This is a genomic window from Anaeromyxobacter diazotrophicus, assembly GCF_013340205.1.
GTDB classification, from domain to species: domain Bacteria; phylum Myxococcota; class Myxococcia; order Myxococcales; family Anaeromyxobacteraceae; genus Anaeromyxobacter_A; species Anaeromyxobacter_A diazotrophicus.
Window position 1 is genome coordinate 114,625 of record NZ_BJTG01000006.1, and the last position, 56,270, is coordinate 170,894.

Below are 56,270 nucleotides of genomic sequence, written 5' to 3' on the forward strand. Positions count from 1 at the left end.
CCAGTCGCCGCTCACGAAGACCATGAGCGCGGAGCTGCGGCAGGCCATCAACGCCGCGGTGAAGGCCGAGCCGGGCGACCTCATCCTGTTCCAGTTCGGGAAGCCGTCCACCGTGCACACGGTGATGGCGAACCTGCGCGTGCACCTGGCCAAGAAGCAGGGGCTCATCCCGGAGTACGGGTCGGGTGGGCAGTGGCGGTTCCTGTGGGTGGTGGACCCGCCGCTGTTCGAGTTCGACGAGGAGAGCGGGAAGTGGGCGGCCGCGCACCACGCGTTCACGCGCCCGCGCGACCAGGACCTGCCCTACCTCGAGACGGACCCGGGCCGCGTCTACTGCTGGCGCTACGACCTCGTCCTCAACGGCTTCGAGATCGGCGGCGGCTCGATCCGCCTCCACGACCCGGCGGTCCAGGCGCGCGTCTTCAAGGCGATGGGCATCAGCGACGAGGAGGCGCGCTCGAAGTTCGGCTTCCTGCTCGACGCGCTCAAGATGGGCGCGCCGCCGCACGGCGGCATCGCCCTCGGCATGGACCGGCTCGTCATGCTCCTCACCGGCGCCGAGAGCCTGCGCGACGTGGTGGCGTGGCCCAAGACGCAGAAGGGGACCGACCTCATGACCGGCGCCCCGGGCGACGTCGACGCGAAGCAGCTGCGGGACCTGTACGTGAAGAGCACGTACGAGCCCAAGTAGCGGAGGGGGTGCGTGTCACCCCGCTGACGAGCGGGGCGCGTCAAGCCGTTGACGCGCGCGTAACCCCCCGCCGTTGCGGGCCCGGGGTCCTGGCCCCCTCCTTGCTCTCCCGGCGGTGTGGCCCGGATCTCGCTCTGCCTCATCGCCCGGAACGAGGAGCGCATGCTCCCCGACTGCCTCGCGTCGGTGCGCGGGGCGGTCGACGACGTGGTGGTCGTCGACACCGGCAGCACCGACCGCACCCGGGAGCTGGCGCGGGCGGCCGGGGCGCGGGTGTTCGAGGAGCCCTGGCGCGACGACTTCGCGGCGCCGCGGAACACCGCGCTCAAGCACGCGGTGGGCGACTGGATCCTGCAGCTCGACGCCGACGAGCGCCTCGCCCCCGGCGCGGCGCGCGCCGTCCGGGAGGCGGTCCGGGGCGCGCGCTTCGACGTCGGCATGCTCACCCTCCACAACGCGGCCCGGCTGGACGCGGCGGCGGCGGACGTCCTCTCGGGTCGCGAGCGCTCCGGACCGCCGCGCCGGCTCCCGCGGCTCCTGCGCCACGCCGGCGGGCTCGCCTGGCGCGGGATCATCCACGAGTCGGTGGCCGACTGGTTCGTGCAGCGCGGGAGCAAGGCGGCCCTGATCCAGGGCGGCGAGATCGTGCACCTGGGCGGCGTCCCGTCCCTGCGCGAGGCGAGGAAGAAGCGGGAGCGCAACGAGGCCCTGCTGCGCCGGCGGTGCGCGCTGGAGCCGGGCGACGCCGTGGCGTTCGGGTACCTCGCCGCCGAGCTGCTCGAGGGTGGCGACGTCGCGGGAGCGGCGCAGGCCGCCGAGCGCGGCTGGGCCGCCGCGGCCGGGCAGCCCCGCCACCTCTCGCTCCAGCGCCTCGCCTGCCTGCGCGCGGTCACCGCGCTCCGCCGGGCCGACCCGGAGACCGCGCTCGAGAGCGTCCGCGCCGCCGAGGAGCGGCAGGGTCCCCACCCCGACCTCCACTTCCTGCGCGGGGCGGCGCTCTACCTGCGGGCGCTCGCCGCGCCCGCCGGCAGCCCGGAGCGGGCGGCCCGCGCCGCCGAGGCGGTGCGCGCCTACCGCGCCGCCGACGCCAGCCGCGTCGAGCTGCCCGTCGAGCCGTTCACCGACGCCTCGGACGGCCCCGCCGCCCTGGCGCGCTCCGCCGACGCGCTCCTGCTGGCGGGATGCCCGGCGGAGGCGCTCGGCGCGGCCGAGACCGCCCTGCGCGAGCGCTCCGGCGAGCCCGTGGCGCAGCTCGCGCGGGCGGAGGCGGTCCTCGAGCTGGGCGAGCCGGCGCGGGCGCTGGCGCTGCTGGAGCCGCTCCTGGGCGAGCTGCCCGACGGCTGGGTGCTGGCCGCCGGCGCCGCCCTCGCCCTCGGCGCCGGGAGCGACGCCGCGCTCTTCCTCGCGCAGGCGCGGGAGCGGCTGCCCCGGGGCTTCTCCGCGGCGCACCGGCTGGAGCGGCTCGAGCGGCTCGCCGCCGGGACCGCGAGGCCGGCCGCGCCTCGGACCGCGCCCCCCGCGCCGCCGTCGGGCGCAGCCGCCCTGGCGCCCGCGCGGCGCCGGTTCGCGGTGACCGTCATCTCTCCGCCCGGCTACGCGCACAGCGCCGCCTTCCACGAGGTGGCCGAGACCCTCGTGCACGGGCTCGCCGCGCTCGGCCACGACGCGGTGCTCACGGCCGACCCCTCGCTGCCGGGGCGGCGGCACCTGGTGCTCGGGGCGAACCTCGTCCCCGCCACCGGCGCCCGCCTCCAGCCCGGCTCCATCCTCTACAACCTGGAGCAGGTGGACGAGGGCTCGAGCTGGATCACCCCCGAGCTGCTGGCGCTCTTCCGCGCCTACCCGGTGTGGGACTACGCGGCCGCCAACGCCGACGCGCTGGCGCGGCTGGGCGTCCCGCGTCCGGCGGTGGTGCCGGTCGGCTACGTCCCCCAGCTCACGCGGATCGCGCCGGCCGAGGAGGACCTGGACGTCCTCTTCTACGGCTCGCTCAACGAGCGCCGCCGCGCCGTCCTGGCGGAGCTCGAGCGGCGCGGCGCGCGCGTCCACGCCGCGTTCGGCGTCTACGGGCCGGCCCGTGACGCGCTGGTGGCCCGCGCCCGGCTCGTCCTCAACGTGCACTACTTCGAGGCGAAGGTGTTCGAGGTGGTGCGGGTCTCGTACCTGCTCGCGAACCGCCGCTGCGTGGTCTCCGAGCGCGGCGCCGACGCGGCGGCCGAGGCGGCGTTCGAGGAGGGGGTGGCCTTCGCGCCCTACGAGGCGCTCGCCGACCGCTGCCTCGCGCTGCTCGCCCGCCCCGAGGAGCGGCGGCGCGTGGCCGAGGCGGGCTTCCGGCTCATGGCCGCGCGCGACGAGGCCGGCTACTTGCGTGACGTGGTGGCGGCGCTGGGGGACGGGTAGACTCTGCCCCCTTGGGCAGCTACGACGTCATCGTCCTCGGGGGCGGAGTGAACGGGACGGGCACCGCGCGCGACCTCGCGCAGCGCGGCCTTTCGGTGCTGCTCCTGGAGAAGGCCGACCTCGCCTGCGGGGCGAGCGGCGCCAACTCCGGGATGATCCACGGCGGCATCCGCTACATGCTGTCCGACCGGCACGTCACGGCGCTCGCGGCCCGCGACTCCGGGTACATCCAGCGCATCGCGCCGCACCTGCTCTTCCGCATCCCGTTCCTCATGCCGTTCACCTCGCGGAGGGAGCAGGCGACGCTCGTCGAGCGCGCCACCTGGTACGCCACCGAGGTCTACGTCGGGACGTACGACCAGTACCAGCCGCTCAAGCGCGGCAAGCCCTCGACCCGGCTCTCCGCCGACGAGCTCTACCGGCTCGAGCCCGCGCTCAGGCCCGGGCTCTCCGGCGCGGTCACCTTCGACGAGTGGGGCATCGACGCGCACCGGCTCTGCGTGCTGAACGCGCTCTCGGCCCGCGCCCACGGCGCCGAGCTGCGCACCTGGACCGAGGCGCGCGACCTGCTGCGGGAGGGCGGGCGCGTCGCCGGCGTCCGGTTCCGCGACGCGCTCACCGGGGAGACGGGCGAGGCGCGCGCGCCGGTCGTCTTCAACGCCACCGGCGCCTGGTCGCCGCGGCTGGCTCGCCGCAACGGGCTCGCGGTGCCCATGCGGCCGGGGAAGGGCGTCCACCTCACGCTCGACCGGCGCTTTTCGAACTACGGCATCACCTGCACCGCCGTGGACGGCCGGCAGATGTTCCTCATGCCGCACGAGAACGACTCCATCGTCGGCACCACGGACGACGACTACTACGGCGACCCGGACGACCTGGAGGCGACGCAGGACGAGGTGGAGTACCTCCTCGAGGGCGTCGAGGCGCTCTTGCCCGGGGTGCGGCGGGCGCGGGTGACGCGGGCGTGGTGGGGGCTGCGGACGACCCTCCACGAGTACGGCAAGAACGAGGACGCCCTCTCGCGCGAGCACGCCATCCTCGACCACGCCGCCGAGGGCGCCGACGGGCTCCTCTCGATCGTGGGCGGCAAGCTCGCGAGCTACCGGGCCCAGTCGCAGGAGGTGGCGGACCTCGTGGTCCGGCGGCTGGGGCGCGCCGCCCGGCCCTGCCGCACGCACGAGGAGCCGCTCCCCGGGGGCGAGGCCGCGGCGGACGTCGAGGCGCTCGCGGCGGCCCACGGGGTGGCGGCGCCGCTGGTGGCGCGGCTCGTCTACCGGCACGGCGCCCTGGCGGAGGAGGTGCTGCGGCTGGTGGACGACGACCCGCGCCTCGGGCTCGTGCTGTGCCGGGACGAGGGCCTCACGGCGGCCGAGGTCGTGTACTGCTGCCGGCACGAGCAGGTGCGCCGGCTCCAGGACCTGCGGCGCCGCTGTCGGCTCGCGGTCGGCGCCTGCGGCGGCCTCGACTGCGCCCGCACCGCGGCGCAGGTGGCGGGCCGCGAGCTGGGCTGGAGCGCGGAGCAGGTCCGGGCCGAGCTGGCGGACCTGCTCGAGCTGGGCTGGCGCGAGCGGCGCGCGGTGCTCGACGGCCACCAGCTGGCGCAGGAGGAGCTCCTGCGCGGTGCCCACACCGGCGTGGGGCGGCTGTGACGGTCCGCCGGCCCGCGCGTCAGCCCCTGTCGACCTTCCCCCTCTCTCCCCGGGGAGAGGGCCGGGGAGAGGGGGCCGCCCCCCTCGTCACCGACGTCCTCGTCGTCGGCGGAGGTCTGGCCGGCGCCATGGCCGCCCTCGCCGCCCGCAGCCGCTCCGCTCGCGTGGTGCTGGCCCGGCGCGCCCCCGGCGCCACCGCGCTCTCCTCCGGCGCCATCGGCGCCGCCCCCGACACCTGGTGCGCGCCGGCGGAGCCGCTCGCCTCCCGGCTCGACACCCTGACCGCGGCCCGCCGGCTCGCGGCGAGCCGCCCCGAGCACCCGTACGCGGCGCTCGGCCCCGGCCTCGACGCGCTGGAGGAGGCGCTCGCCTTCGCCGCCGCGGAGCTCGCGGACTTGCTCGCCCCGCCCTCGGGCCGCCCGCTCTTCCTCTCCACGCCCTACGGCGCGGTCGTCACCGCCGCGCTGGCGCAGCGGACCATGGTCGCCGCCGACCTCGCGGCGGTGCGCGGGACGCTGGCGGTGGTCGGCTTCCGGGGGCACCTCGGGTTCGACGCGCGGCTGGTGGCGGGCGCGCTCGCGCCGTGGGAGGCGCGGGGCGGGCCGCGGACGACCGCCGTGGAGCTCGACCTCTTCATGAGGGGAGACCTGGCGCTGGCGCGCCCCCACGAGCTGGCCCGGGCCCTGGAGGCGCCAGGCGCCGCCGAGGAGGCCGGCAGGCTCCTCGGCCGGGCGCTGCCGGCGGGCGCCGCCGCCGCGGTGTTCCCGCCCGTGCTCGGGCGCGCTCCCGCCGCGCGCGTCATGGAGCGCATCGCCGGGGCCGCCGGCCTGCCCGTGGCCGAGACCCTCTCCGACGTGCCGAGCGTGCCCGGCCTGCGGCTGCAGGCGGCGCTCGAGGCGCGGCTCCTCGCCGCCGGGGTGGAGCTGGTGTCGGGCGAGGTGGCCGTCGAGCGCGGCGGGCGCCCCGGCGACGAGGTCCGCGCCGGCGGCCGCGAGGTGCGGGCGCGCAGCTGGGTGCTCGCCAGCGGGCGGTTCGTCGGCGGGGGGATCGTCCGCCGCGGCGCGCTGGTGGAGCCGCTCCTCGGCCTCCCGGTGCAGGCCACCGAGGCCGGCGCCCCGGACGGCGAGCTCGCGAGCCGCCCCGCGGCCTCGCTCACCGTCCGCGCCCGGCGCGCCGCGCAGCCGCTCCTCGCCGCCGGCGTGCGCATCGACCGCCAGCTCCGGCCGCTCGACGCCTCGGGGGCCCCGCTCCACCCGCGGCTCTTCGCCGCCGGGGCGGTGATCGGCGGCCACGAGGTGGCGGCCGACGGGACGGGGCTCGGGGTCGGGGTGCTCACGGGCTATCTCGCCGGGAGCGCGGCGGCAGGCGCACCCGGGTAGACGCTCCGGCCCGAGGCCGACCCGACGCAGTCAGGCCGCTGGCGACCGCCAATTTTCTGGCGATCCTTCGAGAAACGCCCAGCGAAATCGCCGACGTCAAGCTGGCGCGCGCATTGCTATGCCTCCGAGGGTCGGAAGTGACCTCCGCCCGAGGAAGTGGAATGAACGACACCAGTCCCGCCCAGCTGCCGGCCTATTACTGCCTCCCACGTCCGGAGCTCACGCAGCTCGTCGCGGCCCGAGGCCTGCGCATCCTCGAGGTCGGCTGCGCCGCCGGCGCGATGGGCGCAGCCTTGCTGGAGAAGGGAGCCGCCGAGGTGGTGGGGCTCGACATCTTCGAGCCGGCGCTCGCGCTCGCGCGCACCCGGCTCTCCGCGGCCCACCGGGTCGACCTCAACGGCCTCCCGGAGCTGCCCTATCCCGACGGCCACTTCGACCTCATGACGTTCGCCGACGTCCTCGAGCACCTCGTCAATCCCGCGGCCGTCCTGCGCCACCTCAGCCGCTGGTTGAGCCGCGACGGGAAGCTGCTCCTGTCCTTGCCGAACATCCGCCACGAGTCGGTCGTCCTCCCGCTGCTGGTCGAGGGGCAGTGGGAGTACGCGGACTCCGGGATCCTCGATCGGACGCACCTCCGCTTCTTCACGCGGAAGGGCATGCTCCGGATGCTCGACGAGGCGGGCTTCGAGGGGGTCGGGAAGATCGCCGGCTCGCAGACGGCAACCCCCGTCTACGTCCAGAAGGCGGCCGAGCTGGTCAAGGCGCTCGGCGGCGATGCGGCGAAGTTCATCGAGGAGTGCAACGTCGTCCAGTTCATCACCTTCGCCGCGCGCAAGGGGGCGGAGGCGCGCGACGGCGACCGGGCGCCCCAGGTCGCCGCGCCGGCGTCGGCCCCGGTGGCCCCGGCGCCAGGAGCCGATCCCTGGGCCGGCTCGAGGGCGCAGCGGGTGCTCCTGGCGCCCGACGTCGGGTCGCCCGAGGACCGCTGGGCCGCGGTGCTGCCGAGGCTCGCCGAGCAGCTGAGCGGCAAGGCCGCCGTGACGCTCGGCCTCGCCCTGCCGCTGGAGCACGTCCAGAAGCCTCCCCAGCCCGTCCAGGCGCTGCCGTCCACGCTCGACCTCGATCTGCTGCTGACCGAGCAGCCGAGCTCGCTCGCCGGCTGGGAGACCCTGCTGCGGGGCGCGGGCGTCCTGGTGCTCACCGGGGCCCGCCCCGAGATCGCGGATCTCGCCACGCGCATGGGCGTCGTGATTCACGACGCCGCCGCCGATCCGAAGCTTTGCCCCGCCCCGGTCGCGCCGAGCGCCGAGGCGGCGCGCTTCCCTGCCTAGCCCCGAGGACGCCGTGACCGACCGCCCCACCGCTTCGTCCGCCGGCGCGCCCGTCCGCGCCATCGCTTACTACCTGCCCCAGTTCCACCCCATCCCCGAGAACGACGCCTGGTGGGGCCGCGGCTTCACGGAGTGGACGAGCGTCACGCGCGCCAAGCCGCTCTTCGAGGGGCACTATCAGCCGCACCTCCCGACCGAGCTCGGCTTCTACGACCTGCGCCTGCCGGAGGTTCGCGCCGCGCAGGCCGAGCTGGCGCGCGAGCACGGGATTCACGGCTTTTGCTATTACTATTACTCCTTCGGGACGAAGCGCCTGCTGGAGCGCCCGCTCCTCGACATGCTCGAGAGCGGGAACCCCGACTTCCCGTTCTGCATCTGCTGGGCGAACGAGAGCTGGTCGCGCCGGTGGGACGGCAGCGAGGCCCAGGTCCTCATCGCCCAGGATGATTCGCCGGAGCGCTATCGGCAGTTCATCCACGAGGTGCTCCCCATCCTGAAGGACCGCCGGTACATCCAGGTCGGCGGCGCGCCCATGCTGCTCGTCTACCGGGTGGGCAGGATGCCGGACGCCGCGGCCGTCGCCGCCTACTGGCGAGAGCAGGCCGAGGCCGCCGGGCTGCCGGGGCTGTACCTCTGCGCCGTCCAGAGCCACGACGCGACGTTCGATCCGCGCCGGGCGGGCTTCGACGCGGCCGTCGAGTTCCCGCCCTCCCCCTGGCACGGAAGGAAGATCGATCCCAGGACGCTCCCAGGCCTCGATCCGGACTTCACCGGCACCGTCTTCGACTACGAGGACTTCGTGACCCACAGCCTCGCGCGGAGCGCGCCGGACTACCGCCTGCTCCGGGGCGTCATGATGGGGTGGGACAACACGGCGCGGCGCGGGCCCGCCTCGTTCCTCTTCCATGGCGCGACGCCGCGCGGATACGAGGCGTGGCTCCGGGGGGCGGTGGCCTGGACGGCGGCGCACAACCCTCCCGACGAGCGCGTCGTGTTCCTGAACGCGTGGAACGAGTGGGCGGAGGGAACGCACCTCGAGCCGGACGAGCGTCACGGCCGGGCCTGGCTCGAGGCGACGCAGCGGGCGCTCTCGCGCGCGGAGGCCTGGCGCGGGGCGCTGGAGGCGCTCCGCCGCGAGGGCACGATCCCCCCGGAGGTGCTGCGGGCCCACGTGGAGGATCTGCAGCACGCGCTGGAGCGGCTCGAGCGCGTCGAGAGCGTGAGCACCGCCTCTCGGGGCTCGTTCACGGAGGGCGTGGCCCCCGCGTTCGCCAGCAAGCCCCTTCACCTCGGCGGGCTCACGCAGCTGGAGTTCGTGCAGGGCCGCCCGCCCGGCGGGCGGATCAAGCTCCGGGACCGTGAGCCGCTGAAGGTCTCCGGATGGGCGGTCGCCCCCGGGCTCGACCTGCGCGGCGCGCCGGCCTTCCTGGTCCTGCGGTCGCCCACCGGGGAGCGCATCTACAGCGCCCCGCTCGGCGAGCGGACGGTCCGCCACGACGTGGCGTTCCAGCTCCGCCAGCTCGATCCGCGCTCGGTCTGCCTGGCCGGGTTCGACGTCGAGCTCGCCACCGACGCGCTCGCCCCCGGCGAGTACAAGCTCGGCGTCGTGCACGCCAGCGACAAGGCCGCCGTGGCGGGGTTCTCCGAGCACCGGATCTCCGTCGAATGAGCCACCCGACCGGAGGCGAGGTCGCCTGGCGCCCCGACCCGCTCGACGTGTCCATCGACATCGTCGGGGCGTGCAACCTGGCGTGCCCGGCGTGCGGTCACGGAAACTCCCCGGGTGCGAATCGGTCGATGGGGGCGATGGGGCTCGAGCTGTTCGAGCGGATCCTGGACAAGGTGGAGCGCGAGGCGGCCCCCGCGCGACCGCGGATCCACCTCTTCAACTGGGGCGAGCCCTTGCTGCACCCGCAGGCTCCCGAGTTCATCCGGCGCGTGAAGGCGCGCGGGCTCTGCTGCCGGCTCTCGTCCAACCTCGTCCGGCCGAGGGACCTGCGCGGTGTCGTCGCCGCGCGCCCAGACTGGCTGAGGGTCTCGGTGTCCGGCTTCACGCAGCCGGTCTATGGCCAGACCCATCGCGGCGGCGACGTCGAGCGCGTGAAGGAGAACATGCGCCTCCTCCGGTCGTACATGGACGAGCTCGGCGCCCCGATCGCGGTGGAGGTGAACTACCACGTGTACCGGCACAACTGCGGGCCGGAGTACACGGCGATGCAGGCGTTCGCCCGCGAGCTGGGGTTCCACTTCGAGCCGATCTGGTCGGTCGCGGGATCGGCGGACAAGGTGCTCGCCTGGCTCGAGCACGGCGTTCCGGAGTCCGACCGCCCGCACGTCGAGCGCCTGGTGCACCGGCCCGAGGAATCGCGCGACATCTCCAACCGGTACCGTCACTTGCTCTCCCCCGGTGAGTGCGCGTTGCGCAACTCCGTGCTGATCAACTCGGACGGGAGCGTCGACCTCTGCTGCGCAGTGTACGACGTGCCGCCCGTGGCGGAGAGCTTCCTCGAGACGACGGCCGAGGACCTCCAGGCCGCGAAGCGCCGGGCGCCCATCTGCGAGCGGTGCATGGAGCAGGGGCTGCACCTCACTTACCTGTACGCCGGCAAGGCGGAGCGCGATGCGCGAGGGCTGGCCATTCTGGCCGCGGAGCAAGTCGCCGGGACCCACGCCAGCGTCGTGACACGGGAGGAAACGATGAGCACTACGCTTCCAGTCGAGCGTCGCCAGGATTCGGTCGAAGCCGCGCGGGGCGGGGCGAAGGCCACCGAGGCGGACGAGCTCCTCCCCGCCGGGGCCGGCGTCGAGCGTACGGCGCGGTCGGTCGCGGGCGGGCTCACGGCAGTCAGGGCTCGTTACCTCGATCTCATGAAGCGCTGCATCCTCAACCTGATCTACGAGGACGACGACATGCTCCGGAAGCAGTCGTTCTCCGCGGCGATGCGCCGCGACGGCCAGGACTGGCCGGCTGTCGCCCACTCCATGATCGGCCAGCGGAGGATGGACAACGTGCAGGCCTGCGTCGAGGACGTGATCCGGCGGGGCGTGCCAGGCGACCTCATCGAGACCGGGGTCTGGCGGGGCGGGACCACCATCCTCATGCGCTCCATCCTGGAGGCCTACGGCGTCTCGGATCGGCGCGTGTGGGTCGCCGATTCGTTCGCGGGGCTCCCCGAGCCGGACGCGGAGAAGTACCCGCACGACGCGGGCGACACGTTCCACACCTATCCAGAGCTCGCGATCTCGGTGGAGAAGGTCCAGGAGAACTTCGCTCGCTACGGGCTGCTGGACGATCAGGTCCGATTCCTCGAGGGCTGGTTCAAGGACACGCTGCCCACGGCGCCCATCGAGCGCATCGCGGTCGCCCGGCTGGACGGCGACATGTACGAGTCCACGATGGACGCGCTCCAGGCCCTCTACCCGAAGCTCTCGATCGGCGGGTACCTCATCGTCGACGACTACGGCGCGGTGCCCGGCTGCAAGGAGGCGGTGGACGGGTATCGCCGAGCGCACGCCATCACCGAGCCGATCGAGCGGGCGGACTGGACGGGGGTCTACTGGCGGCGCGAGCGCTGACAGGTCGCGTGCGCCCTCTGCTATCGTGAGCCGGTGTCAGCCTCCCGCCCGCGCGCCCTCTCCTACCTCGCCTACCGCGCGCTGCTCGCTCACCCGCTGAAGCGCCTGCGCCAGCGGGGCACCGGGCTCGACCGGTTCCTCGCGAACTACGCGGGCGAGGGCCTGGTCCCGACGCACCCGGACGACCGCGCCGTCGGGGAGGCGGCCAGCGCCTGCGTCGGGTGCGGGCTGTGCGAGGCCGGGTGCGAGCTCGCCACCGCGGTGCCGTCGATCCGCTCGCTCGGGCTCCACGCCGCCTTCCGGCTCTACGGGAAGAGCAGCGCCGAGCTCCCGCACGCGGCCGAGGCGCTGCGCGCCTGCGCGGCGTGCCAGGGGTGCGACCCGCTCTGCCCGACGGGCGTCCCCATCGCGCGCGTCGTGCGGCACCTGCTCGCGCGCGTGAGCGCGCCGCCCGGCCCGGGGTATGCTCCGGGGGGATGAAGCCCCACCTCATCGTCAACCCGGCCAGCGCGTACGGCCGGACCGGCCGCCACTTCGACGACATCGCGCGCGCGGTGCGCGGCGCGGTCGGCGACTTCGACTGCAGCTTCACCGAGCGCCGCGGCCACGGGGTGCTCCTCGCCCGGGAGGTCTCCCGCGCGGGGGCGAACCTGGTGGTGGCGGTCGGCGGGGACGGCACCGCCAGCGAGGTCGTCGACGGGCTGATGCTGGAGCGCGCGGCGGCGGGCGGCGGGGGCGCCGCGTTCGGCTTCATCTCGCGCGGGACGGGCGGCGACCTGCGCCGCTCGCTCGGGTGCCCCACCGACGCGGCCGGGGCGGCCCGCGTCCTCGCCGGTCCGGCGGAGCGCGTCATCGACCTCGGCCGGGTCGAGTTCGTCGGCCACGGGGGGAAGCCGGAGGCGCGCCACTTCGTCAACGTGGCGGGGTTCGGCGTCGCGGGCCGGGTGGTGCGCGACGTGGAGCGGATGGGGAAGCTCCTCGGCGGGAAGGCCACGTTCATGCTGGCCTCGGCCAAGGCCCTCATGGGCTGGCGCGACCAGCCGGTGCGCTGGCGCATCGACGGCGGGCCCTGGCGCGAGGACCGCGTCACCTCGCTCGCGGTGTGCAACGGACGGTTCTTCGGCGGCGGGATGATGGTCGCGCCGGCGGCGCGGCTCGACGACGGGCTGTTCGACGTCACGCTCTGGAAAGGCCTGGGCCTCGCGGACTTCGCGCTGAAGAAGGGCATGCTCTACGACGGCTCGCACCTGCGGCTCCCCAACACGAGCACGTTCCGGGGCCGGGTGGTGGAGGCGGAGCCGCTGGGGAAGGAGCCCGTCCTGCTGGACGTCGACGGCGAGCAGCCGGGCGTGCTCCCCGCGCGGTTCACCCTGCTCGCTGGGGTGTTGAGGGCGCGCGCACCGGGGGTGGATGCATAGCTTGCGGGCATGCTCCTGCTCGCTCTGACCCTCGCCCTGGCCGCGCCCCAGACGGCGCCGGGCGCGGCGGCGGTGGATGCCGCGCCCGTCACGAACGGTCAAACCCCGCCGGTGCAGGTGGTGGCCGACCCGCCCCAGGCGCGCGCCTTCTGCGAGTCCCTCACGCCCGGGGAGCGGCTCCGCGGGGGGAGCGACGTGGTGGCGCAGGCGCGGGCGGAGGCGCAGCAGGACGCGCGCCGCGAGGCGGCGCTGCTCGGCCGGTACCGCGTCACCGTCCCGGGGGCGGCGCTCAAGTTCGCGCCGTACGACCGCGAGGAGCAGGAGCTGTCGCTCTCGGAGCGCACCTTCCTCGCCGGCGCGGGCGGCACGCTCCACCTGTGGCTGGTGAGCCGCGCGGGCCTCCCGGTCGCCGCCGACGAGGCGGCGGCCTCGCGCATCGTGCAGGCGGCGGCCCAGAAGAAGCTGGCGCTCGTCCTCACCTTCACGCTCCCGGACGACGAGGACGAGGCTGTCTGCGCCAACGCGACCGGCTCGCGGCACTACGCGCTGGGCGTCGAGCCGTTCTCCTGGGAGTACGTGGCGGACGAGCAGGTGCTGGCGCGCGGCGGCGAGGGCGGCGACCGGCCGCTCGTGACCGCGGCGCAGGGCGCGCGGCCGCGCGTCGAGGTGAGCGATCCCTACGGCGCGGGCGGGCGCGAGGCGCGGCAGGCGCTCGAGGGGCGCCTCCAGGAGCTCCAGGGCTGCTACGAGCAGGCGCTCCGGCAGAACCCGGGGCTCGACGGCACGCTGGTGGCCGAGGTCGAGCCGGGCCGGGGGGTGCGCCTCGCGGCCGACTCGGTGGGGGACGAGGGGCTCGGCGCGTGCGTGCAGGGGATCGTCTCGCGCGTCCGCTTCGCGGGCGGCGGGCGGCTCGACCTCCCCATCCACTTCTTGCTCGAGCCGCCGACCGCCGCGCGGTAGGGCTACACGCAGCGCCAGTACGCGGTCGCGACCAGCGTCCGCTTCTCCTTCGGCTCGGCGCGCCTGCGCAGCTCCGTCACCGCCCGGTCGCGCTCGCCGTAGCGGAGCGCCTCGGTGGCGCGCAGGTCGTCGAGCCGGCGGCGGTACTCGCGCTCGGCGCGCTCGAGGAGCGCCCGCCGATCCCGCTGCGGCAGGTCCACCTTGTCGTGCAGCGCGGAGCGCGCCTTCGCCCACGCCTCGCGCGCCTCCTCGACGTGGCGCCGCGGGGCGGCGAGGACGTCCTCGACCGACCGGTCCCAGCGCTCGCGCTGCTCGTCGTAGCTCGCGCCGGCGCGCTCGGCGAACTCGGCCAGGAGCCGCGAGGAGAGCGCCGCCAGCGCCTCCTCCTGGGCGGTGCCCATGGAGATGGCCCCGCCGCGCGGGCCGCCCTTCGCCTCGCGCGCCGGGAGCTGGGCGAAGAGCTCGCTCGCCTCGGCGGGCAGGGCGCGGTACCGGTCGCCGTCCGCCCACAGGATGACGTGCGCCAGCTTGTCCTCGGAGGCGAGCGCGTCGAAGCCGAACTTGTAGGCGAACCACCAGCCCTCGCAGCCCGCCAGCTCCTGAAGCTGCGGCGGGAGCGAGCGCGCGTCGAGCTCGACCAGCGACACCGCCTCCTGCGGCCGCGTCTTGACCGCCTCCGCGGCGGCCTTGGCGAGCCGCGCGCGGCGCGCCTTCGACCGCGCCTCGCCCGGCGGCGGCTCGGGGACGGGGAGGGGGGCCTCGCCCTCCTCGAAGACGCTGCGCACCAGCGCCTCCTCGTCCGCCTCGCGCCGCGCGACCGCCTCGCGCGCCGCCTTCTCCGCGATGCGGAGCTTGCCCCGGACCTCGCCGTCGAACTTCTCGAAGAGCAGCGCCCGCGCGGCCGCGAGGCGCGCCTCGATGCGCTCGTCGAGGTCCTTGCGGAGCGCGTTGAACGCGACGTCGATCTCCTCGCCCGAGCGGCACGACTGGTAGATGTCGAGGACGCGCGCCTCGAAGTCGATGCCGCTCCCCAGCGCGCCCAGGATCTCGTCGGACGATCCGAACACGCCGTCGAAGAGCGCCAGCTTCTGCGAGAGCAGGTCGTAGAGGCGCGCGTCGGCGGCGTTCTGCCGGTTGAGGAAGTTGAGGACCAGGACGTCGCGCTGCTGGCCGTAGCGGTGGCAGCGCCCGATGCGCTGCTCGACGCGCTGCGGGTTCCAGGGCAGGTCGAAGTTCACGACCAGGTTGCAGAACTGGAGGTTCAGTCCCTCCGCCCCCGCCTCGGTCATGAGCAGGATCTGGGTCTTGTGCCGGAACTCCTCCACCAGCGCCTGCCGCTTGTCGGGGCCGCCGGCGTCGCCGGAGAGGCTGGTGGTGGTGTAGCCGCGCGCCTCGAGGATCTTCTTCAGATAGTCCTGCGTGCGGCGGAACTCGGTGAAGACCACCGCCTTCTGCGGCCAGCCGCAGGCGCGCGCCACGGTGAAGGTCCGGTCGAGGCCGCGCACCAGCGCGTCGCCCTTCGCGTTCACCTGGATGGAGGCCGCCAGCTTGGCGCAGGCGCGCAGCTCGGCCAGCTCGTCGCGCATCTTGGAGACCGCGGCGGCGCCCTTCGGCCGCCCGTCGTCGCGCCCGCTCCCGCCGAGCTCCTCCGCCTCCTCCTCGAACCCGGAGAGATCGAGGAAGGCGTCGGCCTGCGCCGCGCACTCCGCCCCGGCCAGCTTGCCCTCGAGCGAGTCGGCCAGCTTCCCCAGCGTGTGCGCGAGGGCGAAGGTCGAGCTGGCGAGGATCTTCCGGTAGACGAGGACGAGCAGGGCGCGGCGCGACTGCGGGATGGCGACCGCGTCCTCGCGGCGCAGGTACTCCGAGACGCGGTCGTACAGCTCCTGCTCCTCGGGCGTCGGCGCGAAGTCCTCCACCAGCGAGCGCCGGGCGGTGAACTTCACGTACTCCTTCACCTGCCGGCGCAGGGTGCGGATGACCACCTGCCCGAGCCGCTCCTTGAGGTCGGCCGCCTTGTCCTCGGTGAGCTCGCCCGAGGCGAACTGCATCCGGAAGGCGTCCTCGGTGCCGAGCAGCGCGTCGTCGATGAAGGCGGTGAGCCCGAGCAGCTCCATCACGTCGTTCTGGAGCGGGGTGGCGGTGAGGAGGAGCTTCGGGCACTTCCGCAGGCCCTTGCGGAGCGCCTGGCCGGTCTTGTGGTCGCGGCGGTAGGCGTTGCGCAGCCGGTGCGCCTCGTCGATGACCGCGAGGTCCCAGGGCACCCGCGCCACCTCGTCCGCGCGCAGCGCCGCGAACGGGTGCGAGGCGATCACGATCCCGCCGGTGTCGAACGGGTTGAGCTTCAGCCCGTGCCTCTCCTGCGCGCGCGCGGTGTTGCCGTCCACCACCTCGGAGTCGAGGCCGAACTTGGAGCTGAGCTCGTCGCGCCACTGGTTCCGGAGCGACGCGGGGACGAGGATGAGGATGCGCCCGCGCCCCTCGGCGGCGAGCTGGGCGAGCACCAGGCCCGCCTCCACCGTCTTGCCGAGGCCGACCTCGTCGGCGAGGACGCAGCCGCCCGTGGCCATGGACGAGAGGGCGAAGGCCGCCGCCTCGATCTGGTGCGGGTTCAGGTCCACCGCCGACTGCGCCAGCGCCGGCGCCAGGCGCGTGGCGCCCTGGCCGCTGCGCGCGGTGAGGGCCTCGGCCGCGATGCGCTGGTGGAAGCGGGTGAGCGACGCCGCCTTGACCCTCGGCGCGTCCTGCTCCCCCACGGCCGTGCGCTCGCGCACGGCGACCCCGGTCCCCACGACGCCCATCCCCACCACCTCCGCCTTCCCGCCCAGACGACTTCCGCCCGCGCCCCACGAATGGGCGCCCGAGGCGGAGCCGATATCCTAGCGCAGATCGCCCCGCGCTGGCGATGGGCTGAGGCCTGCGCGGGCGCGCCGCGCCGTTTGACGCCACCGCGCCGCGGGGGCTACATACCCCCACCATGCAGGTCAAGCTCAACGGCGAGATCCGGGAGCTCCCGGACGGCACCACCGTCGCGGCGCTGCTCGCCCAGCTCGGGGTGAAGGCGCAGCGGGTGGCGGTCGAGGTGAACGAGGCGGTCGTGACGAAGGACCGCTACGACGCGCACGCGCTGCGAGGCGGGGACGCGGTCGAGATCGTCGCCTTCGTCGGAGGAGGGTAGCCATGGCGGACACCTGGTCGCTCGGCAAGCACACGTTCACGAGCCGGCTCCTCGTCGGCACCGGCAAGTACAAGGACTTCCCCACCATGCAGCGCGCGCTCGCCGCCTCGGGCGCGGAGGTCGTGACGGTGGCCGTGCGGCGCCTCGACCTCTCCAAGAAGGGGGCCGAGTCGCTGCTGGAGTGGGTCCCGAAGGGGATGACGCTGCTCCCCAACACCGCCGCCTGCTTCACCGCCGACGAGGCGGTGCGCACGGCGCGGCTCGGCCGCGAGCTCGACATGGGCGAGCTCGTGAAGCTCGAGGTCATCGGGGACAAGCGCACGCTCTTCCCGGACGTCGAGGGGCTGGTGCAGGCGGCCCGGATCCTGGTGAAGGAGGGCTTCACGGTCCTCCCCTACACGAACGACGACCCGGTCACGGCGAAGAAGCTGGAGGACGTCGGCTGCGCGGCGGTGATGCCGCTCGGCGCGCCCATCGGCTCGGGGCTCGGCCTCAGGAACCCCTACAACCTCCGCATCATCATGGAGACGGTGAAGGTGCCGGTGCTGGTCGACGCCGGGGTCGGCACCGCCAGCGACGCCGCCCTGGCGATGGAGCTCGGCGCGGTGGCGGTGCTCATGAACACCGCCATCGCCGAGGCGAAGGAGCCGGTCCTCATGGCCGAGGCGATGCGCGACGCCGTCGCCGCCGGCCGCAAGGCGCTCCTGGCCGGCCGCATCCCGATGAAGCTGCACGCCTCCGCGTCGAGCCCGATGACGGGGCTGATAGGATCGTAGGGGGCGCTACCTCTTCACCGCCGGCCCGGTGGGCGCGATGCGCTGCCAGGTCTCCGCGAGGAAGCGGAAGGTGCGCGACGGCTTGCCCCAGCTGCCCGCCGTGAAGCCCCCGCAGATCTTCTCGTAGGCCTCCGGGTGCTGGTGGGGCTGGAACTCCTCGACCGTCCCGCGCACCGCGTAGCCGGTGAAGTCGTCGAGGTCGAGGATGAGCCGCGTCTCCTGCCGGTTGGTCTTGAGGTTCATGTACGTCTTCAGCGCGAGCCCGTCGCCGTGGTAGAGCGCGAGCCGCCCGCCGACCACCTCGCTGTGGAAGATCCAGCGCGGGGAGAGGTTGGCGTGCTCGCCGACGGCGGTGAGGGCGTAGCGCAGCCCGCCCACGATCTCCTGCACCTCCTCGAACGGGATCTGCTCGAAGAACTTCATGGTGTAGGGGCTGTGGTGGACGGTGAAGATCTGGCTGCCGTGGACGGTGAGCTCGTCCCCGCGCGACTCGAAGAGCGCGCTCGCGGACTCGGCGGACGCGAGCGGCCGCGTCTTCACCTGGAACCCCTGGTACTGCTCCACGCGGGTGAGGTGGACGGTCACGCACTCGCCGCGGGTGGGCTGGCGCGGCAAGGTCCCCCGCAGCTGGACCCGCAGCTCCCGGTCGCCGTCGGCCGGGTCGAGCCGGACCACCGGGCAGATCCCCACCGCCGCGTAGCTGCCGGCGAGGCTGGTCGTCCCCATGAAGCTCAGCACCTTTTCGTAGCGGACGGCGGGGAAGTGCGGCGCCTGCTTCGTCCGCTGCTCCGCCAGGAACGCCACGAGCTGCTGCAGGTCCGTGTCCACGATCTTCTCCGAGGTGCGAGGGTCACCGAGGTGGCGGAAGGACACCCACCTCTGCGAGACTCGAATGCCGACCATGCTAACGCCGCTCGTCCACCTCGTCACGGACCGCCGGCTGGTGCCCGAACTGGGCGCCGCGGTCGCGGCCGCCCTGAGGCGGGCACCTCCGGGGACCGTGGCGGTCCACCTCCGGGAGAAGGACCTCGGCGGCCGGGAGCTCCTGGCCCTCGCCCGCGCCCTCGGCGCGACCTGCCGGTCCGCCGGGCAGCGCCTCCTCGTCAACGACCGCCTGGACGTGGCGCTCGCCGCCGGCGCGGACGGCGTGCACCTGCCCTCGTCCGGCGTGCCGCCGGCGGAGGCCAGGCGGCTGCTCGGCCCGGGGCGCCTCGTCGGCGTCTCGTGCCACGGCGAGGAGGACGTGGCCCGCGCCCGGGGTGGGGGGGCCGACTTCGCCACCTTCGGCCCGGTCTTCGCGACACCCTCCAAGGCCGCCTACGGCCCGCCGGTGGGGCTCGCCGCGCTGGCGCGCGCGGCGCGGCTGGGGCTCCCGCTCGTGGCGCTGGGCGGGATCGAGTTGGAGACGGCGGGCGCGGCGCGGGAGCACGGCGCGCGCGGGGTGGGGGTCATCCGGGCCTGGCTCGGCGCGCCCGACCCGGGCGCCGCGGTGCTGGCGCTCTGGCAGGCGATCCGCGCTTGAGGCGGCGCGCGCACGGCGCTACACCGCCCCCCGTCCCGCCGCCTCGAGGAGCGCCGCGCATGCACGACCGCCACGACCACGACCGCGACCACGGCCACGACCTCGACCGCGGCCACGGCGGGCCGGCGCACGGGCGGCGGGCCCACGGCAACCCGGACGACCTCGACGCCTACGTCGCGCGCCTCACCGGACCGGAGCGGGACGCGTGGCAGCGGCCGGACGAGGTGCTGGCCGCGCTCGGCGTCGAGCCGGGCCAGACGGTGGCCGACGTCGGCGCCGGGCCCGGGTACTTCACGCTGCGCCTGGCGCGGGCGGTGGGGCCGCGGGGCCGGGTGTACGCGGTCGAGGTGGTGCCCGAGCTGCTGGGCGTGCTGCGGGCGCGGCTCGACGGCGCCGGGGTCTCGAACGTGGTGCCGCTCCTCGCGCGCGAGCGCGACTCGCTCCTGCCACCCGCCTCGTGCGACCGCATCCTGGTGGCGGACACCTTCCACCACTTCCCGGACGGCGTCGCGTACCTGCGCCACCTCGCGGCGGCGCTCCGGCGCGGCGGGTTGCTGGCGAACGTCGACTTCCACCGGCGCGAGACGCCGGTGGGGCCGCCGCTCGAGCACCGCGTCTCGCGCGAGGACTTCCTCGTCGCCGCCGACCGCGCCGGGCTGGCGGTGATCGGCGAGCCGACCTTCCTGCCCCATCAGTACCTGGTGCTGATGCGGCCGAGGTGAGCGCCGCCGGCCGAGGGCGACGAGGCCTCCGCCGCGGGGCGTCGAGCGCGGCCCAGCGCGAGCACGATCCCGGCCGGCACCAGCATGAAGAGGTCGCGCACCACCGTCCACCAGTCGGCCGGCTCGTCGCCGCCGAAGCAGCCGCAGCGCAGGTCGATGCCCCGCAACAGCGCCTGCGACAGCCCGGCGATGAAGACGACCAGCATGCCCGCCGCCACCAGGGCGGCGGCGCGGGCGTAGAAGCCGGTGAGGAGCGCCAGCCCGACCACGATCTCGATGCCGACCACCGCCGCCGCCGCCCACGGCACCAGCGCCGCGGGCACGAGCCGGTAGTTCGCGACGTCGGTGGCGAAGGCGGCCAGGTCGGGCACCTTGGTCGCGGCGGCGTAGAGGAAGATGGCGGCCAGCGCGAGCCGGCTCGCGAGGACGAGCCCCGCGCGCGCGAGCGAGCGGCTCACGGCGACCCCTTGGCCGCCGTCGCCGGGGGGCCGCAGGAAGCGCAGCTTCCGGCCGCGTTGGGCGCGCGGGCGGCCGTCCAGGCGGGCCAGGCGCCGGTGAGCACCCGGACGTCCTGCACGCCGTGCTCGAGGAGCTTCTTCGCCACCTGGTCGGCCACCGAGCAGTTCGGATCGCGGTCGTAGACCACCACCGTCTTGTAGACCCCGAGCCGCCACAGGACGGGGTCCACCGCCTCGCCCGGCGCGAGGTGCAGCGCGCCGGTGATGTGGCCCGCCTCGTACTCGGCGCTGCTGCGCGCGTCCACGAACAGCGCGGAGCAGGCGACGCAGAGGGGCGTCGCCTCCTCGACCGAGATGCGGGGGATGGCCGCCTGGAGGCCCTGGATCTGGCAGGCCGCCCCGGGCGCGTCCGCGGCCGCCGCCACCTCGTGCCCGAGCGGCGCCGGGCGCGGCGTGAGGGCGTTGGCGCCGAGCCCGAGCAGGGATCCGGCGGCGCAGAGCGCGAGCGCGTGGCGAACGAGGGCCATCGCTCCCATGGTAACCCGAAGGCGCCCGCGAGAAAGCGCGAACGCCCGCGACACGGCGCCAGCGGGGTGGACCGGCCGGCGGCGGCCCCGGGGGTGCGCCCCGCCGGGCCGGCGGGTATATTGCGCGCCCCATGGGCGTCCCGGTCTACGAGGTCTCCAAGGAGTTCGTCTTCAGCGCCGCGCACCAGATCCGCATGCACGGCGGGAAGTGCGAGCGGCTGCACGGCCACAACTGGCGGATCCGGGTGCACGCCCGCGCCGGCGCGCTCGACCGCATCGGCATGGTGATCGACTTCGCCGACCTGCAGAAGATCGCCGCCGAGCTGTGCGCGCGCTTCGACCACCAGAACATGAACGAGGTGCCGCCGTTCACGGAGGTGAACACCACCGCCGAGAACCTGGCGCGCTTCTTCTACGTCGAGGGCAACCGCAGGCTCGCCGGGGTGGACGGCGGGCGGGTGACCGTGTCCAAGGTCGAGGTGTGGGAGAACGAGGGCTCGCTCGCCGTGTACCGCGAGGAGTAGGCGAGCGCGCGGGCCGGGGGCGTCAGGCCGTCCGCGTATCATCCGGCCGTGCCGGCCCTCTGCCTCGTCCCGACGCCGCTGCGGGCGGCGCGCGCCGCCCGCCGGCTGTGCGACGCGCAGGGAGGGGTGCTCCTCGGCGCCCACCTCACCACCCTCGACCGGCTCGCCCCGGCGGTGCTCGCGGCGGCGCGCGACCCCCGGCCCGTGCTCTCCCCGCTGGCGGAGCGGCTCCTGGCGGCCGAGGTGGGCGAGGCGACCGGCGGCCCGCTCGCGGGCGCTGGGCCGGGGAGCGGCCTCGCCGACGCCCTGGCCGCCGCGCTGGGCGAGCTGCGCCGGGCCGAGGCGAGCCCCGGCACGCTCCGCGCGGCCGCCGGCGCGCTCGGAGGCGCCGCCGGCGCGCGGCTGGCGCTCCTGGCGGGCGCGCTCGAGGCCTACGAGGCGCGCCTCGAGGCGGCGGGCGCCCTCGACCGCGCCGGAGCGCTCCGCGCGGCCGCCGGCGCGCTCCAGCGCGGCGCCGCCCCCGAGGAGCTCCGCGAGCTCGACGTGCTGGTGGTCGAGGGCTTCCGCGCGCTCGCCCCCGCGGCGCTCGACGCCGTCGGGGCGCTGGCGCGGCGCGCCCGGAGGACCGAGCTGCGGCTGCCCTTCTTCCCGCTGCGCCCGGAGCTCTGCGCGCCGGTCGAGCCGCTCCTGCGGCGGCTCGAGGGCTGGCACGAGCTCGCCGGCGAGCGCGACGTGACGCTCGCCCTGGAGGACCTGGAGCTGGCCGGGCGCGCCCCGCGGCTCACCGCCGCGCTGGCCGCCCTCGCCGGCGGGGCGGCGGGCGCGGCGGGCGGCGACGGCGTCCTCCTGGCGGCCGCCGGGGCGGGGGAGGAGGGCGAGGCCGAGGTCGCGGCCGAGCTGGCGGCGCAGCTCGTCGAGCGCGGCTTCGCGCCGGACGAGATCGCGGTCGTGGCCCCGTCCGCCGAGCGCGCCGCGCCCGCGCTCGCCCGCGCCTTCGCCGCCGCCGGCCTGCCGTTCGCGCCCGGCTGCGGGCCCGCGCTGGCCGAGGCGGCGCCGGTGCGGGCGGCGCTCCAGGCGCTCGCGGCGGCGGTGCGCCCGGGCCGCGCCGCGCTCGAGGCCGTGGCGGCCTCGCCCTACCTCGGCGCCGCGCGCCTCCCGGCGCGGCTCGGCTACTGGCTGGACCGCGCCGGCGCGCTCGACGGGCGCGGGGATCCCGAGGCGGCGCTCCGCGCCCGGGCCGCCGCGCTGGGCTCGCCGGCGGCGGCGCGCGAGCGCGCCGAGCTCCTCCGGTCGGCGGACGCGCTGCAGGGGCTCTCCGCCTCGCTGCGGCCGCTCGGCGCGCCCGGGCTGCCGCGCGAGCACGCGGCCCGCCTCCGCGGCTACCTGGCGGCGGCGGGCGCCCGGCGCCGCGCCGCGCGCGCCCCCGCCGAGGTGGCCGCGCGCGACCTGGCGGCGCTGGGCCGGCTCGAGGACGCGGCCGACGAGCTCGCCCGCGCGCTCTCCGCGCTCGGCCGCGGGGAGCGGCGGCTCGAGGCCGCCGCGTGGGAGGCGCTCCTCGGCGCGGCCGTGGCGGGCGCCGCGGCGCCGCCGCCCGAGCCGGCGGCCGGAGCGGTGGAGCTGTGGCCGCTCTCGGAGGCGCCGGGGCTTTCGGCGCGCGCCGTCCTCGTGACCGGCTGCAACCGGGGGGCGTTCCCGGCGGCCGGCCGGGCGGATCCCTTCCTGCGCGACCCGGAGCGCGCCGCCGTGAACCGCGCGCTGGGGAGCGCCGCGCTCGCCCCCGGGCCGCTCCGCCGCGCCGAGGGGCTGCACGCGGCGTTCTGCGCGCTCGCCGCCGGGCGGGAGGCGCTGGCGCTCACCTGGGCCGCGCCGGGGCCGGACGGCTCCGGCGGGCCGGCCTCGCCGCTCGCGCTCGAGCTGCTGGCGCTGGCCGGGGTCGCGCCGCCGGGCGCGCCCGCGGGCGAGCCGGCGCTGGCGGCCTGCCGGACCCCGGCCGGCGCGCTGCGCGCCGCGGCGCGCCTGTGGCGCGAGGGCCAGGGCGCCTCCGCGCTGGCGGCGCTCGCCGGCGCGGGCGACCTCGGGGCGCGGGCCGCCGCGGCCGGCGCCCGCGGAGCGCTGGAGCGCGAGCGGGGCGAGGCCATCGCCGGCCGCCGCGCCCACCCCTACGCCGGCGCGCTCCCGCCCGCGCTGCGGGCCGAGCTCGCGCGCGCGCTGCCCGCCGAGTGGACGCCCTCGCAGCTGGAGAGGCACGCGCGCTGCCCGTTCCAGCTCCTCGCCGCGCTGGTGCTCGGCCTGGCGGACCCCGAGGCGGCGGAGCTCGACATCGACCCGCGGGACGAGGGGCGGCTGGCGCACGCGGTCCTGGAGCGGTTCCTGCGCGCGCGGCTCGCCCGCGGCAGCGGGCCGCTGCGAGGCGGCGAGGACGAGCGCGCCGAGCTGCGCGCGGCCGCGGCCGCGCTCTTCGGGAGCTTCGAGCGCGACGGCCGGACCGGCGACCCGGCGCTGTGGGCCGGGCGGCGCGCGGCGGTGCTGGCGCGGCTCGAGCGCGTGGTGCAGGCCGAGGCGGAGGCCGCCGGGGGCGCGGCGCCGGCGCTGCTCGAGTACCGGTTCGGCGGCGACTCCGGGGTGCCGCCGCTCGCCTTCCAGGGCCCCGACGGCGAGGTGCTGCTGCAGGGCCGCCTCGACCGCGTGGACGCCGCCCCCGACCGGCTCGTCCTCATCGACTACAAGAACTCGGCGAGCCCGCTCTGGAAGCAGAAGCTCGAGCCGGAGGCGCTCGGCGAGACGAACTTCCAGGTCCCCGCCTACCTCCTCGCCGCCGCGCGCGCGCTCCCCGGCCGCGTCCGCCTGGAGGCCACCTACCTGCTCCTGCGCTCGGCGGTGCGGCTCGCCCCGTTCGCGGGCGGCGCCGACGAGCCGCTGCTCGCGGCCAGCCCCGCCGCGCGCGAGGCGGCCCGCGCGCTGGGGGTGCGGCCCTTCGGCGACGCGGTGGTGGAGGCGGTGGGGCGCATCCGGGCCGGCGAGCTCCCGATCGCGCCGCGCGACTGCGCCGGGTGTGCGTTCGGGGCCGTGTGCCGGGCCGAGGCGGTGGCGGAGGAGGCGCCGTGAGCCGCATCGTCTGGGGCGAGGCGGCGCTGGCGCTGTTCCAGCTGACCGGTCCGACCGCGGTGTCGGCCGGCGCCGGCTCGGGCAAGACCACCTGCCTCGTCGAGCTCTGCCTGCGCCTCCTCTCGGGCGAGGCGACCGGCACGCCCTGCGAGCCGGGCGAGCTCGTCGCCATCACCTTCACCGAGAAGGCGGCCGCCGAGCTGGAGGAGCGGCTGCGCGAGGCGCTGGCGGCCCGCGCCGCCGCGGCCCCGGCCGGCTCCGAGGAGGCGCGCGCGTGGCGGCTCCGGCTCGCAGGCCTGGAGCGGATGGCGGTGGGCACCATCCACGCCTTCGCCGGCCGGCTCTTGCGGGAGCACGCGCTCGAGGCGGGGGTGGACCCGGCGCTGGAGGTCCTGGACGAGGAGACCTCGCAGCTCTGGCGCCGCGAGGCCGCGCGCGCGGCGCTCGTGGCGGCGCTCGACGCGGGTCGCCCCGAGGCGCGGCGGCTCGCCACCGCGCACGGCGCGGGCGGCCGCCGCGGCGGCCTCGCCGAGCTGGTGGCGGAGCTCGCGCGCGAGCGCGCCACGCTGGGCGAGGAGGGCCCGGCGCGCCCGGCCGCGAGCGACGAGGGGGCGGCGCGCGCCGCGCGCGCGGCGGCGATCGCGGCGGCGGAGGCGCTGCTCGCGGCGCGGTCCGAGGTGAAGACCGCCACCGGCGCCCGCGCGCTGGGCGCGCTGCGGGAGGCGCTGGACGCGCTCGGCGAGGACCGGTCCGGCGCGCTCCGGGCGGAGGCCCTGAGCCGCTTCGATGCGCTCGCCGGCGCCGTCCGGCCCTGGCGGGTGGGCGCGAGCGACGGGCCCGACGCCCGGGGCCGGAAGGCGGCCCTGATCGACGCCTGCGAGGCGTTCGGGCCGCTCGCGGCCGAGGTGCTGGCCGACCCGCAGAAGCTGGAGCTGGCGGCGCTCGTGACCGAGGCCGAGGCGCGCTACGCGGCGCGCAAGGGGGCCGGAGGCGCGCTCGACTTCGACGACCTCCTCGCCCGCGCGCGCGCGCTGCTCCGGGGGGACGCGGCGCTCCGCGCCGAGCTGCGCGGCCGCGTGCGCGCGCTGCTGGTGGACGAGTACCAGGACGTCAACGCGCTGCAGGAGGAGCTCTTCCAGCTCCTCTCGCGCGACGAGCCCGGGCTCGCGCCGGGCCCGGTGCTGGTGGCGGTGGGGGATCTCAAGCAGTCCATCTACCGGTTCCGCGGCGCCGACGTGGCCGTCTTCCGCGGCGTGCTGGAGCGCCTGGCCGCGACCCCGCCCGGGCGGGCGCTGCACCTCTCGGTGAACCACCGCTCCGGCCCCGGGGTGCTGGCGCTCGTCAACGAGGTGTTCGCGCGCTGCATGCAGCCCGCCGCCTCGGACCCGCGCCCGTACGAGCTGGCCTTCTCCGAGGCCGATCGGCTCGTCCCGGTGCGGCCTCCCGGGCAGGCGCCGGCGTGCGAGCTGCTGGAGGACGGGGAGGGCGGCCCGAGCGCCGAGCGCCGGGTGCGCGAGGCGCGCGCGGTGGCGGCCCGGGTGCAGGCGCTGGTCTCGGGCGCCGCCGGGGTGGAGGTCCGCGAGCGCGGGGAGAGCGGCGCGGAGCGCGGGCGGACGCCGCGCCACGGCGACGTCGCCATCCTGTTTCGCCGCCTGACCGAGGTCGAGACCTACGTCCGGGCGCTGCGCGAGGCGGGGGTGCCGTTCCGCCTCGGCCGCGGCGGAGGCTTCTACCAGGCGCCCGAGGTGCGCGACCTGGGCGAGCTGGCGGCCGCGCTCACCGCGCCCGACGACGCGCTGGCCTGGGCCGCGCTGCTGCGCTCGCCGCTCTGCGGCGTGTCGGACGGGGTCCTGTTCGCGCTGTCCAGGCTGGGGCTCGGGACGCTCGCGCGGCGCGAGCCGGAGGCGGTCGTGGAGGCGGTCTGGGCGATGTTTGCGACCGCGAACTCGACCGCGACCTCGGCCGCGACCTCGACCGCGATGGCGACCGCGACGGCGACCGCGACCTCGACCTCGACCGAGGCGGAGCGCGCAGCCGAGGGCGAGCGGCTGCTCCGGTTCCTGCGCGCCTGGCACGCGCTGCGGGCGCTCGTCGACCGCGTCCCGGTGGACGAGCTGCTCCGGCGGGCGCTCGCGCTGCTCGACCTCGAGGCGGCGCACCTCGCGAGCCCCGACGGCGAGCGGCGGTGCGCGAACGTGCGCAAGGCGGTGGCGCTCGCGCGCCGCTTCGCCCAGCGCGGCGGCGGCGCGGCCGGCTTCGCGGCGCGCCTGCGAACCCTGGCGGCGCGGGAGGCGCGGGAGCCCGAGGCGGAGGTCGAGGCGCCGGACGCGGTCGCGCTGCTCTCGGTGCACCAGGCGAAGGGGCTCGAGTGGCCGATCGTGTTCGTGCCCGATCTCGGCGCGACCCCGCCGCGCGACGGCCGCCGGGCGGCGCGCCACCCCACGGGCGCGCTGGCGCTGGCGTTCGCCGACCCGGAGGCCGATCGCCACCACCCCACCGCCGCCCTCGAGGCGGCGCGGGAGGAGGGGCGAAGGGCGGCCGCCGCCGAGTCGCGCCGCCTCCTCTACGTGGCGCTCACCCGGGCCCGCGATCGGCTCGTGCTCTCCGGCGAGGCGGGGAGGGCGGGCGACACCTGGCGCGCGCTGGTGGAGGCGGGGCTGGCCGCCCGGCCCGAGCTGGCGTCGCGCGTGCCGCTCGCGGAGGCGGGGGCGTTCCGGGTCGGCGCGGGCGCGACCGCGACCGCGACCGCGAACGTGACCTCGACCTCGAGCTCGACGGCGACCGCGACCTCGAACGCGACCTCGACCTCGACCGCGACCTCGACCGCGACCTCGAATGCGACCGCGATCGGAGCGCGGGGCGCGGGGGACGTGGCGCCTCCTCGCCTGGCGAGGCCCGCGCCGCCGCCCGCCGTGCGCGTCGCGGTGACCGCGCTCGCCGAGCACGCGCGCTGCCCGAGGCGCGTCCACTTCTCGCGGCAGCTCGGGCTGCCCGAGCTGGCCGGCGAGCGCGGCCCGTCGCAGGACGACCCGGACCGCGCCACCGCCCGCGGGACGCTGGCCCACGCCATGCTGGCCGAGGTCGATCTGGCGGCGCCGCCGCTGGAGCGGCGGGTGCTGCTCGCGGCGGCGGCGTCGCGGCGCGGATACGACCCGCGCTCGCCGGGTGTCCGCCGCATCGCCGCGGACGTCTCGCGCTTCCTCGACGCGCCGTCGGCGCGGCGGCTGGCCCGCGCGGCGGCGGAGGGGCGCCTCCGGCGCGAGGTGCCGTTCCTGCTCCGGCTCGGCGGAGACGGCGCGCCCCTCTGCTATCTCACCGGGGCTATCGACGCGCTGCTGGAGGAGCGCGGGGGCCTGGCGGTGGTCGACTTCAAGTACGCGCTGTGCCGCCCCGGCGCGGCGGAGCGGTACCGGCTGCAGCTCGTCGCGTACGCGCTGGCCGCGGCCCGCGCCTTCCCCGGCCAGCGGGTCACGGCCAGCCTCCAGTTCCTGCGCGGCCCCTGCGCGGCGGTGGACGTCACCCCCACCCAGGCGGAGCTGCGACAGTTCGCGCGCGAGGCGCCGCGGCTGGCGCAGGCCGTCCAGGCCGGCGAGGGGTACGCGAGCACGCCGGCCGCGCTCGGCCGCGACGCGGCGCGCTGCCGGTCGGAGGGGTGCGGCTACCTCGCGCGCTGCTTCCCGGGCGACCCGTCTCCGGCGGACGCTCCGCGCGGCTAGGGGTGGCGGGTGGGGTTGTCCCCGGTCTCGACCGCGTCGCGCCCCAGGTCGCCGCGGTGGCGGACGTCCCGCGTGCCCATGCCGAACCGCGCCTCCGCCTCCCCGAACTCGCGCAGCACGTCGGCCGGGCTCTGGTAGATCCCGTCGGGCAGCGACTTCAGGAAGTTGATCGCGTCGCGCTCGTACCCGGCCTCGGCCGCGGCGTTCGCGAGCTCGTCGCGGCTGATCGGATACTCCACCTGGCCCAGCAAGGCCGAGGGGCTCCTCTCCAGGGGTTCGCCCGTTCCACGCGCCATGAAAAACCTTCCTTGAGAGCGTTCTCGGAGAGGATATACATTCCGCGGCGGCGGGCCCCGACGCGGAGGGCTCGCCTTCCCGCCACCACCCTCGACCCGGAGCCGTCCATGGAACCGAAGATGACGGAGCGCGTGAAGCAGATCCTCTCCTGGTACGCCTCCGACAACCCCGGCACCCTCACGAACCTGGCCCGCCTGCTCATGCACGGCAAGCTGGCCGGCACGGGCAAGCTCGTCATCCTGCCCGTCGACCAGGGGTTCGAGCACGGTCCAGCCCGCTCCTTCGCGCCGAACCCGGACGGCTACGATCCGCGCTACCACTTCCAGCTCGCGATCGACGCCGGGTGCAACGCCTACGCGGCGCCGCTCGGCTTCCTCGAGGCGGGCGCGGCCGAGTTCGCCGGCCAGGTCCCGCTCATCCTCAAGCTCAACAACTCCGACTCGCTCTCGAAGCTGGGCGGCGCCCCCATCTCCGCGGTGACCGCCTCGGTGAAGGACGCCGTGCGGCTCGGTTGCGTCGCGGTGGGCTACACCATCTACCCGGCGTCCGACGCGCGGAACCTCCAGTACCAGGCGCTCCGCGAGATCACCCTCGAGGCGAAGGAGCACGGCCTGGCGGTGGTGGTGTGGAGCTACCCGCGCGGCTCCGGGGTGTCGAAGGAGGGCGAGACGGCGGTCGACATCGCCGCCTACGCCGCCCAGATCGCGGCGCAGCTCGGGGCGCACGTCATCAAGGTGAAGCCGCCGAAGGACGGGGTGGAGCTCGCCGAGGCCAAGAAGGTGTACGAGAAGCACGCCATCCCGACGAAGACGCTCGCGGAGCGCGTCCGGCACGTCGTGCAGTCCGCCTTCAACGGGCGGCGCATCGTCATCTTCTCGGGCGGCGAGGCGAAGGGCACGGACGAGATCCTGAAGGAGATCCAGGCCATCAAGGAGGGCGGCGGCTTCGGGTCGATCATGGGCCGCAACTCCTTCCAGCGGCCGCGGGGCGAGGCCCTGAAGCTCCTCTCCGACGTGATGGCTATCTACGCCAAGTAGCGGGCGCGCGGGCGGGGCACCGCCCGCGGGCCATTTTGAGCGGCTGCCCGAAAGGGCAGCCGCTCCGCTTTCGCGGCGCTGAGCAGATTCCGACCGCCATGTGGCGAACCGAGCCTGGCGGGCCAGCCCGCGTCTCGTCCCTGCGCGGGAGCCCGCCCGAGCACCGACACGCAACGTCAAACCGTCCCGACGGACCGCGGATTTTCGAGTCGCGGGGGCCTTTTTCCCTTGCCACCCCCGGCGGGCGGGGTTTATACGATTTTACCTTTTGATTCGCGGAAGTGCGCGTTTCGAGCTGGTCGCGCCCGCCGCCGCCGAAGGCCCCGTCACGGGGCCGAGGAAAACCGGAAATGCGCCTCTACCCCAAGGTGATCCCGACCATCGCACGCGAGGTCATCCAGACCTTGATGCAGGACGGTGACGTCGAGATCGAGACCCTGCGCATCTCGGACGCCGAGATGGACATGGCGGCGATCATGAAGGAGTACCTCGCGGCGGAGGAGCGGGTGAACGCCGCCACGCGCGAGGCGCTGGAGCGCCGGGGCTACGACCACTCCCGCTTCAACCAGGTGAAGCGCGAGATGGCGGACGTCCGCGGCTTCAAGATGGGCGACGAGGGGATGGAGTACGTCATCGGGCAGATGATCGAGTTCCTCCTCATCTCGCGCAACGTGGAGGAGGTCTACGCCGAGGACACCTCCCTCCGGAAGAAGATCTTCGGGATCTTCAAGAAGCACCTCGACGTCGACGAGGAGATCGACCGCGAGGCGCGCGCCCGCCTGAAGCACCTCCAGGAGGGCACGAGCGCCTGGGAGGTCGAGTACAACAAGACCGTCGACCTGCTGCGCCGCTCCCGCGGGTTGATTTAACGCCCGCCGCGGGGAGCGCCCGCGCGCCTTCGCCCGCCGTTTTCTTGACCCGCGATAGCGACCGCTTACGCTCTCGGGCGTGAAGCGGACCGCGCTCGCGCTGGCGCACGCCCCGGCCCAGGCCACCCGCCGACCGGAGGGCGCCCTCGATCCGCTGCGGCGCCGGCTCGCGGCCGCGGGCGGCTCCGCGCGCGAGGCGGTCCTCGCCGACCTGCTCGAGGACGATCTCGACGAGACGGCCGCCGCGCTGGCCGCGCTCGACCGGTACCTCGGGATCGTCCGGGCCGAGCTGGGCGCGGCGCGGGCGGACGGCCGGCGCCTGCTCGCGCTGAGCGCCCTCGCCGACCCCGCGCCCGCCGTCGACCGGCTCGACACGACGCTCTCCGCGCTGCGGCGCCGGATGGCCCAGCTGTCGCGCCGCCTGCCGGGCTGACGCTGCGCCGCCGGTGCGGCGCTCCGCAGGCCTGCGCCGTCAGTCGGCCGGGGTCACCTGCGGCGCCGTCACCCGCGCCAGCATGGCGCGCGCCGGGCCCAGGTCGATCTCGCTCACCGCGGCCACCGGGAGGTGCCGCGCGCCGCGGTCGTACCAGAAGTGCACCGGCCGGCGGGGGCCCGCGCCGTCGGCCCGGGTGAGGACGGCGTCCACGCGCACGGTGTCGAAGGTGCCGGCCGCCGACTCCACCTTCTCGCGCCCGGGCGCGACCTCGCCCTCCAGCCGCCAGATGCGGCGGTTGGCGACGAGGTCGAAGCAGAGCCGCGTGCCGGGCTCGAGCCGGACGGCGCGCAGGTAGTAGATGGTGGAGAGGAGGTCCATCACCTCCGCCGCGCGCGGGGCGCTGGTGGTCCCGCGGCGGTCGCCGAGGCGCCACTCCATCAGGATCGGCCCCGGGCGGTCGAGGCGGGTGTCGGTGCTCTTGCGCACCCCGTCCTCGTCCACCTCGTCCCGGTAGCGCTGCGGGCGGAGCGTGGACGCGTCGACCCAGGAGAGCGCGTACCCCTTCACCCGCCGCGCCTTGGCGAACACCGAGGTGTTCCGGACCCGCGCGCGGAGCGGCAGGAGCGTGCCGCGGGCGATGGGCGGCTCGACCGAGAGCGTCACGGTCCCCGCCTTCACCACGCCCATGACGTCGAGGTCGTAGGCGAGCGACTCGCCGACGACGAAGGGGGCCTGGCCGGCGACCGGCGGGAGCCCGCAGCCGGCCGCGGCGAGCGCCAGCGCGAGGGCGGCCGAGATCATCCCGCGAGTCTACCGCGAGGCCGCCTGCGCGCCACCGGGGCGATAGCCGCTCACCGTGACCACCACGCTCCCCACCGCGAAGTCGGCGGTCATGCGCACCGGGATGTGCCGCGGGTCGCGCGAGAGCCACAGGTGCGCGTCGCGCTGGCTGCGGAACTGGTCCTTCAGGCCGAGCTGGACCTTCAGGCGGGTGGTGTCGAAGCGCCCGGCCGGCGTCTCGAGCGTCTCGTCCCCTTCCACCTCGGCGCGGAGCGTGAAGACCTCCTTCCCCGAGAAGACGGGCAGCTCGTAGCGATCGCCGGGCCGCAGCGGCGCGAGGCGCAGGGCGAGGAGCACGCTCGCCAGATCCTGGATGTCGCCCGGTACGTCCTGCGTGGTCCGGGTCAGGCGTCCCTTGCGGAGCACCTGCACGAGCGCCTTCCCGCTCTCCCGGTCGAAGCGCGCGCGGTCGGTGTGCCGGTCTCCAGGCTCGATGGCGTTGAGGTCGGTCCCGCGGGAGGCCCGGCGCTCGGCGTCCCAGTAGGAGACGTAGTGCTCCCGGATGTCGAGCAGCGAGGCGAGCCCCCCGGTCTTGCCCTGGCAGAAGATCGGCCACACCGGGCCCTCGGGCTGGCCCACCGAGAGGCGCGCCTCGCCGGCGCGCACGTGCAGGAAGTCGATGACGAGGTCGATCTGCTCACCCGGCGCGAACGGAAGCTCTCCGGTCGCGGTCGCGGTCGCCGTCGCGTTCGAGGTCGAGTTCGAGTTCGAGTTCGAGGTCGAGGTCGCGGGGCCCGCGGTCGCGAGCGCAGCTGCCAGGAGGGCGGCGGTGATCGTCATGGGCTCGTGGCGCAGACGGCGCCGACTCGGGCATATTCGACCGGGCCGGTCCGCGCCAGGCCGCGGCGCACCAGGCCCCACACCGGGAGGCGTGGTGGGGAGCGCTCGCCCGAGCGCCCGCCGCCGGCCCGTCGTAACATCGCCTCGTGCCGACGAACCCCTACGACTTCGACGAGGACGACGAGCCCCGCGAGCACGACCGCCGGCGCCGCTTCACCGAGCTCGAGTGCCCCTCCTGCGACGCCGTCACGCCCTGCGACGAGGGCTTCGGCGACGGCGACGACGTGCTGTGCTGCTACTGCGGCCAGGAGTACCGGGCCAAGGTGTCGGACGACGGGCGGCTGAAGCTGGTCGAGAGCTAGCCGCGCTCGCGGGGACGAGCGCGGCGGGCTACGGCTGCGGCCGGCGCTCGCCGAAGATGGCGGTGCCGACGCGGACCAGGGTCGCGCCCTCCTCGATCGCGGCCGGGTAGTCGCCGCTCATCCCCATGGAGAGGTCGGGCAGCGCCAGCCCGAGCGCGTCGCGCAGCGCGCGCAGCCGGGCGAAGTGCGGGCGCGGGTCCTCGGCCGCCGGGGGGATGCACATGAGCCCCCGCAGCTCCAGCGCCGGGAGCCGCGCCACCGCCTCGGCGAGTCGCGGGAGCTCGCCCGGCGCGCAGCCGGACTTCGAGCCCTCCTGGCCCACGTTCACCTCGAGCAGCACCCGCGCCGCGCCGCCGCGCGCCGCCGCGCGGCGCGAGAGCTCCTGGGCGAGCGCCAGGCGGTCGACGGTGTGCACCCACCCCACCGCCGGCGGCGCCGCGGCGCCGGGGCGCGGGGCGGGGAGGACGTACTTCACCTTGTTCGTCTGCAAGCCGCCGATGAAGTGCCAGACGAGGTCCGGCAGCGCTGCCAGCTCCGCTGCCTTGGCGCGCCACTCCTGGGCGTAGTTCTCGCCGAAGTCGCGCTGGCCCGCCTGGTAGGCTTCGCGGATGGCGCTCGCCGGCTGCGTCTTCGAGACCGCGACCAGCGTCACGCCGGGCCTGAGCCGGGCGCGCACGGCGGCCAGCCGGTCGGCCAGGCCGCTCACCCCGCCGCCTCGCGGTCCCAGGGCAGGGGAAACCCGAAGCCCCGCAGGAGCTCGAGCGTCTCGGCGAGCGGCAGCCCGATGACGTTCGAGACGCTGCCGCGCACCGCCGTCACGAAGGCGGAGGCGACCCCCTGCACGGCGTAGGCGCCGGCCTTGTCGCGCGGCTCGCCGGTCGCCACGTACCAGGCGATCTGGCGCTCCGAGAGCGCCGCCAGCTCGACGGCGCTCGTCACGGCCACGAGCTCCTGCCGCCCGGCCCCGCGGGCGCAGACGCCCGTCATGACCTCGTGGGCGCGCCCGGAGAGCGCCCGCAGCATGGCGGCCGCCTCGGCGTCGTCGCGCGGCTTGCCCAGGATCCGGCCGTCCAGGACCACCGCCGTGTCCGCGGCGAGCACCACCCCCGGCGCGTCGACCGCCCGCGCCTTGGCCTCGGCCACCCGCAGCACGTAGGCGCGCGCCTCCTCGCCCGGGCGCGTGCCCTCGTCCACGTCCGCCGGGCGGACGTCGAGGGCGAGCCCGAGCCGCGCGAGCAGCTCGCGCCGGCGCGGGCTCTGCGAGGCGAGGGTGAGCGTCATCCCTTCCGCCGGCGCGACCCGCGCTAGTCCAGCTCCACCGGGGCGGCGCGGGCGGTGCCCTGCACGAAGGCCTCGTTCGTCTGCACCTTGGCCTTCTTGCGGAGGCTCTCCACCCAGGCGCGCTCCAGCTCGGACTCCCGGCGCAGCCTGAGCCGCGTCTCGACCTCGGCCTGGTGCTCGGCCAGCTTGGAGAGGTCGGCGCGCTGGCGCTCCTTCACCCGCGCCACCACCGGCCCGCCCGCGGTCTCGTACACGCGCGGCAGCACCTGCCCGGCGGCCGCCTTGACGGCGTCGGCGAAGAGCTCCGGCGCCGGCCCCAGCCTCGGCACGCTGGGCGCGCTGGAGACGGGGAAGGTGCCGGTGTCCTCCGCGACGATGGGCTGCCCGCCCAGCTTCACCTGCGCGCCCTTCGCGGGGAGCACCTCGGCGAAGCTCTTGCCGGACTGGAGCTTCTTGAGCGTCTCCTCCGCGCGCTGCCCGGCGAGCTTCTTGGCGGCCTCGGTCTCGAGGAGCTCGCGCGCGATCTCGGGCTTCGCCTCGTCGAGCGTCTCCTTCTTGGCCGGCTCGATCCCCTCGAGCTTCACGAGGTGCCAGCCGAACTCCGTGCGGACCGGCTCCGAGACCTGGCCCGGCGAGAGCTTGCCGGCGGCGTCCTCGAACGGCTTCGCCATCACGCCCGGCCCGAAGAAGCCGAGGTCGCCGCCCTGGGCCTTGGAGCCCGGGTCGTCGGAGGCCTCCTGCGCCAGCTTGCCGAAGTCCTCGCCCTTCTTCACGCGCTCCGCCAGGGCGTCGATCTTCTTCTTGGCCGCCTCCTGCGCGTCCTGCGGCGCGCCCGGCGCCACCGCCACCAGGAGGTGCCGGGCGTGCAGCCGCCGCGGCCGGTCGAAGCGGGCGGGGTGATCCTTGAAGTACTGCTCCACCTGCGCGCCGTTCTTGGCCAGGAAGGCCTTCACCTCGGCGTCGGTCACCTTCACCTCGGCGCGCGCCAGCGCGAAGGGGAAGCGGGCCAGCTCGAGCGCGAGGCGGTCGTTCTCGGCCGCCCAGGCGTCCTTCACCTCGTCCGGGGTCACCTTCGCGGTGCCGCGCAGGAGCGCCACCATCTTCTGGTAGGCGAGGTCCTTGCGCATGCGCTCCTCGAACTTCCCGGGCGAGCCGTAGGTGCTCGTCACCGCGCGCCGGTACAGCTCCATGTCGAACCGGCCCTCGCTCTGGAAGGAGGGGATGTTCTTGATGGCGTTCGAGAGCTCGTCGTCGCTCACGACGATGCCCTGCCGCTGCGCCTCCTGGTCGATGAGCTCGCGCTGGACGAGCTGGTCCATCGCCATCTGGCGGAGCCGCGTCTGGAGGAGGGCGTTCAGGTCGGGCGCGCCCTGCTGCTGGTAGATGCGGAGCAGCTGGCCGTACTGCTGGTCGAACTCGGTGGGCGAGACCGCTTCACCGTTCACCTTCGCCGCCCACGCCTGGGTGGTGCCGATGTCGCCTCCGCTGCACCCCTTCGAGCCAGGCCCGAACGAGACGACGAAGACGATGATGATGATGCCGAACAGGACGTAGGTGAGGACGCTGCGCGAGTTCGCCCTCAAGGTGTCGAGCATGGAACGGCGCTCCGGATTGTTGAACGCGGCGAAACCGCGGGTGCGGGCCGCTTTTGGAAGGTTGCACCCTAGCCGAGATCGGCTAAAATGCAAGGGTTTTTGGAACCGCGGGGGGCGGCGGACGGCCTCGCCTGGGAGCCGGAGTGGTCGGACTGCTGAAGCGTCACCGCGAGATCATCCTCGTCGTCCTGCTGCTCGTCCTGCCGCTGGGCGTGTACTTCGCGCACGCCAAGCACCCGAGCGAGCGCACGCGCCTCGACCGGGTCATCCTGGCCGTGACCGGCCCCATCGAGAAGGCCATCGGCTGGACCGTCACCGGCGCCCTCCAGGCCTGGAACGGCTACGTGGGGCTCCGCGGGGCGCACGCCCGGGCGGTGGCGCTGCAGCACGAGGTCACCGCCCTGAAGCTCGATCAGCTCGAGCTCGTCCGGACGCGGGACGAGAACGAGCGGCTGCGGCGGCTGCTCGGGTTCGCCCGCGCGGAGCCCGAGCGGCGCGTGGTGGGCGGGCGCGTCATCGGCGTGCGCCTCGATCCCAAGGGGCTGCAGCTCCTCACCCTCGACCGCGGCGCGCGCGACGGCGTGGCGCGGATGATGCCGGTGGTGGTGGCGCACGGAGTGGTGGGCCGCGTCCACGCCGTCACCGACACCACCGCCGACGTGCTGCTCCTGTCCGACCGCAACAGCTCGATCGCGGTGCGCGTCGACCGCTCGCGCGCCCGCGCCAACGTGCGCGGGACCGGCGCGCCGGACGCCTGCCGCCTCGAGTACGCGCTGCGGTCCGACGACATCCAGGACGGCGACGCGCTCGTCACCTCGGGCACGGACGGCGTCTTCCCGCGCGGCCTGCCGGTGGGACGGATCACCTCGCTGAAGCGCAGCGGGCAGGGGCTCTACCAGCGCGCGGACGTGGCGCCGGCGGTCGACATCACCAAGGTCGAGGAGGCGCTGGTCATCACCTCCTTCGACGCCCACCTCGACGAGGCGCCGCTCGCGGCCGCCGCGCCGGCGCCCGCGCCCGCGAGCGCGCCGACGCCCGCGCCGCGGCGGCCGGCCGCCGCCAAGCCGGCGCCCCCGCCCGCCGCCCCGGCGCCGGCCGCGCCCGAGGAGGACGACGCGCCCGCGGAGGCGCCGCCCGCGCCCGGCGCGACCGCCGCGGTGGAGGTGAGCCCGTGAGGCCCGTCGCCGCGTTCGCGGCCGCGCTGCTGCTCGTCTCGGTGCAGGCCGCGCTCCTTCGATACGTCGGCGGGGGCGCCTTCTCGCTCTCGCTGGCGCTCCCGGTCGTGGTCTACCTCGGGCTGTCGGCCGGCAACGTCGACGGCGCGGTGGGCGCGGCTGCGGTGGGGTACGTCCTCGACCTCACGGCGGGCGGGCCCAAGGGGCTCATGACGTTCCTCGCGGTGGCGCTCTTCCTCGGCAGCCGGCTCGCCGGCGCGGCGCTCTCCATCCACGGCAAGAGCGGCTTCGCGGCGCTCTCCGCGGTGGGCGTGTTCCTGTTCGGCCTGGGCGCGCTGCTCCTCACCCGCGCCGTCTCGCCGGTCGAGACCGCGCCGGGGCTCCGCCTGCTCGGCCGCGTGCTGGTCGACGCGCTCCTCACCGGGGCCCTCTCCCCGCTCGTCCTCCTCGGGATGCGGCGCCTCGACGGCCTGTTCGCGCGCGAGGAGCCTGGCCTCCTGCGATGAGCCGGGTCCCCGGAGAATCGCCGGCCGCCGCCCGTTGTTGGAGAGCCTGACTCGAGATGGTCCGCGTCCCCACCGCCACCGCCCCCAACACCTCGCAGGCCGAGCTCCGGCCGCGCACCGCGCTCATGACGGTGGTGGCGTCGCTCGCCTTCCTGGTGCTAGCCGTCCGCCTGTACCAGCTCCAGATCCTGCGCGGCGACCAGTACAAGGAGCGCGCCGACGAGAACTTCGTGAAGGAGCTGCGCGTCCCCGCCGACCGCGGCTTCATCCTCGACCGCAACCACAAGGTGCTGGTCGACTCGCGCCCCTCGTACGACGTCACCCTCACGCCCTACTTCTGCGGCAAGCAGTGCGACGAGCTCCTGGGCCAGCTCGGGAAGCTCCTCTCGCTGTCCGACGAGGAGCTCGAGCGCGCCCAGCAGCGCCTCCACGCCGCGCGCGGCCTGGAGCGCTTCCGCCCGTTCACCGTGAAGGTGGACATCGCGCGAGAGGAGCTCGACATCGTCGAGGCGAACCGCGTGCCCGGCGCGCTCTCCGGGGTCGACGTCATCCCCGCCCCGCACCGCAGCTACCGCTACGGCCCCTGGGCCGGCCACCTCTTCGGCTACATGAACGAGATCGGGGCCGAGGAGCTCAAGCGCGCCAACGCCGACATCGAGAAGCGCAACGACGGCGAGCTCCTCTACCAGCTCGGGGACTACGTCGGCCGCCGCGGCCTGGAGCGGCGCTGGGAGTCCACCCTGCGCGGCCTCGACGGGCGGCGGCGGGTGGTGGTGGACGCGAAGGGCAACGCCAAGGGCGGCGATCTCGAGGAGCTCATCCCGGAGGACCAGCGCTTCGAGGCCTCGCGGCCCGGGCGGAACCTCGTCCTCTCCATCGACTGGCGTCTCCAGGAGTTCGCCGAGAAGATGTTCCCGGCCACCGCCGGCTCGGTCCTCGCGATGGACGCGCGCACCGGGTTCCTGCTGGCGCTCGTCGACCGCCCCTCGCCCGATCCGAACAAGCTCTCCGGCCGCATCAGCCGGTCCGAGCTCAAGGCCATCCGCGACGACCCGCTCCGCCCCGAGCTGTTCCGCGCCATCCAGGAGCACTACCACCCGGGGTCGACGTTCAAGGTCGTGACCTCGATCGCCGCCCTGGAGGAGGGCGCGCTCAAGCCGGGCGGCACCATCAACTGCCCCGGGCACTACACGCTCGGCGGCCACCGCTGGCGCTGCGACAAGGAGAAGGGGCACGGGAACGTCGACCTCGAGCACGCGCTCGGCGCCTCCTGCGACGTCTTCTACTACGCGCTGGGCGACCGGCTCGGCACCGACGCCATCGCGAAGTGGGCGCACCTGCTGGGCCTCGGCAGCCCGACCGGCTTCGACCTGGGCGGCGAGATCTCCGGCGTCATGCCGGACGAGGCGTGGCACGACCGCCACCTCGCCGGCGGCTACCAGCACGGCATGTCGCTCAACATCGCCATTGGCCAGGGCGACGTGAACGTGACCCCAATGCAGCAGGTGGTGCTCTACGGCGCGCTCGCGACCGGCAAGGTGTGGAAGCCGCAGGTCGTGCAGCGGATCGAGGACCCGGGCGGCGAGACCGTCCAGGAGTTCGGGCCGGTGGTGAAGGGACAGCTCCCCATCAAGCCCGAGACGCGGGCGGCCGTGCTGAAGGGCATGGAGGCGACCGTCAACGAGCCGTTCGGCACCGGCTACGGCTCGCGCCTCAAGGACGTCGTGGTGGACGGCAAGCCGGTGCTGATGGCCGGCAAGACCGGCACCGCCCAGGTGGTGAAGCTGGGGGCGAAGCGGCTCAAGGCCTCGCAGGTCACCTACTTCGAGCGCGACCACGCCTGGTTCGCCTCGTTCGCGCCGGCGGACGACCCCGAGCTGGTGGTGGTGGTGCTGAACGAGCACTCCGGCTTCGGCGCGTCGAACGCGGCCCCGACCGCGGCCGCCGTCATGCGCTACTACTTCCAGCTGAAGCGGACCGACGCCCTGGAGCGCGCGGGCGTCCAGCTCGGCCCGCCGCCGCCGCCCGGCCTCGAGGTGCCGGGCGCGAAGCCGGCCGCCGCGCCGGTCCGGACCGGGGCGCCGGGCGCCCCCACCATCGAGGCGCCGGCCACCGTGCCGGCCGCCGTCCAGGGGGAGAAGCGTGGCGCTTGACCTGTCCTTGCCGCGCGCCGGGGTGCCGTCGCAGCGGCGCGCCTTCACGCACTACCCGTGGCACGTGGCCTTCCTCGTGCTCGGCATCGCCGCGCTCGGCGTCTGGAACCTCGCCTCGGCCTCGCGCAGCGCGCACGCGCCGGTCTGGATCTCGCAGCTCTCCTGGATGGGCGCCGGCGCCGCCGTCGCGCTCGCCCTCGGGCTCGTCGACTACCGCCGCTTCATGCGCGGCGCGTACGTCTTCTACGCCGTCGTGGTGCTCCTGCTCGTGGCGACCGCGCTCAAGGGGCGCGTGGTCATGGGCGCCCGCCGCTGGCTCGCCATCGGCCCGATGAACCTCCAGCCCTCGGAGCTGGCCAAGATCGCGGTCATGGTGGCGCTGGCGCGCTGGTTCCACATGGACGCCGCCAAGCGCAAGGACGGCTACGGCCTGTTCGGCCTCGTCGTCCCGGGCGTCATCACCCTGGTGCCGGCGCTGCTCATCCTGAAGCAGCCCGACCTCGGGACGGCCCTCATCGTGGTGGCGGTGGGCGCGACCATGATCCTGTTCGCGAAGGTGCGCTGGCAGACCCTGGTGGCGGTGGGCGCGGTGGTGGTGGTGGGCGCGGTCTTCGCGTACCCGCACCTCAAGCCGTACCAGAAGAAGCGCGTCGAGACCTTCCTCAACCCGGAGGGCGACGTCCTCGGCGCCGGGTACCACGCGACGCAGTCGATGATCGCGGTCGGCTCGGGGCAGGCGCTCGGCAAGGGCTGGGCGCAGGGGACGCAGACCCTGCTCTCGTTCCTGCCCGAGCAGCACACCGACTTCATCTTCTCGGTGTGGGCCGAGGAGCACGGGTTCGTCGGCTGCCTGCTCCTGCTCGCGCTCTACTACGCGCTCGTGGTGTCGGCGCTGGGCATCGCCGGCAACGCCCGCGACCGCTTCGGCCACTTCCTGGCGGTGGGGGTGACGGCGATGCTCTTCTGGCACGCCTTCATCAACATGGGGATGGTGACCGGCGTCATGCCGGTGGTGGGCGTCACGCTCCCGCTCATGAGCTACGGCGGCTCGTCGGTGATGGCCGTGCTCATCGGCATCGGCCTGCTCAACAACGTCGCGAGCCGGCGCTTCGTGAACTGAAACGCCCGCCGGCGGAGGCGCGGGCGGGCGTTCCTGCTGAGGGGGGGGCCGCGCGCCGGCGGGCGCGCTCGACGGTCAGACGACCTTCTTCACCGCGTCGACGAGCTTCGCCTTGGGCACGGCGCCGATGATGGTGTCCACCACCCGGCCGCCCTTGAACACGAGCAGGGTGGGGATGGAGCGGATGCCGTACTTCTGCGGCACCTGCTGGTGGTGGTCGATGTCGAGCTTCGCCACCTTGAGCTTGCCCTTGTACTCCTTCGCCAGCTCCTCCACGGCCGGGGCGATGGCCTTGCAGGGGCCGCACCAGGTCGCCCAGAAGTCGACCAGCACGGGGGTGTCGCTCTTCAGCACTTCCTGATCGAAGGTGCCGTCCTCGAGGGTGACCACGTCATTCGATGCCATGCGGCTTTGTTTAGCGGACGCGCGACGGGGTGGCAAGCGGCGCGGCGAGCGTGCTAACCTCGCGGGCTCACGCGGTGTTTCGTCGCACTTGGGCCGATCGCATGGCGGGTCTCCTCTTCGTGAGTCAGGCGATGCTCGAGGCCTGGTCCGGGCAGGGGCGGATCGCGTTCGCCGGCCAGACCATGAGCCTGCGCGCGGGGCCGGGCTCCGGGCGCGCGTACGCGCTCGATCCGGCGGTGCGCTTCCTGCGGGTCGTCGGCGCCGAGTGCGACCCGCACGGGCTGGTGGCCAAGGTGAAGACCGACGCGCAGCTGCGCGCGCTCGGCGGCCAGCGGATGGGCGACTCGGTCCTCCTGGGAGACGTCGCCTACGAGGTCGAGCCGGGCTTCCTCGCGGCGGCGAGCGCGCCGCCCGCGGCCCCGGAGCAGCGCGACCCGGCGGCGGTCCTGGCGCGGTTCCTCTCGGAGAATCTCTCGTGACCGTCCGGTGTTACTGTGAGCGCGCGCGGAGCTCGTCCCGCGCCGCCGGCGCGGGCGCGAGGGCGCGCCGCGGGGGTGCTGGTGCCGAAAGGGTTGCGCCCGCCGGGCTGGCTGACGTAAGGCCGTGCGCCGGCTCGACGTCGCGAGGGGGAAGGCCACGCCGATGAGCATCCACGTCCTGAGGCTCGCCGCCGCGCTCTACGCCGCCGGCGCCGCGGCCTACATCCTCTTCTTCGCGCGCCCGCGCCACCTCCGGGCCGCCAGCACCGGCTACGCGCTCGTCGCGGTCGCGTTCGCGGTGCACGCCGTCTCGATCGGCCTCGCCTGCGGCGAGTTCGGCGGGAGGGAGTTCTTCAACCTGCGCGGCGGCTTCGGCCTCCTCGGCTGGCTCGCCGCCGGCGCCTTCCTGCTCCTGCAGCGCTTCTGGCGGCTGCCGTCGGTGGGGGCGTTCATCACGCCGCTCGTGCTCATGTCGGTGCTGCCCGGGGTCTTCGGGCTCGGTCCCAACGCGCGCGGGCCCGTGCCGGCGATCATCCGGCTGCCGTCGCTCAAGGTGCACATCTTCAGCGCCGCCGGCGGCGTGGTCCTGTTCGCCTTCGCCTTCGCGGTGGCGCTCATGTACCTGCTCCAGGAGCGCGAGGTGAAGGGCAAGCGGTTCGGGGCGCTCTTCTCGCGCCTCCCGTCGCTCGACGCGCTCGACCGCCTCAACCAGCGGCTGGTCCGCGGCGGGTTCGCGGTCTACTCGGTCGCGCTCGTCACCGGCGCCCTGGTGGCGAAGAACGCGTGGGGCAGCTTCTGGACCTGGGACCCGCAGCAGGTCGCGGCGCTGGTGGTGTGGCTGCTCTACGGCGGCATGGTGCAGCTGCGCCACCTCGGCGTCCACGGCCGCCGCTACGCCCTCCTCACGCTGGCCGGCTTCGCGCTGGTGATCGGCTCGATGATCGCCATGGGCGCGGTCCCGAACGTCACCCGGCACGGGGGCAACTTCCAGTGAGCGAGGTCTTCCTCGTCGGCCTGTCGCACCACTCGGCGCCCATCGCGGTGCGCGAGCAGGTGGCGCTCAAGGACGAGGTGCTCAAGGCCGCGCTGCGCGGCGTGCGCGAGGTGAGCGGCGTCCAGGAGGCGATGGCGATCTCCACCTGCAACCGGGTGGAGGTGTACGTGCTCGCCGACTCGGCCGAGCCCGCGCGCCGCTTCTTCCTCGACCGCGCCGCCGCCGCCGACGGGCACCTCTACGAGCGGCAGGGATCGCAGGCGGTGCGCCACCTGTTCCGGGTGGCGGCCAGCCTCGACTCGATGGTGCTCGGCGAGCAGCAGATCCTGGGCCAGGTGAAGGAGGCCTACGGGCTCGCCAGCGCCGCCCAGACCGCCGGCTCCTTCCTGTCGCGCCTGTGCAACCGCGCCTTCGCCACCGCCAAGCGCGTCCGCACCGAGACCGACATCGGGCGCGGGGCGAGCTCGGTGTCGCAGGTGGCGGTCGAGCTGGTGGCCAAGATCTTCGGCGACCTCAAGGGCCGCGCCATCCTGCTCGCCGGCGCCGGGAAGATGGGCGCGCTCTCCGCGAAGGCGCTCGCCTCGCTCGGCGCCGACCGCGTGCTGGTCGCGAACCGGTCGCGCGAGCGGGCGGTCGCGCTGGCCGAGCAGACCGGCGGCCACCCGCGCGACTGGGCGGAGCTGCCCGAGCTGCTCGTCGAGGCGGACGTCGTCATCGTCTCGACCGGCGCGCCCACCTTCGTGGTCGGCGCCGAGCTGGTGCAGGCCGCCATGAAGGCGCGGCGGCGACGCTCGCTCTGCCTCATCGACCTCTCGGTGCCGCGCAACGTGGACCCGTGCTGCAGCGACGTCACCGACGTCTACGCCTACGACATGGACGACCTGCAGAAGGTCGTCCTGACGACGAAGTCGGCCCGCGCCGAGGAGGCGCTCCGGGCCGAGGCGATCGTCGAGGCGGAGGTGATGGCGTTCACCGCCGAGCGCGAGGCGCGCGCGGCGCTGCCGGTGCTGGCGGCGCTGCGCCGGCAGGCGGAGGAGATCGCGCTCGCCGAGGCGGAGCGCACCCTGGCGCAGGTGGGCCAGAAGCTGGACGAGAAGGGGCGGCGGAGCGTGGAGGCGATGGCGCGCGCCATCGTCAACAAGCTCCTCCACGGCCCGACCTCGCGCCTCAAGCAGGCCGCTTCGAACGGCGACAGCGCGCTGCCCGGCGCCGCCGCCGAGCTCTTTGGCATCGAGGAGGAGCGCGGCGAGCCGCCGGCTCCTCCCGCGGAGGCCGCCGAGGCCCCCGTCCACATGGTGGCACTCCCGGAGAAGAGATGATCCGCATCGCGACCCGCCGCAGCCCCCTCGCCAAGTGGCAGGCGAACCACGTCGCCGGCCTGCTCCGCGCCGGCGAGCCCGGGCTCGACGTCCGGCTGCACGAGCTCGTCACCAAGGGCGACAAGATCCTCGACGTGGCGCTGGCCCGGGTGGGCGGGAAGGGCCTGTTCGTGAAGGAGATCGAGGACGCGCTCCTCGCCGGCGACGCCGAGATCGCCGTCCACTCCATGAAGGACCTGCCGGCGGTGCTGGCCGAGGGCCTGGTGGTGGGGGCGGTGCCGGTGCGCGAGGACCCCCGCGACGCGCTCTGCTCCCCGAAGCACCAGACCTGGGACCGGCTCCCCCGCGGCGGGACGGTGGGCACCTCCAGCCTCCGCCGCGCCGCCCAGCTCAAGGCGCTCCGCCCCGACCTCCACATCGAGGTCATCCGCGGGAACGTCGAGACGCGGCTCCGGAAGGCCTCCGAGGGCCTCGACGCGGTGGTGCTGGCCTACGCCGGCCTGCGGCGCCTCGGCCTCGCCGAGCACGCCACCCAGGTCTTCTCGCCGGAGGAGATGCTCCCGGCCGTGGCGCAGGGGGCGCTGGCGCTCGAGGCGCGCGCGAGCGACGCCGCCACGCTGGCCCGCCTGGCGCCCCTCGACCACCCCGAGACGCGCCACCGCGTCGAGGCCGAGCGCGGGCTCCTGCGCCGGCTCGAGGGCGGCTGCCAGGTGCCGATCGCCGCCCACGCCACCGTGGCGGGGGGCCAGGTGACGCTGCGCGCGCTGGTCGCGTCGCTCGACGGCGCGCGGGTCGTGCGCGGCGAGCGCACCGGGCCGGTCGCCGGCGCGAGCGCGCTGGGCGAGGCGCTCGGGGAGGAGCTGCTGTCGCGCGGCGCGGCCGAGATCCTGAAGGAGCTCGAGGGCACCGCCGAGCCCGTGCCGCACTAGCCCCATGGCCCCCTCCCTCGCCGGCCGCCGCGTCGCCGTCACCCGCGGCGCGGGCGGGGACGACCCGCTGGCCCGCCGCCTGCGGCAGCTCGGGGCGGAGGTCCTCGAGGCGCCGGCGATCGCGCTCGCGCCGCCGGGCTCCTTCGCGGAGCTCGACGCCGCGCTGCGGGACCTCGGCGCCACCGACTGGATCGCGTTCGCCAGCGCGAACTGCGTGGAGCGGACCCTGGCGCGGGCCGCCGAGCTCGGCGTCGCGGCCGCGGCGCTGGCCCGGCCGCGCCTGGCGGCGGTCGGGCGCGCCACCGCCGCGCAGCTGGCGCGGCTCGTCCGGCCCCCCGACCTCGTCCCGGGCGAGGCGCGCGGCGAGGCGCTGGCGGCGGCGCTCGCGCCCCAGGTCCGCGGGCTCCGGGTGCTCGTCCCGCGCGCGGAGGAGGGGCGCCCCGAGCTCGTCGAGGGTCTCGTCGCCGCCGGGGCGACGGTCGTCGCGCCGCCGGCCTACCGCACCGTGCCCGCCCCCCCGGAGGCGCTCGCGGAGCTCGCGGCCGCGCTCGCCCAGGGCGCCGTGGACGCGGTCGCCTTCGCCTCGCCGTCGGCGGTGCGGAGCGTGGCCGCCGCGCTGGGGGCCGGCCGGGACCTGCTCGGCCGGGCGGCGCTCGCCGCCATCGGCCCGACCACTGCGGCCGAGCTGCAACTCCTGGGCTTCACGCGCGTGGTCCAGCCGCTCCGCGCCTCCGCCGAGGCGCTGGCCGAGGCCATCGCGGAGCAGCTGGGGCCCGGCCGGCAGCAGCCCTGAGGAGCTGGCCCCGTCCGGGGGTCGTCCTGCGATCCTCTGCCGCAGGTCTTCGGTGACCTGCTAGGCCGGGCGGCGTATGCTGAGCGCCACCTCGCTGCCCCAGGAGGCCTCCTGCGCACGGCGCACGCCATCGGAGAGGGCGACGGCCGCCGTGCCCGGCGCGCCTGGCGTCTCCTGGTGGGCCAGGGGGAGGATCCGGCGCTCTGGCGGTACGCCGTGGCGCTGGGGCTCGCCGCTGCCGCGGTCGCCGCGGGCGCCGCGCTCCAGGGCGAGCTGCGAGGCTACGCGAGCTTCCTCTCGTTCGGCGCGGTGCTCCTGGCGGGGCTGCGCGGCGGCGCCGGGCCGGGCTTCCTCGCGCTGGGGGTGTGCGCGGCCGCCTTCGCCTGGCAGATGGGCGGGCCCCGCAGCGCCACCTGGGTGGAGGAGCCCGACCCGCTCCACCGGCTCGCCTTCTTCGTGGGCTTCACCGCCCTCGGGGTGTGGGCGGCGAGCGCGGTGCGGGAGGGGTACCGCTACTCGCACGCGCGCCGCCGCCGGGCCGAGGCGCGCGCGGAGGGGCAGCGCATCGCCGCCGAGCTGGGGGCGCGGGCGCTCGCCGAGACCGACCTCGACGCGCTGCTGGCCGCGACCGTGGCGGCGGTCGAGCGCGCGCTGCGGTGCGACGCGGTGACCTTGCTGGAGCTGCAACCGGACGGAGAGTCCGTGCGGCTCCGGGAGGCCGCCGGGCTGGCGCGGACCGCCGCGGGCCAGGTCTTCCCGCGCGCCGAGGCGCTGCTCGCCTTCCGGGTGCTGGCGGCCCGCGAGCCCCTGGCGGTGGACGACCTGGCGGCGGAGCCGGAGGTCGCCTCGCCGGCGCTGCTCCGCGCGGGGGTGACCTCGAGCCTGGTGGCACCCATCGTCGCAGCGGGTCCCGGCGGGCGGTCCTTCGGCACGCTGGGCGCCCACAGCCGCGCGCGGCGCCCCTTCGGCCCCGACGAGGCGAGCTTCCTGCAGGCCGCCGCCAACGTGATCGGGACGGTGGTGGTGCGGGCCCGCGCCGAGGAGCGGGTGCGCCGCACGCTCGAGGTCGAGCGGTTCCTGGCCGAGGCAAGCCGGCAGCTCGCGCTCTCCATCGACTGGCAGGAGACGCTCACGCGGATCGCGAAGCTGGCGGTCCCGTTCCTGGGCGATTGGTCGCTGGTGGTGGTGCTGGACGGCGAGGGGCGGCCGCGCAGCCTGGCGGCCGAGGCGAGCGACCCGGCCCGCGCCGCCGAGGCCCGCGAGCTGCTCGACCGCTACCCCATCGACCTCGCCGCCCGGCACGGGGTGGGGCGGATCCTGCGCACCGGCGAGCCGGAGCTGCTCCCGGAGGCGGCGGGCGACGCGTTCGTGGAGGACGACCCGGGCGAGGGGACGCCGCTGCGCCGGGACATCCTGAGGCGCCTCGGGATGCGCTCCTACCTGGGCGCGCCGCTCGTGTCGGCGGGGCGCGTGCTGGGCGCGATCGCATTCGGGGTGGCCGACGGCCCGCGCCGCTACGGCCCGGACGACCTGGCCGTGGCGCAGGCGCTGGCGCAGCGCTGCGCCGCGGCGATCGAGAACGCGCGGCTCTACCGGGAGGCGCAGGAGGCGACCCGCGCGCGCGAGGAGGTGCTCGCCATCGTCTCGCACGATCTCAAGACGCCGCTGGGCGCGCTGCACATGGGGGCGCAGATGGTGACGCGCCTCGCCCCGCCGGGCGCGCCGGGCGACGAGCTGCGCAAGGCGGCCACCACGGTGCGCCGCACCGCCGAGCGCATGGGGCGCCTCATCCACGACCTCGTCGACGTGGCCAGCCTGGAGGCGGGCCGGCCCTCGCTGGCCCCCGCCGAGCAGGAGGCGGCCGCCGTCGCCCGCGAGGCGGCCGAGGCGCTGCAAGCGCTCGCCGCCGACCGCGGCGTCGCGCTCACCGTGGAGGCGCCCGAGGCGGTGCCGCTGCGGTGCGACCGCGACCGCCTGCTGCAGGTCCTCACGAACCTGCTCGCGAACGCGCTCCAGGTCACGCCGGCCGGCGGCCGGGTCCGGCTCTCGGCGCGGCGGGGAGGGGAGGGGGTCCTGTTCACGGTGGCGGACGACGGCCCCGGCATCCCGGCGGAGGACCTGCCGCATCTCTTCGAGCGCTGGTACCGCGGGCGGCGCGCGCGTTACCCCGGGTCGGGCCTGGGGCTCGCCATCGCGCGCGCCATCGTGGAGGCGCACGGCGGGCGCATCTGGGTCGAGAGCGTCGAGGGCCAGGGGAGCGCGTTCTCGTTCGCGCTCCCGTGCGCGGGCGCGGGCGGCGCGGCCCGGGCCGGGCGGTGAGGTGGTGCCCCGGCGGGGATGTGCCCCGCCCGGCCGGCGGGAGCAAGTTGTGAGGCGACCGCGGGAGGTGCGATGACGGAGAACGAGGCTCCGGGCGGGTACGTGCGGCTCCTCGTCTCGCTCGAGCGCGAGGCGGAAGCGGAGGTCGAGGGCCCCGAGGACGAGTGGCTGTGGGCCGAGCCGCTCGGGTCGGAGCGTTTCCGCGTCGAGAGCACGCCCTTCTTCGCGTACGGCCTGTCGCACGGCGACGTCGTCCGCGGTCGGGAGGACGGGGAGACGGCGCGCTTCAGCGACGTCGAGCGCAAGAGCGGGCACCGCACCCTGCGGGTCGCGCTCGACCTCGACCTCGACGTGGAGCGCCCCGAGATCCAGCGCTTCCTGGACGACCTCCTGGCGCTCGGGTGCACCTACGAGGCCATGCCGCCCAAGATCGTCGCGCTCGACGTCCCGCCCGAGGTGGAGGTGGGCGAGGTGGTCACGCGGCTCCAGACGCAGCGCCGCGACGGGGTGCTGGTCTGGGAGTGGGCGGACCCGCGGCCGAGCTAGCGGCGGCGCCCGGCCGGGAGCCTCGCTCAGCGCGCGGGCTTGGCGCGCGCCGCCTTGCGGGCGCGCTTCTTCGCCAGGAAGCCGGTCTCGCGGCGCTTCGCGTGCAGCTCCTCGGCGGTGGGGCGCGGGGGCTTGGCCGGCTTCTTCGCCTCGGGGCCGGGGGTGAGCGTCCACCAGAAGAGGCGCTTCACCACCAGGGTGGCGTAGGCGCCGGGCGGCAGGGTGAAGGCGACGTTCACCCGCAGGCGCCCCTTGTTGAGCTCGTCGCGGGAGGGCTCGCTCACCACCAGCTTGCCCGGGACGACGAGCAGCGGGCGCTCCTCGTGGTCGAAGTGGATCTGCGGCGCGCCGGGCACCGCCAGGCTCGCGAGCGTCATGTCCTCGCGCCCCAGCACCGACAGGGCCGCCTTCTCCACCGCCGGGTCGTCGAAGCGCGAGTCCGGGGCGAGCAGCGGGAAGGTGCGCCGGTGCAGCAGCCGCGCCTGGGCGGGCTCGAGCGCGCGCGGGAAGAGGAGCGTGCCGGCCTGGTACCGGATGGAGACGAGCCGGGAGACCCCGACCACGTCGCGCAGGTACTGCTTCACGCCCTCGTTCCAGAGCCAGCTCTGGTAGGCGAAGACCTGCAGCCCGCGCCAGCGCGGCTCGGTGCGGAGGAACGCGCCGAGGAAGTCCTGGGGGTGGAGCCTGAGCCAGCGCAGCACCGGCGCGTAGCGCTCGGCGCCCGGGTAGGGGTTCTTGAGCTGCCACTCCCCCCAGTGCTCCTTCCAGAAGGTCTTCACCCGCGCGTCGGCGGTGCGGTCGAGCTCGCTCGGCCGGGCGAGGTGGTTCCGGAGCGCGGCCTCGGCGTCGCCGCGCATGAGGTCCTTCACCAGGAACCCCTGCCCGTGCTTGAGCGAGCCGAAGCGCTGGGAGTCGAAGTAGTCGACCACCCCGATGCGCTGCACCTCGGCCACCGCGGCGGGCAGCCGCGCCACGTCCTCCTCCGAGAGGTCGCGGACGGTCACGGCGAACCGGTTGGAGGTGGTGTTCACGGCCGACAGCGGCGCGCCCGTCCGGCCGAGCGGCTTGAGCCGCAGGTCGGGGTCCTGCAGGTCCACCGGCTTGCGGCGCACCGCGACGAGCTGGGTCGTCCGCCCCTGCTTGTCCTTGAGCCCGCAGTAGCTCACCTCGGCCGGCTGCACGCCCGCCCGGGCGCAGATGCGCTCCACCGCCTCGAAGGTGGAGAGCTTCTGCTTGTCCATGAGGTAGACGAACCACGCGCCGCGCGGGTCCTGGTCGAAACGCCACGATTCGGTGACGGAGAAGTCCTCCGGCCGCTGCTTGAGCTTCATGGAATCCCTGGGCTCGGCCCGCGGGCCGGCGGCGCGGCCGCTAGGCGGCGCCCCGCTCCCGGTAGAAGAGCACGATGGTGAGGCAGTGGAACTCGTTGTCGGAGGACTGCCTGACGACGCGGTCCACCACCTCGAGGTCCGCGTTCGAGCGGAGCCAGCGGGTGACGTGGTCGCCGAGCTCCTCGCGCTCCTTGGCCTTCGTGGCCGAGAAGACCTTCACGCCGGTGAAATGCACGCCGCTCCCCTGCTCCGACCCACTCACGCCTCACCCCCGGCGGGAAAGCACCGGGTCGAGTATGGCACGCGGTTTTTCCAGCTGTCAAAGGAATGATGTGCGCAAGCGCCGGCGCCGCCAGGAGAAATCGGCCGCGTCCGACTCGCTGGGGCCGGGGGGTTCGTACCCGGCCCGCCGCTGCCTACATTGCGACCATCGTGCCGCCGCGCGGCGGAGGAAAGATGCACACGCTCACCAGTCCGGCCGTCCCCGACGGGAAGAAGAGCTTCGCCGTCGAGTTCATCAACCGCATCCGCTCGATGGACTCGTCGGTGCTGAACGCCCTCATCCAGCGCGAGGCCGGCGAGGAGTTGGCGCAGTTCTTCCTGTCGTACAGCGCGCGGCTCATCTCGCGCGATCCGGAGCGCGTGCTCGAGAACACCTCCAGCCTCATGCTGATGGGTTACCTCATCCGCGCGGCCGAGGAGGAGATCGAGCGCCGCCAGATGGCCCGCGCCTAGCGGCCGCCCCGCGCTGGCGGGCGCGCGCGCGGCGTGCTAATCCGCCTCGCCATGCTCATCGACCTGCACGTCCACAGCCACCACTCGCCCGGCGGCGCGCTCGCGCCCCGCGACATCGTCCGCCGCGCCAAGGCGGCCGGGCTGGACGGCGTGGTGGTGACGGACGTGAACTCGCTCGACGGGCTGGACGAGGTGCGCGCCGCTGGCCGCGAGGAGGGCCTGCTCGCGCTGGTGGGGGCGGAGCTCGTCACCGATCACGGCCACTACCTCTGCTACTTCCCGGACCCGGCGCGCGTCCCGGCCCCGCCGCAGATGTTCGGGACGACCCCCTGGCGCGTGCGCGACGTGGTCGAGCGGGTGCGCCAGCTCGGCGGGGCGGTGGTGGCCGCGCACCCGTACGACAAGAGCATCGAGCGGCCGAGCGGCGACTTCATCTTCTCGCTCGAGGGGCTCACCGCGGTCGAGGGGCTGTGCGCGCGCCGCAAGGGGCCGGCCAACGATCTCGCGGTGGAGGCCGCCGACCACATGAGCCTGCCGTGCGTGGGGGGCTCCGGCGCCCACGACACCCTCGACGACGTCGGCAAGGCGGCGACGCTCTTCCGCGAGCCGGTGGCCACCGAGGCCGACCTGGTGCGGCAGCTCCTCGCCGGGCACGTCTTCTGCGTCGCGGTCGGGGTCACGCCCCAGGAGCCGGCGCGCGGCGGGCGAGACCGCGGCGGCGAGCGCCGGCGCGGCGGCGGCCGCGAGCGCCGCTGAGCGGCGGCTCGCGGGCCCAGCTCCGCGTCACCGGAGCGGCTCCCACCGCTCGAGCTTGTCGTCCTGCAGGTAGGCCTTGCGGTCGCCCCCGGACCAGGACCACGCCTCGGTGTGCGCCGGCCGGTCGATCACCTTCTTCTCGGGGTAGCCCCAGGCCATCTCCACGGCGCGGGCGCTCATCCCCTCGACCAGCCGCTTCCGCTCGACGGCGGCGCGCTGCGGGTCGGGCAGCGCCTGGAAGGCGGTGAGCGCCTCCGGCCCGCCGAGGTACCGCTCGAGCTCGACGCGCACGTCCTCGGCCGAGGCGAGGGTCTGGGGGAGGACCAGCACCAGTGGCCGCGGCTCGCCCTCGAGCGAGAGGAACACCCACGGGTGGTAGCGCGGCGTCATGACCACGCGTCGGGCGATGATCCAGCCGGTGGGGAACTCCACCTTCTCGATGCGCAGGGGCGTCCCGGGCGCGAGGACGCGCTCGGCGGGCGGCGGCGCGATGGCGTCGCCGGCGGTGTCCTGGAGCAGATCGAGCTCGTCGAACGGCTGGTCCGAGACGAGCATCCGGCCGGCGTCGCCGTAGAACGGCCCGGCGTAGAGCGCCACCTTCGCGAACCGCCGCTGCCCCTCGAGCTCGCGCGACTTCTCGCGCTCGGTGTCGGGGACGGAGGCGCGCGGGTAGCACCCGGCGAGGGCGAGGGCGAGAACGGCAGCGAGGGCGCGGCGCATGGGCGAGTGGTATCGCACCGGCGCCGCCGCGCGACAAGCGGTCGCTATTCGCGCTTCGTCCCGCCGCGCTCCTCGGACGGCGGGGCGGCCCGCCCGGCGGCCTTCCCCTCCTCGATGAGCTCGCGGACGCGCTGGCCGCCCTTGTGGCCGAGCTCGGAGTACCCCTCGCTCCCGAGCTGCTGCTTGCGCGCCTCGCCGCCCAACCGGCCGGCCTCGCGCACCGTCATCTGGCTGTGACCCTTCTCCTTGTGCGGCATGACGACTCCTTCCCTCCACGAACTAACCTGGGAGCGGACCTCGCGCAGGGCAAGGGCGCACTCTGCCGCCGCGCGCTGCGCGAGCGCTCGCATGGCCGGCCGCCGTGGGCGCGGCGGGCCCGGCGGCGCGGCGCGGCCCGGGCCGCTAGAAAACGGGGGTGGCGAGGCTCACCGACAACGCGCGCGCCGTCCTGGCGCGCCGCTACCTCCTGCGCGACGACGCCGGCGCGGTGCTGGAGGAGCCCGAGGGCCTGTGGCGCCGGGTGGCGACCGCGCTCGCGGCGGCCGAGGAGCCAGGCGAGCGCTCGCGGTGGGCCGAGCGGTTCGAGGCGCGGATGGCCGGGCTCGAGCTCCTCCCCAACTCTCCGACCCTCATGAACGCCGGCCGCGCCGGGGGGCAGCTCGCCGCCTGCTTCGTGCTGCCGGTCGACGACGACCTCGCCTCGATCTTCGACGCGCTCAAGTGGGCGGCGCTCATCCACCAGTCGGGCGGCGGGACCGGCTTCTCCTTCTCGCGCCTGCGGCCGAAGGGCGACCTCGTGCGCACCACCCACGGGGTGGCGAGCGGCCCGGTCTCGTTCATCCGCGTCTTCGACGCCGCCACCGAGACCATCAAGCAGGGGGGCGTGCGGCGCGGCGCGAACATGGCCGTGCTGGGGGTCGAGCACCCCGACGTGCTGGAGTTCGTCGACGCGAAGCGGGGCCCGGGGCTCGAGAACTTCAACATCTCGGTGGCGGCGAGCGACGCCTTCATGCGCGCCGCGCAGCGAGGGGAGCCGTTCGCGCTGCGCCACCCGCGCAGCGGCGCGCCGGCGGTCGAGGTGTCCGCCCGCGAGCTCCTCGACCGGATCGCCGGCGCGGCGTGGGCCTCGGGCGAGCCGGGCCTCGTGTTCCTGGACCGCGTCGAGGCGGCCAACCCCACCCCCGACCTGGCGCGCTTCGAGGCGGTCAACCCGTGCGGCGAGCAGCCGCTCCTGCCCTTCGAGGCCTGCACGCTCGGCTCGATCAACCTGGGCCGCTTCGCGCGCGGCGGCGCGGTCGACTGGGACGGTCTCGCCGCCTGCGTGCGGGACGGGGTGCGGCTGCTCGACGACGTCTTGACCGTGAACGTCTGGCCGCTGCCGCAGATCGCGGCGGTCTCGGCGCGGAACCGCAAGATCGGCCTGGGGGTCATGGGCTGGGCGGACCTGCTGGTGCAGCTGGGGGTGGCCTACGACGCGCCGGCGGCGCTGGCGCTCGCCGACGAGCTCATGGGGTTCGTGCAGCGCGAGGCGCACGCGGCGAGCGAGGCCCTGGCGGCCGAGCGCGGCCCGTTCCCGGGCTTCGCGACCAGCGCGCTGGCGCGCGCGGGCGGGCGGCCGCGCCGGAACGCGACCGTCACCACCATCGCGCCGACCGGCACGCTCTCCGTCATCGCCGGCTGCTCCTCGGGCGTGGAGCCGCTCTTCGCGGTGGCCTACGTCCGGCACGCGCTCGGCGGCGTGAGCCTGGAGGAAGAGCACCCGGAGCTCCTGGGCCGCCTGCGCGCGCTGGGGGCGGAGGCCGCGCTGCCGCGCCTGCTCGCCAACGGCCGCGCGCGCGGCGTGCCGGGCGTGCCGGAGGAGATCCAGCGCGTCTTCGCCACCGCCCACGACGTCGCGCCGGAGGTGCATGTGCGGATGCAGGCCGCCTTCCAGCGCCACGTCGACAACGGCGTCTCGAAGACGATCAACCTCCCCCGGGAGGCGACCGTCGAGAGCGTGCGCCGCGCCTACGAGCTCGCCTTCGAGCTGGGCTGCAAGGGCATCACCGTCTACCGCGACGGCACGCGCGAGGGCCAGGTGCTCACCCACGGCGTGGCCGCCGCCCCGAACGGCTGCCCCCAGTGCGGCGGCCTCCTCACCCGCAGCGGCGGCTGCGAGACCTGCCAGGCCTGCGGGTACGCGACCTGCGAGACGACGGAGTAGCCCAACTGCCCTCGCCCGGCATCGCGGGGACAGGAGTCACCCCGCCGCCCCGCGCCCGCGCGCGCGTCGGCGCCCGTGCTCCGCGCCGCGCCGGAGGTCCCAGCGGCCGGAACGCGCACCGCGGAGCTCGTGACGCGGCTGCGGAATCTTGCACCGCGGCGCCTGCGCGCCGCGGTGCTTCGGTCAGTCCTCGCCGCGGGCACGGCCCACCTGGCGCGTTCCGGCGAACCCGGCGCCCGTGGCGGCGCTCCGCAATGGCGCCTCGTGCGCGCGCGGGCTCGGGGCGGCTGTCAGCCGCGGGCGAGGCGACCCGGTTCACGCTCGCCCCTCGCGCGCGCTCCGGCGTGGCGCGGTCACGCCACGCCCGCCGTAGCGTGACGGGTGCGCCGCTAAGGCTCGGCGTGAGCTTCCCCTGCGCCCATGCGCGATGTGGGAGCAACCCGGCTACAATGCGCCCCGTGCCGCTCCGCGCCGTCGTCACCGACCTCGACAACACCCTGTACCCCTGGGTCGACTACATCGTGCCGAGCCTGGAGGCGATGGTGGCCTCGCTCGAGCAGACGACGCGGCGGCCGCGGATCGACATCATCCAGTCGCTCAAGGCGGTGTACGCCCGCCACGGCTCGAACGAGTACCCGTTCGCCATCCAGGAGTCGTCGCTCTTCCACCCGTACGACTCGGACTTCGACTCGTTCGACGCGCTGGTGGTGCGGCCGGCGCAGCGCGCCTTCGCGGAGGCGCGGCGGCGCTACCTCGCGCCGTACCCCGCCGTGCGCGCGACGCTCCTCGCGCTCAAGGACCGGGGCATCCCCGTCGTCGCGCTGACCGACGCGCCCCGGAACGCCGTCGAGTACCGGGTGCGGCTGCTCGAGCTCGACGGGCTGCTCGACGCGGTGTACGCGCTGCGCTCGTACCGGCTGCCGCGCAACGTGAACCCGGAGATCCGCCGCCGGGACGCGGCCGGCTACTACCGCCTCAAGCAGACGAAGGTGATCGAGCTGCCCCGGGCAGCCGAGAAGCCGGCGCCCATGGGGCTCCGCCGCGTGCTGGCCGACCTCGGGCTCGAGGCCTCCGAGGTGCTGTACGTCGGCGACAACGCGAAGAAGGACATGGCCCTCGCGAAGGCGTGCGGCGCCGTCGGGGTCTGGGCCGAGTACGGGACCTACATCTCCGCCGAGTACCGCGACCGCCTGGCGGTCATCTCGGCCAAGAGCGTCACCCGCCGGCACGTCTCGGACGAGGTGGCCGACCCGGGCCTCCGCGCGCCACCGCCGCGCTGGCCGCTCGCCATCTCCTCCTTCGCGCAGGTGCTCGAGGTGCTCGAGGGCGCGCGCTGGACGCGCCCCGGCCGCGCCGCGCCGGCGAGGTGAAGCGCTTCGACGGCGGGAGCGAGGACCTCGCCTCGCGCTCAGGAGCCGTCCTGGGCCGAGCTGGCCCAGTCGGCCGCGACCATCTTCATGAGGTCGTCCGGATCCGGCGGCTTCGCGACGTGCGCGTCGAACCCCGCCTCGCGCGCGCGCAGGCGGTCCTCGGGCTGGGCGTAGCCGCTCAGGGCGATGAGGCGCGTGGAGCTCAGGGCCTCGTCGCCGCGCAGCGCCCGCGCGACGGCGTAGCCGTCGATGTCGGGGAGGCCGATGTCGCACAGCACGACGTCGGGCCGCACCCGGCGCGCGAGCTCCAGCCCCGAGCGGCCGTCGCGAGAGACGTGCACGCGGTGCCCGCCCCACGCGAGGAGCTCGGCCAGCGAGTCCCCGGCGTCCAGGCTGTCCTCGATGACGACCACCACGCGCGCCCGGGCGGCGGCCGCCACGGCCCTCCGCGCCGAAGCCGCGCCGCCGGGGGCGAGCGGCAGGGTGACGACGAACTCCGCTCCCCGGCCCGGCCCCTCGCTGCGCGCGCGCACCGACCCGCCGTGAAGCTCGACCAGGCCCTTCACCAGCGCGAGCCCGAGCCCGAGGCCGCCCTTGGTCCTGGCGAGCGACTGCGCCCCCTGGGCGAACGGCTCGAACATCCGGTCCACCTGCGCCGGCTCCATCCCGACGCCGTCGTCGCGCACCCGCAGCTCCGCCCGGCCGTCCGCCGCGCCCAGGCACACGACCACCGTCCCCCCGGCCGGCGTGAACTTGACGGCGTTCTGGAGCAGGTTCCCGAGCACCTGCGTGATGCGCGTCGGATCGACGTCGACCCACGGCGGGCGGGCCGAGTGCTCGACGCGGAGCGCGACCCCGCTCTGGTCGAACAGCGAGCGCAGGTCGTCGGTGGTCTTGTTGACGACGTCGCGGAGGTTGACGTGGCTGCGGTGCAGCTCGACCTTCCCGCGCGAGATGCGGGTGACGTCCAGCAGGTCGTCCACCAGCCGCG

At 75.5% G+C, this 56,270-nt stretch carries 52 protein-coding genes (2 of these 52 only partly in view); 36 read left to right on the forward strand and 16 right to left on the reverse strand.

Annotated elements, in window-relative coordinates; all coding sequences use genetic code 11:
• The 10 genes from aspS to HWY08_RS13510 all read left to right on the forward strand — a co-directional run.
• Positions 1–691 carry the 3' end of an aspartate--tRNA ligase gene (aspS, locus tag HWY08_RS13460; protein ID WP_176066011.1) on the forward strand. It extends 1,121 nt beyond the left edge of the window, so 691 of the gene's 1,812 nt are visible here — the last part of the coding sequence; its start codon lies off the left edge, out of view; the stop codon is at positions 689–691.
• A 117-nt stretch (positions 692–808) separates the two neighbouring features.
• On the forward strand, positions 809–3,091 hold the full coding sequence (locus tag HWY08_RS21885) for a glycosyltransferase (RefSeq protein ID WP_235969625.1): 2,283 nt from the start codon (positions 809–811) through the stop codon (positions 3,089–3,091).
• A gap of 11 nt (positions 3,092–3,102) precedes the next feature.
• Entirely contained in the window at positions 3,103–4,740 is a 1,638-nt protein-coding gene (locus HWY08_RS13475; protein WP_176066013.1) for a glycerol-3-phosphate dehydrogenase/oxidase, read from the forward strand.
• Positions 4,737–6,119, forward strand: coding sequence for an FAD-binding protein (locus HWY08_RS13480; protein WP_255499666.1), 1,383 nt, complete (start codon positions 4,737–4,739; stop codon positions 6,117–6,119). The genes HWY08_RS13475 and HWY08_RS13480 overlap by 4 nt, the downstream gene beginning before the upstream one ends.
• Before the next feature lie 161 nt (positions 6,120–6,280).
• A complete protein-coding gene (locus tag HWY08_RS13485; protein ID WP_176066017.1) occupies positions 6,281–7,450 on the forward strand; it encodes a class I SAM-dependent methyltransferase in 1,170 nt (389 codons plus the stop codon).
• A 13-nt stretch (positions 7,451–7,463) separates the two neighbouring features.
• Positions 7,464–9,119 carry a glycosyltransferase WbsX family protein gene (locus tag HWY08_RS13490; RefSeq protein WP_209005154.1) on the forward strand — a complete coding sequence of 552 codons (1,656 nt, stop codon included), beginning with the start codon at positions 7,464–7,466 and terminating at the stop codon, positions 9,117–9,119.
• Positions 9,116–11,026 carry a TylF/MycF/NovP-related O-methyltransferase gene (locus tag HWY08_RS13495; protein WP_176066018.1) on the forward strand — a complete coding sequence of 637 codons (1,911 nt, stop codon included), beginning with the start codon at positions 9,116–9,118 and terminating at the stop codon, positions 11,024–11,026. Before HWY08_RS13490 ends, HWY08_RS13495 begins: the two co-directional genes overlap by 4 nt.
• A 33-nt stretch (positions 11,027–11,059) precedes the next feature.
• Positions 11,060–11,506: a 4Fe-4S dicluster domain-containing protein gene (locus tag HWY08_RS13500; RefSeq protein ID WP_176066020.1), complete on the forward strand. Its 447-nt coding sequence runs from the start codon at positions 11,060–11,062 to the stop codon at positions 11,504–11,506.
• Positions 11,503–12,444: a diacylglycerol/lipid kinase family protein gene (locus tag HWY08_RS13505; protein ID WP_176066022.1), complete on the forward strand. Its 942-nt coding sequence runs from the start codon at positions 11,503–11,505 to the stop codon at positions 12,442–12,444. Before HWY08_RS13500 ends, HWY08_RS13505 begins: the two co-directional genes overlap by 4 nt.
• A gap of 9 nt (positions 12,445–12,453) precedes the next feature.
• Entirely contained in the window at positions 12,454–13,404 is a 951-nt protein-coding gene (locus tag HWY08_RS13510) for a hypothetical protein (RefSeq protein ID WP_176066024.1), read from the forward strand.
• A gap of 2 nt (positions 13,405–13,406) precedes the next feature.
• Here HWY08_RS13510 and HWY08_RS13515 read toward each other — a convergent pair whose 3' ends face one another.
• Positions 13,407–16,202: an SNF2-related protein gene (locus tag HWY08_RS13515; RefSeq protein WP_176066026.1), complete on the reverse strand. Its 2,796-nt coding sequence runs from the start codon at positions 16,200–16,202 to the stop codon at positions 13,407–13,409.
• Positions 16,203–16,378: 176 nt separating this feature from the next.
• Between HWY08_RS13515 and thiS the strand changes: the two genes are divergently transcribed.
• Positions 16,379–16,579: a sulfur carrier protein ThiS gene (gene thiS / locus HWY08_RS13520; RefSeq protein WP_176066028.1), complete on the forward strand. Its 201-nt coding sequence runs from the start codon at positions 16,379–16,381 to the stop codon at positions 16,577–16,579.
• A gap of 2 nt (positions 16,580–16,581) precedes the next feature.
• Positions 16,582–17,355, forward strand: a complete 774-nt coding sequence (locus HWY08_RS13525; protein ID WP_176066030.1) for a thiazole synthase — start codon at positions 16,582–16,584, stop codon at positions 17,353–17,355.
• 6 nt (positions 17,356–17,361) lie between these two features.
• Here the strand turns inward: HWY08_RS13525 and HWY08_RS13530 are convergent, their stop codons facing one another.
• Complete coding sequence (locus HWY08_RS13530) at positions 17,362–18,183, reverse strand: hypothetical protein (protein WP_176066032.1); 822 nt, start codon at positions 18,181–18,183, stop codon at positions 17,362–17,364.
• Between the two features lie 73 nt (positions 18,184–18,256).
• Between HWY08_RS13530 and HWY08_RS13535 the strand changes: the two genes are divergently transcribed.
• Together HWY08_RS13535 and HWY08_RS13540 are read left to right on the forward strand one after the other, a co-directional pair.
• Positions 18,257–18,877: a thiamine phosphate synthase gene (locus tag HWY08_RS13535; protein WP_176066034.1), complete on the forward strand. Its 621-nt coding sequence runs from the start codon at positions 18,257–18,259 to the stop codon at positions 18,875–18,877.
• Positions 18,878–18,936: 59 nt separating this feature from the next.
• Positions 18,937–19,599: a class I SAM-dependent methyltransferase gene (locus HWY08_RS13540; RefSeq protein WP_176066036.1), complete on the forward strand. Its 663-nt coding sequence runs from the start codon at positions 18,937–18,939 to the stop codon at positions 19,597–19,599.
• Here HWY08_RS13540 and HWY08_RS13545 read toward each other — a convergent pair.
• Positions 19,569–20,057 (reverse strand): MauE/DoxX family redox-associated membrane protein, encoded by a 489-nt coding sequence (locus tag HWY08_RS13545; protein WP_176066038.1) that lies wholly within the window; start codon positions 20,055–20,057, stop codon positions 19,569–19,571. The genes HWY08_RS13540 and HWY08_RS13545 overlap by 31 nt on opposite strands.
• Positions 20,054–20,584, reverse strand: a complete 531-nt coding sequence (locus HWY08_RS13550; RefSeq protein ID WP_176066040.1) for a rhodanese-like domain-containing protein — start codon at positions 20,582–20,584, stop codon at positions 20,054–20,056. Before HWY08_RS13550 ends, HWY08_RS13545 begins: the two co-directional genes overlap by 4 nt.
• A gap of 131 nt (positions 20,585–20,715) precedes the next feature.
• Here HWY08_RS13550 and queD point away from each other — a divergent pair, with 131 nt between their 5' ends.
• The 3 genes from queD to HWY08_RS13565 are packed head-to-tail and all read left to right on the forward strand — an operon-like array spanning position 20,716 to position 27,929.
• Positions 20,716–21,108, forward strand: a complete 393-nt coding sequence (queD, locus tag HWY08_RS13555; RefSeq protein ID WP_176066043.1) for a 6-carboxytetrahydropterin synthase QueD — start codon at positions 20,716–20,718, stop codon at positions 21,106–21,108.
• Between the two features lie 48 nt (positions 21,109–21,156).
• Complete coding sequence (locus HWY08_RS13560) at positions 21,157–24,213, forward strand: PD-(D/E)XK nuclease family protein (RefSeq protein ID WP_176066045.1); 3,057 nt, start codon at positions 21,157–21,159, stop codon at positions 24,211–24,213.
• The gene (locus HWY08_RS13565) at positions 24,210–27,929 is read left to right on the forward strand and encodes a UvrD-helicase domain-containing protein (protein WP_176066047.1); all 3,720 of its coding nucleotides are present in this window, start codon (positions 24,210–24,212) and stop codon (positions 27,927–27,929) included. The genes HWY08_RS13560 and HWY08_RS13565 overlap by 4 nt, the downstream gene beginning before the upstream one ends.
• Here HWY08_RS13565 and HWY08_RS13570 read toward each other — a convergent pair.
• Positions 27,926–28,180, reverse strand: a complete 255-nt coding sequence (locus tag HWY08_RS13570) for a DUF2795 domain-containing protein (RefSeq protein WP_235969626.1) — start codon at positions 28,178–28,180, stop codon at positions 27,926–27,928. The two genes, HWY08_RS13565 and HWY08_RS13570, sit on opposite strands and share 4 nt — an antisense overlap.
• A 153-nt stretch (positions 28,181–28,333) precedes the next feature.
• Between HWY08_RS13570 and HWY08_RS13575 the strand changes: the two genes are divergently transcribed.
• The 3 genes from HWY08_RS13575 to HWY08_RS13585 all read left to right on the forward strand — a co-directional run bounded on the left by HWY08_RS13575 (position 28,334) and on the right by HWY08_RS13585 (position 30,565).
• Complete coding sequence (locus HWY08_RS13575) at positions 28,334–29,263, forward strand: class I fructose-bisphosphate aldolase (protein WP_176066051.1); 930 nt, start codon at positions 28,334–28,336, stop codon at positions 29,261–29,263.
• 350 nt (positions 29,264–29,613) lie between these two features.
• Complete coding sequence (locus tag HWY08_RS13580) at positions 29,614–30,132, forward strand: DUF507 family protein (RefSeq protein ID WP_176066053.1); 519 nt, start codon at positions 29,614–29,616, stop codon at positions 30,130–30,132.
• A gap of 79 nt (positions 30,133–30,211) precedes the next feature.
• Positions 30,212–30,565 (forward strand): hypothetical protein, encoded by a 354-nt coding sequence (locus HWY08_RS13585; RefSeq protein WP_176066055.1) that lies wholly within the window; start codon positions 30,212–30,214, stop codon positions 30,563–30,565.
• 39 nt (positions 30,566–30,604) lie between these two features.
• Here HWY08_RS13585 and HWY08_RS13590 read toward each other — a convergent pair whose 3' ends face one another.
• Both HWY08_RS13590 and HWY08_RS13595 read right to left on the reverse strand, forming a co-directional pair.
• Positions 30,605–31,369 (reverse strand): DUF3108 domain-containing protein, encoded by a 765-nt coding sequence (locus tag HWY08_RS13590; RefSeq protein ID WP_176066057.1) that lies wholly within the window; start codon positions 31,367–31,369, stop codon positions 30,605–30,607.
• A 9-nt stretch (positions 31,370–31,378) separates the two neighbouring features.
• The gene (locus HWY08_RS13595) at positions 31,379–32,188 is read right to left on the reverse strand and encodes a DUF3108 domain-containing protein (protein WP_176066059.1); all 810 of its coding nucleotides are present in this window, start codon (positions 32,186–32,188) and stop codon (positions 31,379–31,381) included.
• Between the two features lie 146 nt (positions 32,189–32,334).
• Between HWY08_RS13595 and HWY08_RS13600 the strand changes: the two genes are divergently transcribed.
• On the forward strand, positions 32,335–32,550 hold the full coding sequence (locus tag HWY08_RS13600; RefSeq protein WP_176066062.1) for a hypothetical protein: 216 nt from the start codon (positions 32,335–32,337) through the stop codon (positions 32,548–32,550).
• Between the two features lie 28 nt (positions 32,551–32,578).
• On the opposite strand, the gene HWY08_RS13605 is transcribed toward HWY08_RS13600, so the two are convergent.
• From HWY08_RS13605 to HWY08_RS13615, 3 genes are read right to left on the reverse strand one after another with little or no spacing between them, the layout of a single operon-like run.
• Positions 32,579–33,256 (reverse strand): YggS family pyridoxal phosphate-dependent enzyme, encoded by a 678-nt coding sequence (locus tag HWY08_RS13605; RefSeq protein WP_176066064.1) that lies wholly within the window; start codon positions 33,254–33,256, stop codon positions 32,579–32,581.
• Positions 33,253–33,831 (reverse strand): Maf family protein, encoded by a 579-nt coding sequence (locus HWY08_RS13610; RefSeq protein WP_176066066.1) that lies wholly within the window; start codon positions 33,829–33,831, stop codon positions 33,253–33,255. Before HWY08_RS13610 ends, HWY08_RS13605 begins: the two co-directional genes overlap by 4 nt.
• A gap of 23 nt (positions 33,832–33,854) precedes the next feature.
• Positions 33,855–35,426 carry a peptidylprolyl isomerase gene (locus tag HWY08_RS13615; RefSeq protein ID WP_176066067.1) on the reverse strand — a complete coding sequence of 524 codons (1,572 nt, stop codon included), beginning with the start codon at positions 35,424–35,426 and terminating at the stop codon, positions 33,855–33,857.
• Between the two features lie 143 nt (positions 35,427–35,569).
• Between HWY08_RS13615 and mreC the strand changes: the two genes are divergently transcribed.
• The 4 genes from mreC to rodA are packed head-to-tail and all read left to right on the forward strand — an operon-like array spanning position 35,570 to position 40,380.
• Positions 35,570–36,601 carry a rod shape-determining protein MreC gene (gene mreC, locus HWY08_RS13620; RefSeq protein ID WP_176066069.1) on the forward strand — a complete coding sequence of 344 codons (1,032 nt, stop codon included), beginning with the start codon at positions 35,570–35,572 and terminating at the stop codon, positions 36,599–36,601.
• Positions 36,598–37,107 (forward strand): hypothetical protein, encoded by a 510-nt coding sequence (locus HWY08_RS13625; RefSeq protein WP_176066071.1) that lies wholly within the window; start codon positions 36,598–36,600, stop codon positions 37,105–37,107. Before mreC ends, HWY08_RS13625 begins: the two co-directional genes overlap by 4 nt.
• Before the next feature lie 56 nt (positions 37,108–37,163).
• A complete protein-coding gene (gene mrdA / locus HWY08_RS13630; protein WP_176066072.1) occupies positions 37,164–39,260 on the forward strand; it encodes a penicillin-binding protein 2 in 2,097 nt (698 codons plus the stop codon).
• Positions 39,250–40,380 carry a rod shape-determining protein RodA gene (gene rodA, locus HWY08_RS13635; protein WP_176066074.1) on the forward strand — a complete coding sequence of 377 codons (1,131 nt, stop codon included), beginning with the start codon at positions 39,250–39,252 and terminating at the stop codon, positions 40,378–40,380. Before mrdA ends, rodA begins: the two co-directional genes overlap by 11 nt.
• Positions 40,381–40,455: 75 nt before the next feature.
• On the opposite strand, the gene trxA is transcribed toward rodA, so the two are convergent.
• A complete protein-coding gene (gene trxA / locus HWY08_RS13640; RefSeq protein WP_176066076.1) occupies positions 40,456–40,785 on the reverse strand; it encodes a thioredoxin in 330 nt (109 codons plus the stop codon).
• 101 nt (positions 40,786–40,886) lie between these two features.
• On the opposite strand from trxA, the gene HWY08_RS13645 reads away from it, so the two are divergent.
• The 7 genes from HWY08_RS13645 to HWY08_RS13675 all read left to right on the forward strand — a co-directional run bounded on the left by HWY08_RS13645 (position 40,887) and on the right by HWY08_RS13675 (position 48,164).
• Positions 40,887–41,264 carry a hypothetical protein gene (locus tag HWY08_RS13645; RefSeq protein ID WP_176066078.1) on the forward strand — a complete coding sequence of 126 codons (378 nt, stop codon included), beginning with the start codon at positions 40,887–40,889 and terminating at the stop codon, positions 41,262–41,264.
• Between the two features lie 163 nt (positions 41,265–41,427).
• Positions 41,428–42,258 (forward strand): cytochrome C assembly family protein, encoded by an 831-nt coding sequence (locus tag HWY08_RS13650; RefSeq protein ID WP_176066080.1) that lies wholly within the window; start codon positions 41,428–41,430, stop codon positions 42,256–42,258.
• On the forward strand, positions 42,255–43,577 hold the full coding sequence (gene hemA / locus HWY08_RS13655) for a glutamyl-tRNA reductase (RefSeq protein WP_176066082.1): 1,323 nt from the start codon (positions 42,255–42,257) through the stop codon (positions 43,575–43,577). The genes HWY08_RS13650 and hemA overlap by 4 nt, the downstream gene beginning before the upstream one ends.
• Positions 43,574–44,506, forward strand: coding sequence for a hydroxymethylbilane synthase (gene hemC / locus HWY08_RS13660; RefSeq protein ID WP_176066084.1), 933 nt, complete (start codon positions 43,574–43,576; stop codon positions 44,504–44,506). Before hemA ends, hemC begins: the two co-directional genes overlap by 4 nt.
• 4 nt (positions 44,507–44,510) lie before the next feature.
• Positions 44,511–45,299 carry a uroporphyrinogen-III synthase gene (locus tag HWY08_RS13665; RefSeq protein ID WP_176066086.1) on the forward strand — a complete coding sequence of 263 codons (789 nt, stop codon included), beginning with the start codon at positions 44,511–44,513 and terminating at the stop codon, positions 45,297–45,299.
• 177 nt (positions 45,300–45,476) lie between these two features.
• Positions 45,477–47,618 carry a sensor histidine kinase gene (locus HWY08_RS13670; RefSeq protein ID WP_176066088.1) on the forward strand — a complete coding sequence of 714 codons (2,142 nt, stop codon included), beginning with the start codon at positions 45,477–45,479 and terminating at the stop codon, positions 47,616–47,618.
• Between the two features lie 72 nt (positions 47,619–47,690).
• Entirely contained in the window at positions 47,691–48,164 is a 474-nt protein-coding gene (locus HWY08_RS13675; protein WP_176066090.1) for a DUF4265 domain-containing protein, read from the forward strand.
• Between the two features lie 26 nt (positions 48,165–48,190).
• Here HWY08_RS13675 and truD read toward each other — a convergent pair whose 3' ends face one another.
• Together truD and HWY08_RS13685 are read right to left on the reverse strand one after the other, a co-directional pair.
• The gene (truD, locus tag HWY08_RS13680) at positions 48,191–49,495 is read right to left on the reverse strand and encodes a tRNA pseudouridine(13) synthase TruD (RefSeq protein ID WP_176066092.1); all 1,305 of its coding nucleotides are present in this window, start codon (positions 49,493–49,495) and stop codon (positions 48,191–48,193) included.
• A 40-nt stretch (positions 49,496–49,535) separates the two neighbouring features.
• Positions 49,536–49,730, reverse strand: a complete 195-nt coding sequence (locus HWY08_RS13685; RefSeq protein WP_176066094.1) for a hypothetical protein — start codon at positions 49,728–49,730, stop codon at positions 49,536–49,538.
• 221 nt (positions 49,731–49,951) lie between these two features.
• Between HWY08_RS13685 and HWY08_RS13690 the strand changes: the two genes are divergently transcribed.
• Complete coding sequence (locus tag HWY08_RS13690) at positions 49,952–50,230, forward strand: hypothetical protein (protein WP_176066096.1); 279 nt, start codon at positions 49,952–49,954, stop codon at positions 50,228–50,230.
• Positions 50,231–50,263: 33 nt separating this feature from the next.
• Positions 50,264–50,986, forward strand: a complete 723-nt coding sequence (locus HWY08_RS13695) for a PHP-associated domain-containing protein (protein ID WP_235969627.1) — start codon at positions 50,264–50,266, stop codon at positions 50,984–50,986.
• A 27-nt stretch (positions 50,987–51,013) separates the two neighbouring features.
• Here the strand turns inward: HWY08_RS13695 and HWY08_RS13700 are convergent, their stop codons facing one another.
• Together HWY08_RS13700 and HWY08_RS13705 are read right to left on the reverse strand one after the other, a co-directional pair.
• A complete protein-coding gene (locus HWY08_RS13700) occupies positions 51,014–51,706 on the reverse strand; it encodes a hypothetical protein (protein ID WP_176066098.1) in 693 nt (230 codons plus the stop codon).
• Positions 51,707–51,750: 44 nt separating this feature from the next.
• Entirely contained in the window at positions 51,751–51,963 is a 213-nt protein-coding gene (locus tag HWY08_RS13705; RefSeq protein ID WP_176066100.1) for an Em GEA1 (EM1), read from the reverse strand.
• A 158-nt stretch (positions 51,964–52,121) separates the two neighbouring features.
• Here HWY08_RS13705 and HWY08_RS13710 point away from each other — a divergent pair, with 158 nt between their 5' ends.
• Positions 52,122–53,909, forward strand: coding sequence for an adenosylcobalamin-dependent ribonucleoside-diphosphate reductase (locus tag HWY08_RS13710; protein ID WP_176066102.1), 1,788 nt, complete (start codon positions 52,122–52,124; stop codon positions 53,907–53,909).
• 458 nt (positions 53,910–54,367) lie between these two features.
• Positions 54,368–55,279, forward strand: coding sequence for an HAD family hydrolase (locus HWY08_RS13715; protein WP_176066103.1), 912 nt, complete (start codon positions 54,368–54,370; stop codon positions 55,277–55,279).
• Positions 55,280–55,317: 38 nt separating this feature from the next.
• Here the strand turns inward: HWY08_RS13715 and HWY08_RS13720 are convergent, their stop codons facing one another.
• Positions 55,318–56,270, reverse strand: the 3' end of a protein-coding gene (locus HWY08_RS13720; protein WP_176066105.1) for a hybrid sensor histidine kinase/response regulator. Its footprint extends 1,012 nt past the window's final position; the window shows 953 of its 1,965 coding nt (coding positions 1,013–1,965); its start codon lies beyond the right edge, outside the window; it ends in the stop codon at positions 55,318–55,320.

Coding starts and splice junctions, on each gene's coding strand:
- HWY08_RS13485 (WP_176066017.1), top strand. CDS start 6,281: ATGAACGACACCAGTCCCGCCCAGCTGCCGGCCTATTACTGCCTCCCA.
- HWY08_RS13495 (WP_176066018.1), top strand. CDS start 9,116: ATGAGCCACCCGACCGGAGGCGAGGTCGCCTGGCGCCCCGACCCGCTC.
- HWY08_RS13505 (WP_176066022.1), top strand. CDS start 11,503: ATGAAGCCCCACCTCATCGTCAACCCGGCCAGCGCGTACGGCCGGACC.
- HWY08_RS13510 (WP_176066024.1), top strand. CDS start 12,454: ATGCTCCTGCTCGCTCTGACCCTCGCCCTGGCCGCGCCCCAGACGGCG.
- HWY08_RS13515 (WP_176066026.1), bottom strand. CDS start 16,202: ATGGGCGTCGTGGGGACCGGGGTCGCCGTGCGCGAGCGCACGGCCGTG.
- thiS (WP_176066028.1), top strand. CDS start 16,379: ATGCAGGTCAAGCTCAACGGCGAGATCCGGGAGCTCCCGGACGGCACC.
- HWY08_RS13525 (WP_176066030.1), top strand. CDS start 16,582: ATGGCGGACACCTGGTCGCTCGGCAAGCACACGTTCACGAGCCGGCTC.
- HWY08_RS13535 (WP_176066034.1), top strand. CDS start 18,257: ATGCTAACGCCGCTCGTCCACCTCGTCACGGACCGCCGGCTGGTGCCC.
- HWY08_RS13540 (WP_176066036.1), top strand. CDS start 18,937: ATGCACGACCGCCACGACCACGACCGCGACCACGGCCACGACCTCGAC.
- HWY08_RS13550 (WP_176066040.1), bottom strand. CDS start 20,584: ATGGCCCTCGTTCGCCACGCGCTCGCGCTCTGCGCCGCCGGATCCCTG.
- queD (WP_176066043.1), top strand. CDS start 20,716: ATGGGCGTCCCGGTCTACGAGGTCTCCAAGGAGTTCGTCTTCAGCGCC.
- HWY08_RS13575 (WP_176066051.1), top strand. CDS start 28,334: ATGGAACCGAAGATGACGGAGCGCGTGAAGCAGATCCTCTCCTGGTAC.
- HWY08_RS13580 (WP_176066053.1), top strand. CDS start 29,614: ATGCGCCTCTACCCCAAGGTGATCCCGACCATCGCACGCGAGGTCATC.
- HWY08_RS13590 (WP_176066057.1), bottom strand. CDS start 31,369: ATGATCTCGGCCGCCCTCGCGCTGGCGCTCGCCGCGGCCGGCTGCGGG.
- HWY08_RS13595 (WP_176066059.1), bottom strand. CDS start 32,188: ATGACGATCACCGCCGCCCTCCTGGCAGCTGCGCTCGCGACCGCGGGC.
- HWY08_RS13610 (WP_176066066.1), bottom strand. CDS start 33,831: ATGACGCTCACCCTCGCCTCGCAGAGCCCGCGCCGGCGCGAGCTGCTC.
- HWY08_RS13615 (WP_176066067.1), bottom strand. CDS start 35,426: ATGCTCGACACCTTGAGGGCGAACTCGCGCAGCGTCCTCACCTACGTC.
- mrdA (WP_176066072.1), top strand. CDS start 37,164: ATGGTCCGCGTCCCCACCGCCACCGCCCCCAACACCTCGCAGGCCGAG.
- trxA (WP_176066076.1), bottom strand. CDS start 40,785: ATGGCATCGAATGACGTGGTCACCCTCGAGGACGGCACCTTCGATCAG.
- HWY08_RS13645 (WP_176066078.1), top strand. CDS start 40,887: ATGGCGGGTCTCCTCTTCGTGAGTCAGGCGATGCTCGAGGCCTGGTCC.
- HWY08_RS13650 (WP_176066080.1), top strand. CDS start 41,428: ATGAGCATCCACGTCCTGAGGCTCGCCGCCGCGCTCTACGCCGCCGGC.
- hemC (WP_176066084.1), top strand. CDS start 43,574: ATGATCCGCATCGCGACCCGCCGCAGCCCCCTCGCCAAGTGGCAGGCG.
- HWY08_RS13665 (WP_176066086.1), top strand. CDS start 44,511: ATGGCCCCCTCCCTCGCCGGCCGCCGCGTCGCCGTCACCCGCGGCGCG.
- HWY08_RS13675 (WP_176066090.1), top strand. CDS start 47,691: ATGACGGAGAACGAGGCTCCGGGCGGGTACGTGCGGCTCCTCGTCTCG.
- truD (WP_176066092.1), bottom strand. CDS start 49,495: ATGAAGCTCAAGCAGCGGCCGGAGGACTTCTCCGTCACCGAATCGTGG.
- HWY08_RS13690 (WP_176066096.1), top strand. CDS start 49,952: ATGCACACGCTCACCAGTCCGGCCGTCCCCGACGGGAAGAAGAGCTTC.
- HWY08_RS13700 (WP_176066098.1), bottom strand. CDS start 51,706: ATGCGCCGCGCCCTCGCTGCCGTTCTCGCCCTCGCCCTCGCCGGGTGC.
- HWY08_RS13705 (WP_176066100.1), bottom strand. CDS start 51,963: ATGCCGCACAAGGAGAAGGGTCACAGCCAGATGACGGTGCGCGAGGCC.